The sequence below is a fragment of the Pseudoalteromonas nanhaiensis genome, assembly GCF_051235485.1.
Lineage (GTDB): Bacteria > Pseudomonadota > Gammaproteobacteria > Enterobacterales > Alteromonadaceae > Pseudoalteromonas > Pseudoalteromonas lipolytica_C.
Genome location: NZ_JBPNYQ010000029.1, coordinates 1 through 41,500, shown reverse-complemented (window position 1 = coordinate 41,500; position 41,500 = coordinate 1). Strand labels below are relative to the sequence as shown.

Sequence of the window (41,500 nt, the reverse complement as noted above, 5' to 3'; positions counted from 1 at the left end):
TTGATTGAAAAAGATCAGTTACCTGAATTTAAGTAGGGGCAACTGATCAAAATATATGTGAAAGAGTACTAGTTGCTGGTTTGTATGGCATCATGCAAAACGGTATATTTTGTGGTGAATCCATGTTTCATACCATCAGCAATGGTTCTAAACTTGCGATGTGGGCATTAGTTAACTGGCTAAAAAAACACCACGCCCATTTTATCGATTGTCAATTAGAAAACCCCTATTTGATCACTTTAGGCGCAAAAGTTATTCCACGTAGAGAATTTTTAACTAGACTTAAATTAGCCCATAGCTATATCCCCACAGCAAGTATGTGGCAACCGCAAGAGTTGATTGATATTTATGACTGAGCATTTACCCGCAAGACTAGGTTTAAGCCAACAATTTGATTGTAGTTATTTACCAAATCGCCAAGAACAACTATTGGTTATTCTTGATCCAAGTTGTTATGGCCCTGATAGGTTTGAGGAACTACTTGCTTTAGGGTTTAGACGAAGTGGTGATCAGATTTATCGTCCCCACTGCCCAAGTTGTAATGCTTGTAACTCAGTGCGGGTGCTTGCACAGCAATTTACTCCTTCAAAATCGCAAAAGCGTAAAATGAATAAAGCCAACAAGCGCTTTACTGTTAGCTATAGTGATCATGAACGTGCTGAGTATTACCCACTGTACAGTAAGTACATCACGCAAAGACACCAAGATGGCTCTATGTATCCTCCCGAGCAAAATCAATACGCGAGCTTTTTATTTTGCAAATGGCTTCCTGTGACTTTTATTGAGTTGCGTGATGAAGATCGGTTAGTCGCAGTCGCGGTTACCGATTGTATGAAGAATTCACTTTCAGCTATCTATACTTTTTTTGACCCAGATTATGAACAATACAGTATCGGCAGTATTATGATCATGAAACAAATTGAGTTTGCAAAACAACAAGCAAAAGAATTTGTCTATTTGGGTTATCAAATCGATGAATGCAACAAAATGAAATATAAAACTCAATTTTTGCCGGCACAAAAGCATATTGGCGATCAGTGGTTGGCGATTTAATTGACAAATTTGAGCCCTGTAGCTTTACTTATTGCCGTATTTTCGGCAAAATCTGCAGCGTTTAACTATTAAAGAGGTGTTACGCTAAACATGGCGAAAGAAGACGTAATCGAAATGCAAGGTACGGTCCTTGATACTTTACCAAATACAATGTTCCGAGTTGAGCTAGAAAACGGTCACGTAGTTGTGGCTCATATCTCTGGTAAAATGCGCAAAAACTACATCCGCATTTTAACTGGCGACAAAGTAACCGTAGAAATGACTCCTTACGATTTATCGAAAGGTCGCATCGTATTCCGTGCTCGCTAAGTTAGTGCGATAACGAGAAATTTAGCTTTTTGCTGCTTTGAGTGAGCAGGTGTGTTTATTACAAAGAGCTAAAAGCGTTTGTTAAATGGTGTTAAAACTAACTTAGTTTTAATTCCATTTAATAAACAAAAAGCCCAGCAATTGCTGGGCTTTTTGTTTTCAGTTAAGAATCAACTTAAGCTGTTTCTAGGCTAGTCTCAAAGTCAAAGTGAATCTTTTTATCCTTCACCGAGACCTTAACCGAACCACCATCGGCTAATTCACCAAATAAGATTGCATTTGCCAGTGGCTTTTTAAGCTCATCTTGGATAACACGTGCCATCGGACGTGCCCCCATTGCCTTATCGTAGCCTTTATCTGCCAACCACTCTCTAGCTTTAGAGGTAAGCTCAAGATTAACTGACTTCTTATCAAGTTGCGCTTGTAATTCAACAATGAATTTATCAACCACTTGCAAGATAACCTCTTTCTCAAGGTGGTTAAACCAAATGATATTATCTAAACGGTTTCTAAACTCAGGCGAAAATACCTTGTTAATTTCACTCATCGCATCATGAGAATGATCTTGCTCAGTAAACCCGATTGATTTACGAACAGTCTCTTGCACACCAGCATTAGTTGTCATAACTAGTACTACATTTCTAAAGTCTGCTTTACGACCATTGTTATCGGTTAATGTGCCATGATCCATAACCTGCAGTAGAATGTTGTAAATATCGGAATGAGCTTTCTCAATTTCATCCAAAAGCACAACCGCATGCGGGTTTTTAATCACTGCCTCTGTCAGTAGGCCGCCTTGTTCAAAACCTACATAGCCAGGAGGTGCACCAATCAAACGGCTCACCGCATGACGCTCAACATACTCAGACATATCAAACCGTATAAACTCAACGCCCATGCACTTAGCAAGCTGCTTAGTAACCTCTGTTTTACCAACCCCTGTTGGGCCAGCAAATAAGAACGAGCCAATCGGTTTATCTTCATTGGCAAGACCAGAACGAGATAAGCGGATAGCAGATGTCAGTGCATCGATAGATTGGTCTTGACCAAACACCAGCATCTTTAAGTTGCGATCAAGATTTTTCAGCGTTTCTTTATCACTTGACGAAACACTTTGCTGCGGAATACGAGCCATTTTAGATACAATTAACTCAATATCTGCCACACCAATGGTTTTTTTACGTTTCGATGCTGGTTGCAAACGTTGATTTGCACCAGCTTCATCGATGACATCAATTGCCTTATCAGGTAAATGACGCTCATTAATGTATTTTGCACTTAACTCAGCAGCTGCTTTAAGCGCTTTTTGCGTGTAACGAATACCATGATGCTCTTCGTAACGTTCTTTTAAGCCGTTAAGAATTTTTGTGGTATCAGCCACGCTTGGTTCAAGCACATCAATCTTTTGAAAACGACGTACTAAAGCACGGTCTTTTTCAAAGATATTTTTAAACTCGTTATAGGTTGTAGAACCCATACAGCGAAGCTTACCGCTTGAAAGCAGCGGTTTAATAAGGTTTGATGCATCCATTACCCCACCCGATGCAGCACCTGCACCAATGATAGTGTGGATTTCATCAATGAATAAAATTGAGCCAGGCTTTGCTTGTAGCTCTTTCAATAGTGATTTGAAACGTTTTTCAAAATCACCCCGGTATTTAGTACCGGCAAGCAACGCCCCCATATCAAGTGAATAAACCACCGCGTCAGCGATGACTTCCGGCACTTCTTTATTGACAATGCGATAAGCAAGGCCTTCTGCAATCGCTGTTTTACCAACCCCTGCTTCACCAACCAGTAGTGGGTTATTTTTCTTACGACGGCATAATACCTGAACTGTTCTTTCAACTTCGTTATCGCGGCCTACTAATGGGTCAATGTTACCGTCGATAGCTTGTTGGTTAAGGTTCGTTGTAAAGTTTTCGAGTTTTGTTGGTTCTTCACCCTGCACTTCTTGCACTTCTTCATGGATATCATCATGGTCTTCACCACCAAGATCGTCATCAGTTTTAGAAATACCATGCGAAATGAAATTCACAATATCCAAACGGTTAATGTCGGCTTTTTTCAGTAAATAAACCGCTTGGCTTTCTTGCTCAGAAAAAATAGCAACCAGCACGTTCACGCCAGTAACTTCATTTTTGCCTGATGATTGCACATGAAATACAGCGCGCTGTAATACTCGCTGAAAACCTAATGTTGGCTGTGTTTCTCTGTCTTCTTCAAGATCAGGAATCACAGGCGTGGTTTCATCAATGAATTCTGATAATTCAACTTTTAATGCGCCCATATCAACACCACAGGCGTTTAGCGCTTCTCCAGCAGAAGGGTTATCGAGCAGCGCAAGTAAAAGATGCTCGACGGTCATAAATTCATGCCGACGCGTTCTCGCTTCGCGAAACGCCGCATTCAGAGTTAGTTCTAAGTCTTTGTTTAGCATTGGCAACCCCTTACTGAGATAATATTTTATATACCGTTGTGACGGGTTAATCGGTTCACCCTACCTTGGTATTTATTCCTGCTCACAACTACAAAGCAGTGGATGCTCGTTATCTCGTGCGTAACGATTAACTTGCTCAGCTTTGGTATGGGCTACATCGGCACTGTAAACACCGCATATTGCTTTACCGTTATGATGAACTTGAAGCATCACATCTGTTGCTCTATCGCTATCCATATTAAAAAACGTCATAAGTACTTCTATCACAAAGTCCATAGGCGTGTAATCATCATTGTTTAAAATGACTTTATATTTTCGCGGCGGCTGCAATTTTTGCTTTTCACTATCGCGAACTGTATCAATAACACCAGAATCTTTCATACCACTCATAATAAATATAGTCTTGTCTTTAGAACTCAAGCAAACTTGAATAAAAAAATAAATAAATTGTTAAAAAATAGCCCAAAACACTTGACTGATTGGCCAAATAAACTACAGTCAAAGATAGATTGATTAATCATTAGTCAGTCTAGCAAATTACACGGTTTAGAATAACTAAATTAGTCAACTTATAGAAGGATGTAGAAGTATGGCTTGTGGAAAAGTCAAATGGTTCAACAATGCCAAAGGTTTTGGTTTTATCGTAGAAGACGGCAGCGAGACTGATATATTCGCTCATTACTCAACGATTGTAATGGACGGTTATAAAACACTTAAAGCTGGTCAAGATGTAACATTCGAATTGCAACAAGGTCCTAAAGGGTTACACGCAACGAATATTGCGCCTAACGATGAGATCTCTTAGGTGAACCTATTCGAGTACCAAGCGAGCGACCTTGTTAAGATCCTCGCTTACTTCCCTATCTCCCACTGATTTTTATTTTCAACTTGAAATTCCATTTCTTTACCCCAATAGTTTAATTGTTATTAGCCCTTTAGAGCCAAGCTTGTTACACTCTTGTTGCTTAAATTTAGCTTTTTCGTCATTTTGACGTAAGGCTTTTGGCTAATTTCAAAGCTAGCTCCTTTGAGCTATAAGAATTTTACAGTCTGTCAGCTGTGGTTATTTTGATACTCTGTATTAAGTTGCAACAGCTAACAGACTGCTTGCTGTCGTTATATCGAAATACTTATATTTAAGACTTGATATACCATAGCAGTATAATTGCATTGTTGAATATGGCTAATTAAGGGTTACTGTTAGCGCAGTTACAATCAAACATTACGCCAACTATCTAGGAATGATGATGACATCAAAAATTATCTATACTAAAACAGATGAAGCGCCAGCTCTTGCTACGTATTCATTGTTACCAATCATCCAAGCGTACACAAACGCTGCAGGTGTTGAAGTTGAAACTCGCGATATTTCATTAGCGGGCCGTGTAATTGCCAACTTCCCTGAGTATTTAACTGAAGAACAACGAATTGATGATGCACTTGCTGAATTAGGTGATATGGCTAAAACACCTGAAGCTAACATTATCAAACTACCAAACATCAGTGCGTCTATTCCTCAGTTACGTGCTGTAATCAAAGAGTTGCAAGCGAAAGGCTACGCTTTACCTGATTATCCATCAGAGCCAAAAACTGATGAAGAAAAGAAAATCAAAGCAACTTACGACAAAATCAAAGGTTCTGCTGTAAACCCGGTTCTTCGTGAAGGTAACTCTGACCGTCGTGCACCTAGTTCAGTTAAAGAATACGCTCGCAACAATCCACACTCAATGGGTGCGTGGAGCAAAGATTCTCAATCTTACGTTGCAAGCATGGAAGAAGGTGACTTCTTCGGTTCTGAGCAATCAGTAACGGTAGCTGAAGCAACTGACGTGCGTATCGAACATGTTGCTGAAAACGGCGATATTACGGTTCTTAAAGCAAGCACGCCACTATTAGCTGGCGAAGTTATTGATGCTTCTTGTATGAGTGCCGCTAAACTTCAAGCTTTCCTTGCTAAAGAAATTCAAGCTGCGAAAGACAAAGGCGTGTTGTTCTCGTTACATATGAAAGCAACCATGATGAAAGTGTCTGATCCAATCATCTTCGGTCACGCTGTAAAAGTATTCTTCAAAGACGTATTTACAAAACACGCTGATCTTTTCAAAGAACTAGATGTTGACGTAAACAACGGCTTTGGCGATGTATTCTCAAAAATCGAAAGCCTAGACGCAGCTAAAAAAGCTGAAATCGAAGCTGATATCCAAGCTGTATACGACAACAACCCTGCTATTGCTATGGTTGATTCTGACCGTGGTATCACAAACCTTCACGTTCCAAGCGATGTAATCATCGATGCATCAATGCCTGCTGCAATTCGTTCAAGCGGTCAAATGTGGAACAGCGAAGGCAAATTACAAGACACAAGCTTTGTAATTCCAGATCGTTGTTACTCAGGTGTTTACCAAGCAACTATCGATTTCTGTAAAGAAAACGGTGCATTCGATCCAACAACAATGGGTAGCGTACCTAACGTTGGTCTTATGGCGCAAAAAGCTGAAGAGTACGGTTCACACGACAAAACGTTTGAAGTTACAGCAGCTGGTAAAATCCGTGTAGTAGACACAGCTGGCACAACATTACTTGAGCATGCTGTTGAGCAAGGCGATATCTGGCGTATGTGTCAGGTAAAAGACGCACCAATTCAAGATTGGGTTAAACTTGCTGTTAACCGCGCTCGCGCAACTAACACACCGGCAGTTTTCTGGTTAGACGAAAACCGTGCACACGATGCTGAATTAATCAAAAAAGTAAACGCGTATCTGCCACAACATGATACTGATGGTCTTGAGATCCACATTTTAGCACCGATTGAAGCGACTAAATTCTCATTAGAGCGCATCAAAGAAGGTAAAGACACAATTTCAGTAACTGGTAACGTTTTACGTGACTACCTAACTGACTTATTCCCGATTCTTGAGCTTGGTACAAGTGCTAAAATGCTTTCAATCGTACCACTTATGAATGGTGGTGGTTTATTCGAAACAGGTGCAGGTGGTTCAGCGCCTAAGCACGTTCAACAATTCGAAAAAGAAAACCACTTACGTTGGGATTCTTTAGGTGAGTTCTTAGCGCTTGCAGCTTCTTTAGAGCATCTAGCAGTTAATACAGGTAACAAGAAAGCTCAAGTACTTGCTGATACACTAGACAAAGCTACAGGTACTTTCTTAGCTGAAAACAAATCACCTTCACGTAAAGTGAAAGAGATTGATAACCGTGGTTCGCACTTCTTCCTTTCATTATTCTGGGCACAAGAACTTGCTGCACAAAATGATGACGCGGAATTAAAAGCGCAATTCACGCAAATCGCTACTGATTTAGAAGCTCAAAAAGAGCAAATCATCACTGAGTTGAACGATGCACAAGGTTCAGCAATGGATGTGGGTGGTTATTTCCAACCAAATGATGAGCTTGCATTCAAAGCAATGCGCCCAAGCACAACATTTAACGATATTTTAGCAAAATTAGTGTAATTCGTTAGAACTCGCTAATCTTCTAAAAAATAAGAGAGTTATCTCGATTGCTGAGGCTCTATGAGCCTTAGCAAAAGAGCAACTCTCTTTTTTATACCAATTCGCTTAATTAAACCGTCTACTTTGATGCAATAAACTGGCTGATAACAAGACACAAACTTCGTTATCTACTTGTTCTCGAAAATTGCCTCAACATTGCGCTAATTACTACATCCATACAGTCATAAATAAGTAATTTTTAAAGCTGTTAAAAAGCTTTAATCTCTTAAATGATTAAGCATGACTGCCAACTGATATTATTCCTTACACCTAGTCAGCTGTTCATAAACCACAACATATAACAATGGCTACGATTCAGTTTTAACTTATAACTAAGCGTTTGCTGTTTTCGCCTTTTTGTTTTTAGCCATACGTTTAGCGCGTTTAATGGCAGATTTTTTTGATGCTTTCTTTTGCGCTATCTTTAGCACTATGGCCTCTTTTAGTTGCTTTTTAGCTGCTTTAAGACGTTTTTGAGCATTCTTAGCAAGACTTTCAGCTTCGTTTGCTTTATCAACGGCTGCTTGAGCTTGTTCAGCGGCCTCTTTTGCAATCGCAGCGGTTCTTTGAACTTCTTTTTTACTTTTAGCGAGGCTCTTCTCTAACTTTGCTAGGCGCTCATCATACATTGGATCTGTAATTTCCATTTCACTCTCCTAATCTTAACGTTGAGACATTTTTGTTGGTTCACCAACAATTAATGGGTCAACTTGATCAACAATTTCATGGTCTTTGCCTGGATAATCTAAACAACTTAAAAAGTGACGCATGCAGTTAATACGACCACGTTTTTTGTCATCAGAACGAATTTGAGTCCACGGTGCGTCTTTAGTATGGGTATGAAACATCATGGCGTCTTTTGCTGCACTGTAGTCATGCCATTTAGCTAATGATGCCATATCAACCGGGCTCAGTTTCCATTGCTTTAAAGGATCGTTTTGGCGTGATTTAAAGCGTCTAAATTGCTCTTCTCTACTCACAGAAAACCAATATTTAAATAATTTAATACCACTGTTAACTAACATGCGTTCAAGCTGAGGTGTTTGCCGCATAAATTCGAGGTATTCTTGGTCTTCACAAAACCCCATGACCTTCTCTACGCCAGCGCGATTATACCAAGAACGGTCAAACAGAATTATTTCTCCCTTTGCTGGTAGATGATTGATATAACGTTGAAAATACCATTGATCACGTTCACGGGTAGTGGGTTTTTCAAGTGCTACAACATGCGCCCCACGCGGATTTAAGTGCTCCATAAAGCGCTTTATTGTTCCACCCTTTCCTGCTGCGTCACGGCCTTCAAATAAAATAACAATTTGTTGGTTAGTCTCTTTCACCCAACCTTGCATTTTTAATAGCTCAATTTGAAGTTCATGTTTATGGCGCTCATACTCTACAACATCCATTTTACGCTTGTATGGATATAGGCCATCAGCATTCCATTTTAAATTTGGGTTCTTTACATTTAAGTCAAATACAACATCCTGTTTAGTTTTTCCCTTACTTACTTTTGTAGGCTTAATTAATACTGATTCGACGTTTACTGTCTGCATGGCAACTCCTTTTTAGTAAATATTTACGTACCTTCATTAAGAACTGTATATTTTTACTTTATGCCAGTTGCAGCATTATTTATTGATCTACATCTATTATTTATCGATATAGAAAACTCTTAAAAATATTTAATTTAGTTATTTTTTACTAACAACACCAAGGAGTATATTTAATAATTTTTAGTTAGCTTTAAATTAGCAAACAAAATTACTAACATTAAATAGTCAAGAACATAAGTAATTAATAAATAATAATTAAATTTCACACCTTAAGATCTTTTATTGTAAGAAAACTACCTAAATTAGTTGAAGCTATATTTTTTTACTCATTATTTTTATCTTACCTAACTTAAAACCAATAAAATAAGAGTAGTAAAGAAAATAAAAATAGAGAAGATAGTATTAGAACAATACTTGTTGATGAAAGGGTTAATTAAATATAAAAACAGGCTAAAATAAATGAGGGAGCATAAAAAGCTCCCTCATATGGCACAGTTTACATACGCACAAGGCGTGTTGTTGATGCAGTTATTTAACAATCCATGGGGTTGCGCTGATCAACCGAGCACTTGTTTGCAGTTTTGTTTGATTGTCTTGCCAATCATCAGTCACCATTATTGCACAACGGCTTTGCTTGCAATTATCAGCCTCTGATATTGCCACATTTTCATCCGCAAATTTAAGCACAACTCCCTGTTGCTCTGGCAACAAAAACCACATTAATTTACTGACGAAGAATCCTGATAAATCAGATAGCAATTCATCAAACTCTTCATTTAACTCATATAGGTTTGCTTTTGTCAGTGCAAACTCACTCAGGTTGGTTGCTTCAATTTGTAGCTTTAATTGGCAATCATGCTGAGGATTCTCAGGTTGTACGACAATTACAGCCTTATCTGTATCGAGTTGTTTATCAAACGGTAGCAACAACTGGGCTTGATCTGTATAGGTAAGATCAAATTCTTGTTGTTCTGTTATTATTTTCCCTGACTTAATTTTGCATACATCATTTGTAGCAATGTCAGATAAATAAAAGTTTACTTGCGCGTACTGAAAGTCACCTTTGTTAACCACTTTAAGGCGGTCATAAAAGCCATCGTATGCAACAACAAACTCGCCTGCGGTTGCTGTTACTACAGAAGCACCTAAGGTAGCGGCTAACACTACCGCCTTGAAACATGACATAATTTTATTCATCAAAATATGCTCTGTTTTGATTTATCATTGTGTTTAACTCTTCAATGTAAGCTTCTCGTCGCTCAGAATAAGATAACAAGCCCTGCGTTAAAACTGTGGCTTCAATAGGCTTTTGTTGACAGCGTAAATCTGCTCTGATTGAACGTAAATCTTTGTATGCCGCATGAGTATTAATGTTTTTAAAGTAAGAGCTTACAGCAGCTCTTACAGACTTAAAAGCCGTTACTTCATGAGCAGCTTCATCAGCACGACGGCGTGGTACCATACCGCAACCTTTTTTGTAGCACCACTGACCAAAAAAGTTAAGGCCAATTCGTGCAAATCGCGATGTTCCCCAAGCCGATTCATTCGCAGCCTGCATCAAAGCAAGTTCTTTTGGAATAATATCAACACGGCGTAATGCCTGGGATAGTGACAGTACATCAATCGTCGTCGGCAGCTTATAACTGGTAAGGATTTTCTTTATATCTGATTTTTGTTTAACTGTTAAAGGCTCATTATATTCCAGCATCATGCGAGCTATTTCTAATGTTGCTCTTTGCTGCAAAATTTTCTTATTTTCAGCCTCAACATGCGGGCGTATAAAATCAAAAAATGCATGTTTCTTCTCTTTTACATCACTGAACGCAGCAAAATCAGGGAGTTTAACATTATGTAATGGCTTCTCTTTTTTTATAGTTTGCTGGCTGCCCTTGCTAGTTGCAAGATCTTGTGAAGATACGTCAACATCACTTTCATTATCTATAAAAGGTGACAACAGTGCCCAAGTAAAAAAGGCAGCTAGTAAAATTTGAAAAACGTATTTAAGCATGTATTCTCTCAAGTAAACTACTACTCATGTGCGGTAACATCACACACATACAAAGGCGGAGTATATCAAACAAGCCAATCTTTGGCGAATTCGGTGCTATTTTTTCACCTCAATCGTATTTAAAAAGTCTCATAATACATTCAATATACTCGCAATTTTCAAGCGGTTGCGTATACTTTCATTAACTCAGTCGCGAAACCATAGGCTTTTTTATTATGTGCCAACCTTGGCAAGCACGAATTATAGATCAACAAAAATATCGTCCCAATGACAACCGCTCACCATGGCAAGTTGACCGCTCTCGTATAATCCATGCCGCTGCTTTCAGACGTTTACAAGCAAAGACTCAAATTATGGGTATTGGCCTAAACGACTTTTACCGCACTCGCCTAACCCACTCCCTTGAAGTTGCACAAATCGGCAGTGGTTTGCTGCGCCATTTAAAAAAACAGCACCCTGAATTTGCACACTTCCCGAGTGGCAGCTTACTCGAAACCTTATGTCTTGCTCACGACATTGGCCATCCACCTTTTGGTCATGGTGGTGAAATAGCTTTAAACTACATGATGCGCGAGCATGGTGGATTTGAAGGCAATGCGCAAACTTTACGCATTGTTTCTAAACTTGAACCCTACAGCAACGGTTATGGTATGAACCTAACGCGCCGGACTTTGTTGGGATTTATCAAGTACCCTGCGTTTATTGATGATGTATGGCATACCATCCCACCATCATCTGATACGCGAAGTTTCATAAAAGCCGATCACTGGCGACCGGCTAAAGGGCTTTACAAAGATGATAACGATGTTTTTAATTGGATTATTGCGCCGCTATCACAAAACGACAAAGCATTATTGACTAGCCACTACAAGGTGGATGAGTTTAGGTCTAAAACTCATTATAAGTCTATTGACTCTGCAATAATGGAATTGGCAGATGATATTGCCTATGCAGTTCATGACCTAGAAGATGCGATTGCCACTGAAGTACTAACGTTTGCTGATTGGCAAAACCATGCACTTATTCAATTACAAGAACTCAATTCACCTTGGTTAACAACTCATTTAAGTGCAATTACCGCAAGGCTTTTCTCACATCATGAATATGAACGCAAAGACGCCATTGGTGAGTTAGTAAATACATTTATTATCCATGCCTCTTTAGAGGTACAAAATAACGAATTCGAATCAGAGATTTTACAATATACCGTTAGCCTGCCTGATGAGTTTTCAAAAATACTCAATGTGCTCAAACAATTCGTATTCAAGCGTTTAATTCGTGAACCTAAAATGCAACAGGTTGAATTTAAAGGGCAAAACCTGCTTATAGAATTATTTAGCGCTTTTGCTAGCGACCCGATGCGTTTATTACCAGAAACAACTCAAGAGATGTGGTTAAACGCACACAACAATAATGGTAATGCAATGCGGGTGATCTGTGATTACTTATCAGGTATGAGTGACGAGTATGCATATAAAACCTATCAACGATTATTTTTACCCTCAGCCTAACTATTTTTTGAACAGCTAAATATTATGTTCTAAAATTAAGTAGGTTATTTTAGCAAATAACCTACTAATTCTTTATGGATTTTAGCCAATCTGCTTACCTTATGGGCAGCTTGAGACACGAATACTTTGATGAGCTTTGTAGGTATTCCTGCTCAATTTGAGTCTAAAGTAACGTGGGCTGGTTTTATTAAACATGGATTGAAATAATGCTCAAAAAACACCTGCTTCTTGGTTTATTAGTTGCTAGCCCATTTACAGGCTATGCAGCAGAATCACTTCCTGATCCACTACTTGAAGAACGCGGCATAATCATAAAAGATGCCACTCATTTTGATTGGATCCGACTTAACTCTGGTGAATGGCTCAAAGGTGAGCTCGTTTCAATGTACGATAAGGAGCTCGAATTCGATAGCGACGTACTCGATACCCTGATGATCGACCGCGAAGATATCTACATGATTATTTCTGAACGTCATCACACAGTTCGTTTTAATGATGGTGAAGAACTCAGCGGCACACTAAATATATCGGGTGGTTATGTAAAAGTAGGTGATGCTCCTGCTAAGTATCGTTATCGTGATTTAGTCTCTATCGCTCCGTCAATTGATAGTGAGCTTAGTGCTTGGACAGTAAAAATATCATTAGGCGCCGACCTATCTCGAGGTAATACTGATCAAACTGAATATTCAGCCAGAGCCGATATCAAACGCAGAACAGCGTCGAGTCGCTTTTTAGCTGAATTTTTAGGGTATCGCACCACCAGCGATGAGCAAGTCACTAAAAATAACATACGAGCAAATGGAACCTTCGACTGGTTTTATACGCAAAAAATGTATTTTCGCCCTATTTTCTTTGAATACTATCGTGACCCATTTCAAAACATTGCCAATAAATACACTGTAGGTGCGGGTGTAGGTTATTACGTAATGGATACCGACAAAATTGAGTGGGACTTTTCAACAGGTCCTGCTTATCAAAAAACAGAGTTTGATACCGTTGCAAATGGTGAAGATAAATCAAATTCTTCAATGTCTTATTTTGTTGGCACTAATTACGAACTGGAAGTAACCAAAAATATCGATTTTAGTTTTAACTATCGATATTTGACAGCCAGTGAAGACACTGGTGGCGATTCACAGTATGCAATGGCAAGCTTTGAAATAGACGTTACTGATGACATTGATTTTGATATTTCATTAGTCTGGGATTATCTATCCGACCCGATAGCCGATGAAAATGGTGTAGTCCCCGAAAAAGAAGATTACAAAATGATTTTCGCACTGGGTATAGATTTATAGCAATTGCTATAAAAACGCCGAGCTTAAGCTCGGCGTTTTTATTTTAGTTGAGTAAATATTATCTTATAGCGATTTAACACCCATGTTGTATAAGGTAAAGCCATAAATATCAGCGTATTGATCAATAATTTTACTGGTTGGTGTTCCTGCACCATGACCTGCATTTGTTTCAATACGAATTAGATACGGATTTTGTTTCGCACCTTTTTCTTGTAGCTCAGCCGCAAACTTAAATGAATGCGCAGGCACAACACGGTCGTCATGATCCCCTGTTGTCACTAACGTTGCAGGGTAGCTAACACCTTCTTTAACATTGTGAACTGGCGAGTAGCCTTTTAAGTACTCGAACATTTCTTTACTTTGCTCACTGGTGCCGTAGTCATACGCCCAACCAGCACCGGCAGTAAAGGTGTGATAACGCAACATATCTAATACACCTACAGCAGGCAGTGCTACTTTAAATAGCTCAGGGCGCTGCGTCATAACCGCACCAACTAATAAGCCACCATTAGAGCCACCACGTACCGCTAGGTAATCAGGTGAGCTGAATTGTTTTTCATTAAGGTATTCTGCAGCAGCAATAAAATCGTCAAAAACATTTTGCTTTTTAAGCTGTGTACCATTTACATGCCACTCTTTACCGTATTCACCACCACCACGAATATTAGCAACAGCATACACGCCACCATGCTCAAGCCAAGCGGCAACAGTTGGGCTATAGCTTGGTGTTAAACTTACATTAAAGCCACCATAGCCATATAAAATTGTTGGGTTTTTACCGTTAAGCTCAGTGCCTTTTTTGTATGAAATAATCATCGGAACTTTAGTGCCATCTTTAGATGTGTAGAACACTTGTTCAGATGTGTATTGTTCGCTATTAAATTGAGCGCCCGACTTGCGATATACATCAGACTGGCCAGAATCAACATTAAATGAATAGATGTTGCCTGGTGTGGTGTAATTGGTAAATGAATAATAAAGCGTTTCAGCGTCGTGCTTACCGCTAAAGCCGTATGCGGTGCCCACACCCGGTAAACGAATGTCACGCACTAGTTTACCTGACTTATCGTACTGTTTTACTTGCGAAATCGCATCAACCATATACTTAGCAAAGAAATAGTCACCGCCTTTTGAAATACTAAGTACATGGTCAGTTTCAGGAATTAAATCTTGCCAATTTTCTGGGCTTGGATCAGCGGCATCAACTGTCACTACACGCATATTTGGCGCATTTAAGTTAGTCACTAAATACAGTTTCGAGCCGTCATTATCGATAATTGATGTATCTGAATCTGTGTTATCTAGAATGGTTACTAACTTGCTGTCAGGCTTAGTTAAATCTTTGATAAACAGTTTATTACCTGATGTTGAAGTACTTGCAGCAATTATTAGGTATCGATTATCACGCGTTACCTCAGCGCCAATATAACGATGTTTCTGTGCTTCTGTACCGCCATAGACTAATTGGTCATCAGCTTGTGCTGTGCCTAACTTGTGATAATAGACCTTATGTTGATCTGTTTTTGCTGACAGCTCACTCCCTTTTGGCTTATCGTAGCTTGAATAATAAAAGCCATCGTTACCAAACCACGAAATACCGCTAAACTTTACATCGACTAATGCCTCTTCAATAGGCTGTTTAGTCGCTGTATCAATAACGATAATTTTACGCCAGTCACTACCACCTTCAGAAATTTGATAAGCAGCTAAACTTCCATCTTCAGTAAAAGTTAAGCCCGACATTGAGGTTGTGCCATCGGCGCTGAAAGTATTTGGATCTAAAAACACTTCAGCTTCAGAGTCACCTTTTTTACGGTAAACCACATACTGATTTTGCAAGCCATCGTTTTTATAAAAGTAAGTGTACTCACCCTCTTTAAATGGCGCTGTGACTTTTTCATAGTTCATCAGCTTTTCAAGTGTGGTTTTAAGCTCATCGCGATAAGGAATATTTTTAAGATAAGAAAAGGTAACGTCATTTTCGGCTTTTACCCACTGCGCCGTTTCTTCGCTCATGTCGTCTTCTAGCCAACGATACGGATCGGCTACCTTCTGGCCGAAGTACTCATCAACAACATTGCCTTTTTTCGTTTCTGGATAATTCACAGCAGCTTTAACCTCTGCAGTTTTTATAGTTTGTTCTGTTTTTGTTGGGGTAGATTCACTACACCCCGTCAGTGCAACCACAATTGCACAAGCAAGCACTTTTTTAATCATAATAATTTTACTTTTTAGTTATTGTTAACAAAATGAAAGTAAAGTTAATACAAAAGAATGTCTAGTTATTTGCGGTCAAACACAGGAAGCGCTGTAAACCAATGTAAAAACAAAAAACCACGCAATAGCGTGGCCTTTAATTTTTCGCAATAGTAAACACTGTTTGCGTAATTATACTTTTGTTAACCAGCCATGAGTATCTGCTGATTTGCCCCATTGAATATCATTCAATGCTTGGCGTAATTTAGCGACTTTTTCACCTGGTTCACCCGACCCCACTTTAAACTCTTGGTCGTTATGAATAAGCGTGCCAACCGACGTCAGTACCGCAGCAGTACCTGATAATGCAGCTTCAGTACCCGGCTTAGCAGCTCTTTCAAGCAACTCAGACACAGTAAAGTTACGCTCAGATACGGTCATACCTAAATCTTTCGCAATCGTTAAAATACTATTACGGGTCACACCGTGTAAGAATGTGCTATCAAGTGCTTTTGTGATGATTTCATCACCATCAATTAGAATAAAGTTCGCAGCACCGGTTTCTTGAACATCGCCACCTGGGCAGAATAAAATTTGGTCAGCTTGATGCTCAGAGCGAGCTTGTAAGATTGGACCTAATGCACTTGCATAGTTACCACCACTTTTAACCATACCCATGTGAGGTGCACAGCGCATGCCGTCTTCTTCAAGTAATACACGCAGTGCAGTAGCACCACCTGCAAAGTAATCACCCACTGGCGAAAGTAATACATAAAGCAAGGAACTCATTGACGGTGCAGCGGCTTTACCAATTGCGGCTTCTGTACCAATGTGAGTTGGGCGAATATACATAGACCCCGGCGGTGCTGGTGTTTCGTCTGCATACTCTTTAACAATGTCTTTGATCATTTGCTCAAGCATGCTTTCGTCAAAGTCAGGTAAGTTTAGTAATTTAGAGCTTTGCTTCATACGAGCAATGTTAGCATCCATACGAAAGATATAGACCGAGCCATCTTCGTGACGAAACGCTTTTAATCCTTCAAAACAGGTGCTTGAGTAATGTAATACGTGTGCACCCGCATGTAATTCGATTTTATCAGATGGGACCAGCGCGCTTTCACTCCATGAGTTATCAGCAAAACGTGCTTGGATCATTTGTGGCATAAATACAGTACCAAATGCGGCCATTGTTGTTCTCTCTTGTTTGGACTACTTTTGCCCCATTGTATGCTAATCCATCCCTGTTTAACCATAGCAAACTAGTGCCTTTTCTCGATAAAAATGATAAAAAAACGTTCGCCTGGTATAAAAAATGCGCAACTCATGTGCGCATTGTTTAATGATAATTATTTATATGCTTACTAAGCGAAATTACCTGTAGTTCATTTTTGCTGTTAAACGATTAAAAAACCCTGGAAAGAAGCGTTTAATCGTTGGCGCTAAACCGCTAATCCCTTCTCCAATCACAACTTCATCTTTCTCGGCTTCAATGGCTTTAATCATTTTTGCAGCCGCTTTTGCCACATCCATGCCGTTTTCGATTGATTCTTCGGGTTTATTTTGTGGCTTACCTTGGCCATCTAGCGAGTTATGGGCAATTGCAGTTTTAATTGAACCTGGGCAAATGGTTAAACATTTTATATTTTTGTCGGCTAACTCTGCTCTTAAGCAATCCATAAAACCCACTACCGCGTATTTAGAACCCGAATAACCTGTTCTGAACTTTGAACCGACTTTACCCGCTACACTGCTAATTGAAACGACCATGCCCATACCCTGTTCAACCATTTGCGGTACTACCGCTTTGGTTAAAGCTATTAAACCAAAGTAGTTTACTTCCATCAGTTGGCGATACACAGTGAATTCATTTTCTAAAAATAAACTGCGCTGCGACACCCCACCGTTATTGATAAGCACATCAATGCGACCAATTCGCTCAATCACTGCGGGCATATCTTCAAGTAAGGCTTCAGGTTTTGCCAAATCTAGCGCAACCACATGATGATTGCCACCGAGCCTTGTATTTAGAGCGTTGAGTTTTTCTTCATTACGAGCAGACAATATCAGCACTGCGCCCTTTGCAGCTAATTGCTCACAAAGTGCTTCACCAATTCCAGAAGATGCCCCAGTTACCCAAACTGTTTTACCATTTAATTGCATATGTGTTCCTTTTTATTGTTGTTATGCTTTGTTAGGGCCTGCATGTTGTTCGATATGTTCAGCAATATCTTTATAAAAACCAAGCATAATCAATAACTCAGCTAATACAAATAAAGGCCCTATTACTAAACCAATTAAATCATCAACAAAGGCTGGCTTTTTACCTTCAAAATAATGGCCAACAAACTGAAATACCCAACCTACAACAAAACTACCAATACTTACCGCTAGCCATAATTCCACGTCAAGTGACACCACGGGCTCAGCGGCAATGCTCAACAAACTTAAGCATACAGCCATAATTAACCCCATTGATAAACTTAGCATCAAGTAATAAAGACAGCTAAGTACAATCACCACGGTTGCCAAGGAGATAACAGCAGGCTCTGAAATAAGCGTGACTCGTTGCAATAAACAAATAATCGCAAATACAATTAATGGGATGCCAATAAAATGGGTGTAAATATTACGTTTAGAGCGGTGATAGAGAGCGTAATTTGTCAGTTGTTGTTTTAATGTTTTCATTATTTTTCCTGCCAAAACTGTGTTCAAAATTCAGATTAGCAGAAAATTCACCGTCAAGAATGTCAACTAGCCGACATTTTAAAATGGCTATATTAAACTTACACATCAAACCAACGCATCGATGACCTTGCCTTTTTCAGCTTCTGGCTGCATATCCATGCGTTCGCGTCCTTTTTGATATTCTTCATCAAGCATTCCTTGCAGTTCATTCATTTTTTCTTGCAGTGCTTTGGTGTCGGCACCTTGTTGCTGCATTTGTTCGGCAAGTTTTTCTATTTGCGCTTTTATTTCGTCAATTTTCTCTTTATCAACCCCGAGTCGCTGATAAACCAAGGCTTCTTGCGCCTGTGCTAAAAAAGAACTGGGCTCAGACTGCTTTTGTAAAAGTTGCTGTGCTGAAGATGCAGGCGTATGCATGGCCTTCACATCATCGAGGCGAGTTGTTTGCGACAGCTTAGCAGCAGCCGAAGCGTGATAAGGGTTATATTGATTATGAAATGTTATTGCCACAAGTTGTCTTCCATTTAAGCTTGATTACAACTTTGTAGCAATTTTAGTTCCAAACTAGCATTGAGATTGTAATTTTTCGATGTCAATTACTTCAATTGATTGATATTTAAGATTAATAATTGAATCAGCTTGTAGGGATTGTAATATTTGATTAATGGTTTGCCGTGTTAAATAGGTCATATCGGCAAGTTGTTGCTGGGTAAGCGGCAAACAGCTTTGGAGTGACGACTGATAAAGCATACATAACCGCTTACTCACCTTTTGCTTTGCTGTAAGGAGTGCGTGATCTTCTAAGGAGTCAAACAGGCTTCGCACTTTATCGGTAAGCAACAGCCCAAAATCATGCCAATAAGCGGGATGCTCTTGTAATAACTGAGTTAATGCCCGCTCAGGCACGTGTAGTAGCCGTACCACAGTTTGTGCATACACATCGTGGGTGCGTCGACCGCCATCAAACAAAGCAACCTCACCGAACCACATCGCACTGGTTACAAAACTAAGCACCGCTTCTTTGCCTTGGCTATTAACCCCAGAAACTCTAAGCACGCCATTAATAACACAATACAGACCGGTATTTTCATCACCACGCAAAAACAATGCATCACCTGCCTTTAAGGTGATTAATTTAGCATGTTTAACTAGCTTGTCTTTAAATAATTGTGTGCGATTTTTAAACCATTTGTCTTGGTTAATTACCGAAAGGTCTTGTTCATTCAAGTGGTTATACTTTACATTGATTAAATAATTAGTAACTAATAATAAAAGGATACGGGATGTTAAACAAACTACTTTCGACCAGCCTACTTATCAGTGCGATTTCGACCCCTGCATTTGCTAGTGATATTAATACTGAACTTAAATCTGCCAATAAAAGCGTCAGCGAAAAGGTCATTAAATGGCGCCGTCATTTACACCAATATCCAGAGCTTAGTAATCGTGAGTTTGAAACAGCCAAATACGTGGCTAAGCATTTACGTTCGTTAGGCCTTGAGGTTCAAACAGGTGTGGCTCATACCGGTGTGGTTGCCAAACTTAAAGGGGGTAAAAAAGGCCCGCTTATTGCCCTGCGTGCTGATATGGATGCACTCCCTGTGAAAGAGCAAGTAGACTTACCTTTCGCGTCAACGCAAACAACAGAGTACAAAGGTAATACCGTTGGCGTAATGCATGCCTGTGGTCATGATAACCATGTGGCTATTTTAATGGCGGCCGCTGAGTCTTTAGTAAAAATTAAAGATCAACTAGCAGGTGATATTCTGTTTATTTTTCAACCTGCTGAAGAAGGTGCACCTGATGGCGAAGAAGGTGGTGCTGAGCTTATGCTTAAAGAAGGCTTATTTAAAGAAAAGCCAGAAGCCGTGTTTGGTTTACACGTAACCAGCTCACTTAATACCGGACAAATTGGTTTTCGTGAAGGGCCGCTAATGGCCAGCGCCGACAAGTTTACAATCACAGTAAAAGGCCGCCAAACTCACGGCTCACGTCCTTGGAATGGGGTTGACCCAATTGTAGCTTCATCACAAATTATTATGGCAACACAAACCATCGCTTCTCGCCAAGTTGATGTGACCAAAGCGCCTTCTGTGGTTTCATTTGGTGCCATTAATGGCGGTGTGCGTAACAACATCATCCCTGATGAAGTTGAAATGGTGGGCACAATTCGTACCTTTGACCAAGAAATGCGTGCTGACATAAAAAAACGTTTAGCTAAAACCGCTGAGATGGTAGCTGAATCAGGTGGCGCAGAAGCACATGTTCACATTGACCATGGTTACCCAGTAACAGTGAACGATGTTGAATTAACCAAGAAAATGACACCAACACTTGCTGGTGTAGTTGGTAAAGAAAACCTGATTACAACACCACTTATCACAGGTGCCGAAGACTTTAGTTACTACGCCTTAGAAACACCAGGCATGTTCTTTTTCTTAGGTGTCACACCAAAAGGTCAAGATGCAGTTACAGCACCTAGTAACCACTCACCACACTTTTTTGCAGACGAAAAAGCTTTACAGCTTGGCGTAAATGCAATGACGCAATTAGTGGTTGATTACCTAAAATAATAATAATTTTCTTACCGGCGGGTGACATCACTACCCGCCCTATTTTCTTAGCTGTTCAGCATCAATAAAGTTCATTTTGCTAGGGTTAGATTACTATAAACAGGTAAGGAAGCCCCATGACATCTGAATACTTTCATTTTTTAAGCATTATCGGTGTAGCGTTTTTTGCTATTTCTGGCACCTTGCTGGGCCATGAAAAAAGTGTCGGTGGTTTTGGTGTGGTGGTTGTTGCCACAGTCACAGCTCTGGGTGGTGGAACACTTCGAGACATATTGCTTAACAAACCAGTATTTTGGATAGCTCAGCCCGATTATTTGTACGCAACTTATATAGCCATATTCGCCTCTATTTTATCTATTCGTCACTTACCCGATTTAAGTAACACCACCATGCTATTAATGGATGCTGTAGGGATGGCGATTTTCAACATTATCGGTATCGAAAAGGCACTGATTGGCGGCGCAGATATGGTTGTAGCCATCACCATTGGTATGACCACAGGTATTTTTGGTGGCCTGATGCGTGATGTGATCTGCCGAGAAGTGCCTTTAGTAATGGGCGAAGAACTTTATTCAACCGCTTGCTTATCTGGCGGATTAACTTACGCGGCTTTATTCACCCTTGAGGTGAGTTATATTTGGTGCATTCTTGGCGCATTTGCTGTGACGGTATGTTTAAGATTAGGCGCCATACACTTTGGCTGGCAACCTAATCTGTTTCGTAAAAGCAGCTTTAAACGCTCTTAGCAAGTCATATAAATACAGCCATCGAGTGGCATGTCCTCTGGATACTGGGTTTGTATAAAACCCAGTTTTTCATAGGCTGTTTTAGCAAGGGTATTGTGGGTATACACAAACAAAGACAAGCTATCGCACTGCAACTGCTGTTTGCCCTGCTCTCCTAGTAAGTTTATCAACACTTTTGCAAGACCTTTACCACGCTCGCTTGGCGCGATAACTAGCCGCCCTAAATGGCAACGCCCTTCGCGTAAATAGTATTGCCCAAACCCTAACATGCGGCCTTCGTCATTAACCAGCGCGTAAGAATTCAGCTTATCTAGGTTTAAATCGTTTTTAAAGCTTTGCGTATCAAATGGATAACTAAAAAATGGCCCAGACCAAATACGCAGTTCTGCCTCTGTGTTAAACCACCCCATTAACTCGTTGAGTTGCTCACTCGTTACTTTAACTAGCTTCATGTTTTAATCTATCGTATAAACCTGATGCACGAGTAACAGATTTATTCATCGCCATAAGCAATACATTTTTATCGGCCACCAGCTCAAATGTGGTTTTCGCACGGGTGATCCCCGTATAGACCAATTGCCTGTTAATGCCCTGATTAGCCTGTTTTATTGGTGGTAAAATCATTGCAGTGTAAGCAAATTCAGAGCCTTGCGACTTATGAATTGTCATGGCATACACTTTATCGTGAGCAGGTAAACGTGCGGGCGAAAAGGCGCGAATATTTTCTTGTTCATCAACAAACATGGCTTTTAACTGACCTTGCTCATCATGCATTAAAATACCTATGTCGCCATTAAACAGTTTTAGCTGGTAGTCGTTTTGACTGATCATAATTGGCATACCCACATAATGCCTTTGGTATGGCGAAATTAAACCTTGTTGAGCCAGTGCTTTTTCAATACGCTGATTAAGGCTATTTACACCGTAATCACCCTCTCTGACGGCAGCTAGTAACTGATAATGCGAAAATGCTTTATGCACACTGGCAACACTTGCCCCTTGTTGTATAAGTTGCAAATAATCGTGGTATTGCAACGCCGCTTGTTGCACAAATTGCTCAATCGGTTTACTAATTACGCTGTAATTAAGTTTAAGGTCTTTAAAGTCACCTTGATTAATCGTTTGCTCTACATAGCCCAGTAAGCCAGTGTTATTGGTATTTACAGCTTGTGCTAATTGACCAATGCCGCTGCTGCCATCAAAACGATAACTTTGCTGTAAAAACGCAATACAATCGTTAAGTACAAAATGACTGCTCGCCGCGGGTATCTCGCTCTGATTATGAAAACAAACGCGATTAAGCTGCGCTGCTCTTTCACTGCTGTAATCAGGCATTTTGCCAAGCTCTAACCCTTGGCAGAGGTCGCTAAGAATACTGCCCGTATCAACCGAGGCTAATTGGTCTTTATCACCCAGTAAAATAAGCCTTGCATGGCTCGGTAATGCCTCGATGAGTTTTGCCATAAGTGACAAATCAACCATCGATGCTTCATCAATGATCAGTACATCTAAATGCAGTGGGTTACGCTTGTTATGGCGAAATTTATTGGTATGCGGAATAACGCCCAGTAAACGGTGAATCGTTTGTGCGCTCTCAGGGATAAGCGGCGCGATATTATCAGGGATCATACTAAGCTTTTGCTTTGCCCCTAAAATCGACTCGGTTAAACGAGCTGCCGCTTTACCTGTCGGTGCAACCAGCTTTATTGTTAGCGGTGCACTGGCATACAAGGATTGTAATATGGCCAATAGCTTAGTTACAGTGGTGGTTTTACCGGTACCCGGGCCACCGGTGATCACACTAAAACCTTTTGTTGCAGCAATCGCACAGGCTACTTTTTGCCAGTTTAATGTTTTAATAGGATCGCTTGGGTTGGGTGTATGTTCACTGCTAGGAAAATACACCTCAAGTAATGCCGTTAATGCGGCTTCATCTAGGGTCAGCTCTTTCGTTGCTAAATGATGTAAACGCGATGCCAGAGTGGTTTCGTATTCTGCCAAGCGGGCAAAGTAAAGTTTATTCGCAAACAATAGCAGTGGCTTGTCGTCCCCTACACAATCAGCATTCACTAGTTTATTAACAGCCTCAGTAAGGCCAAATTCTGCCGCAAACGGTGTTAAAACATCAGGGGCTGCGATGCTGGCATCAGCTAAGCTTTGCTGTTTAATTTCAAACGGATTTTGCCAGTTTATATTCGCGAGCTCTAAACAGCTGTGCTGACTTTGCTGCGCTACCGCAAGCAATAAAATCAGGTAAAAAACCTCACTGTGCGCTGCATCGTTATTCTCTATCAACGATTGTGAGCCGGTAACTGTTTCTGAACCAGTCAATAGTTCAGCGAGTTTAACATCAACCAAGCGAATACGTTTTGCCTCCAGCAAATAACTCAGTAAAGGCTGCGTTTTAAGTTCTGTGGCAGGTAACGCTGAATCGCTTTGGGCATGTTGTTCTGGCTGCTGTGGTTGCTTATTCACTGGCTCGTTTGGCTCATGGTCATCAAAGCCGAATGTCAGTTGACTCATAGCATGGCTCCTTGTGCGAATAGGCTATCAAGCTCAGTTATTTGCTGTTTTGTTAGCTGATTAAAATACACCCCTTGCCCTTCGCTCATACCACGTAAGAAGGTGTAGTAAACACCGCCTAAATGCGTGTCGCTATCGTAATCTTGAATACGTTGTTTTAATAAACGGTGCAGTGCTACGGTATAAATTAAATACTGCAAATGATACTGGTGACTGGTCATGGCTTGTTCTAGTTGCTCATGTTGGTAATCAGCCGCACTGTTGCCTAAAAAGTTCGATTTATAATCAAGAATATAATACTTACCCTGCCAGCAAAATATTAAATCTATAAAGCCTTTTAGTAAGCCTTGTACCTCACTAAAGTCGAGCTGCCCAGGTAAGTTAAAATGTTTTACCAACACTTGGTTAAGCTTATCGCTTGAGAGCGATAACAGCGGTAAATTAAATTCCATTTCGACCAAACAGGTATCAGGCTCAAGTACTGATAAACTAAGCCCTTTATCGTTCAATGGGCAATTCAGCGCAGCAAGGATCCACTGCTCGGTCATTTCCTGCCAGCTATCATCAATATGGTATTTTTCGAATAACGTTTTGATCACTTTATCAAGTGCATGGTCATCTTGTTCGCTGGCTGGACGCTTTAACGCATAAGGGTCGGTAAAGTCTAATTGCTCAAAAATTTCATGCAAACAACTACCAGGCTTAGCCCCTTTAGGGAAGCTGTAAGGAGTTAAAGCATTGGCATTTTGGGCTAAAAATTCATCTTTTTCGTGGTCTTCATCACTGCGACCAAGCTCAATATGGTCAGTATGCTTTTTAAGAGTCAAGCTACTAAAACTGGTTGAGCGCCAATCACGCTGAATGTCTGCTTTTACAGTATTAACTTGATATTCTTGCTCAATGTCAGCTCCAGCAAATGTTAACTTTTCAAGCTCATCTGCTTGGCTAAACGCCTCATAGTTCATGTGCGCTGAGCCTTCACAAAATTGTTGTAACAACGCGCGCCATTCATCGCCCGATATGATCTCTAACCCTGCAAATAATACATGGCCAATGCTGGTACTTTGAATACCAGGGCGAGCACTACGACCTTGCGAAATGTTATACATACCCACAGAACAAAAATGTACGGCACGGGTCAGCGCCACATAAAGTAAGCGTAAATCTTCAGCTAAGCGCTCTTGCTCTGCTTTTTGCATTGCCTCGTCACTTTTAGCAAGGTCATAAATCAGCTTACCGTCTTTATGGTAAAGGGCTTCTTTGCTTTCGCGATAGCCACAGGCAAACGGCATGAATACAATCGGGTACTCTAAGCCTTTTGAGGCGTGCATGGTGACAATTTTCACCAAATTAGCATCGCTTTCTAGGCGTACTTGCACCGCTTCACCATCTTGTTGACTAACTTTTTGCGCAAACCAACGCAACAATCTGTGGGTGCCCTCAAGCTCAATTTGCTTTTGCTGTAAGATTTCCCCTAAATGGCGGAAATCGGTGAGCCAGCGTTCAACGTTGTAACCTAAACCTTGCCAACGCGCTGCGAGCTGATTATGGCTTAATAAACGCTCGAGCATCGCCATAGCGCCTTGTTTATGCCAAATATGAGCGAGCTGAGCAAAAAAGTTTAAATGTTCTTGCCACGCACTTTCATTTTCGTGAAGCTCATAAATGCGGTTGTAGCTTAAGCAAAACAATGGCCCGGCAAGTACACCGCGCAGTAATGATTCATCATACTGTCCATGCAATGCCGTTAAAAAGTTCAGTAAATGATGACTAAGCTCTTGGTTAAAAACACTATCTCGCGATAAATACACACTGGCAATGGCGGCTTCTGCCAGTGCGGCTTTCATCAGCTGTGCTTCGTTTCGGTCACGCACTAACACACAGATATCAGCGGCAGTAAGAGGTTTTCCTGCAATGGTTGCAGCGCCTGCATCAGCTTGCTTGAGTAGCTCGGTGATTTTTTTCGTGTATTGCAAAGCCAATGCTTGTTGAGCCACCCCTTTGCTGGTTGGCTTGTTGTTGGCTTCGGCGTATTCATCAACAAAAACCGAAAATTCAAATGCACTTGGCATTTCACCGTTTATTAAAAACGCTTTGTCTTGCCGTTTTCCCTTCGCATTAACCTTTTGAAATGGGATTGCGTCGTTATAAATAAAGCTATTGTCATTTTTAGAAAATAAGCGGTTTACGCTATCAACAACCCCTTCACTTGAGCGATAGTTGGTATCTAGGGTGTATTGCTTGTCTTTTGCTACGGCTTGTTTTGCGCCAATGTAAGTAAAAATATCTGCACCACGGAAACCATAAATAGCCTGTTTTGGGTCACCTATCATGGCAAGGGTGGTGTTTTTAATGCCATAAATACGGCTAAAAATGCCATATTGAACTGGGTCGGTATCTTGGAATTCGTCAATCATGGCAACCGGAAACAAGGCGGCAATTTTTTCACTTAATGCTTGGCCTTGCTCACTTAAAAGCGCCTGATGCAAGTTACTCAGTAAGTCATCTGGAGTAATAACACCTTGTTCTTGCTTGCGTTTAACTAATGCATTTGCGACCCATTTAGCTGCGTATTGCACTATCGCAATATTCAATCCGTTATTGATAAGGCTACTAAGTTGCGCCATTTCATCAAACCGAGCCAGCATTTCGTGACTGAGTAAGCTACCGTTTTTCTTGTAATTTGCAGGGTCGCTTAAATTCTCTGTGCTCCACACTTCAAACGAGTATTTATTAGTACCAAATACAAAAAACAACTCGTCATTGTTTAAGTATTCTTCAAGCGCTGCAAGGCTGTTTTTTCGCCCTGGGGTTTTTGAGCCACTTAAATCAGACGCTTTTACAGCATTAATAAACTCACTCTCACGACACGCCTTTTTAAATGCCGGGACTTTTGCCACAAAGTTATCGCGTGCTTGCCATATTTCATCAAGGTCATACTCGGGGGTAATTGTTGCCCCTTGTTTATTGAGTAAACTCACCACCTGTAAATACAGTGATGCAGGCACTGGGAAAATATCGGTAATTGCTTGCGTGCGCTCTTTTGATTGTGGGTAAACAAAAGCACGCCAAAAGTCATTAAGGGTTTCTTGAATAAGCTCACGCTCATCTAAAATAAACTCTAAGTTAAACGCCACCCCAGACTCAAAAGCATGTTGTTTCAGCATTCGCTGACAAAAGCCATGAATGGTGAATATAGCGGCTTCATCCATCGACTTTGCCGCGGCGTCTAGCAAATCAAATGCGGCGTGTTTGTCAGTTACCTCGTCAATTACTTGCTCAATCAGCTCATCATCGGGCTCTTTGCCAAGCAGAGCATCTCTGGCATTGATTATACGCGCTCGCACACGGTCTTTAATTTCTTGGGTGGCGGCCTCAGTGAAGGTCACCACTAGGATTTGCTCTACACTAAGCGGCGTATTTAATTGTTGATCTTCCCCGGTCGCTTTTTGTAAGCCCAACAAATACCGTAAATACAAACCTGTGATTGTATAGGTTTTACCTGTACCGGCACTGGCTTCAATAAGGCTTTGCCCACACAGCGCCATACTCATTGGATTAAGTGTTTGCATGATCGGCCTCCTGTGCTAATTCAACGAGTGGCGATAACAGCAGCTCGCTCCATTTTATAAACTCTTCTTCACAGTCTTTAAGGCTCTTTATGGTTAAACGAATATACGGATTTTCACCCTCACCCATGCCTATGTATTGCGGCGCGAATTTATTGTTTGCTTTGACCATATCTTTATCTGTTTTTATGTACTCGTAACCACTGACCGGAAAAAACGCCACTGGGCGAGTTAAAAGCGTTTCATAAAGCGAGAACCAATCGTTTAAATACTTGCGGGCATCCTTTTCTGACAAGGGTGAAAAACTAATTTGCTTGTCTAAGCCAAGAATAAGGGTTTCAACAGGCTGACCCATTATTTGCGCCGCTAAATGATGCACAAAGCCACGAATAACATCTTTTGCTTTAATACTGGCGGTGCGATAAAACACCTGTTTTTGACCATAAATATAATTAAACCAACCTTCTAGTGTGGTATTGGCAATTTTAATATTTACTTCAACGGGTAATGCTTCATCACCTTGAATATGTGCTTTCACTTGCCCTGCAAGCGCATCAACTCGGTGCTGCATACTTTCAAATACAAGATCGCCAACATGGGCTTGAGGTAACTCACCGCGCTGCATTATTTGCGCTTGGTTCAGAGGAATTTCTTGAATGCTCGCTTCGAGAATTTCGTCAAGGTAAAAGTAGCGACGTAATGCGTCTAAACTAAATGGCTCTTCATCTTTTGCAATGTCGTTAAATTGCGGTAGGCGTAAACCCAAACTTTGCTGATAAAAGCTCTCGTGCGGCTGGCAAATACTACGAATAAACTGAGTTAATTCAACACTGCTTTCTGGCTGGACACTAAGCGCTTGCTGAGGTTCAGGGTTAACAGCTTGAGTTGGCATCCACACTGGGTTATAGCTGTGTAATTGTGTGGCTAGTGGTTTGTTTGCTTTTTGCTCGCCATCAGTTTGGCTTTTATTACCTTCTTTGTTAGTGGTCAGATAATAAGCTGGGTTAAATGGCTGTAAGTGCTGATAATTAATTAGCGCCTCTGGTAGCTCTAAGTGAGTGTCTTGATCAGCAAACTCAAAACTACGGGCTATGTATTCTAAAAGCTCACTCACTAAGGTTGAGGGCATTCTTGGTTGGTTATCAAAGCAAGAACGGCCAATATAACTGATGTATAGATTCTCACGGGCACTTAAAATAGCTTCTAAAAACAGGTAACGATCGTCGAGTTTGCGAGAGCGGTCACCTTTTTGGCGTTTTGAGTATGGTACTAAGTCAAAACCAATTGGCTGAACGGTACGCGGGTAATCCGCATCATTTAAACCTAGCATACACACTACTTTAAATGGCACTGCACGCATTGGCATCAGCGTACAAAAGTTAACTTGCCCCACTAAAAAGCGCTGCCCTACGCCTTTTTCTTGAATACCTTGTTTTACAAGGTAACTTACAATGCGCTGCGAAACGGCTTGTTGGTAATCGCCATTATCATAATGCTTAATCAGTGTATCGAGCACTTTTTGCAGCACTAATAAATCCCAGCTTTGTTCGCCTTCATCACTGTACACAGCGCTTAACAATTCTTTTAGAATTGCTGCTTTTTCGTTAAGCGGTGCATCAGCTTGCAGCTTGGCTTTATAACGGGCCAGTACATCAATAAATTCAATGAGTTTATTTAAGGTATTCAATGCCATGCCTTCAACTTCATCGGCACTGTAAATACCCGAAAACGGCAATTGTTCATCCCGTTGTGCAACGCCAAGTAACAAGCGGTTTAGGCCATGTTGCCAGGTATTTAAATCTATTGCGGGTAAACCAAAACTGTCTTTGTGGGCGGCATCTAAGCCCCATTTAACGCCAACGCGTTCAAGCCAAAAACCAATTTGCTCATATTCATGGGGTTCGAGGTTAAACTTTTCGGCAATTTGCGTGACTTGCAGTAAATCAAGGATGTCAGACACACCAAAGCGTGAATAAGGTAAATCGGCTAAACTAGCAAACGAGCTAAGTACTGGCTTTTCTTGCTCTATGGCTAAATCAGCTAACGCATAAGGAATAAAGCGTCGCCCTTCGGCACCACCAAACACCGCCTCAATGTACGGGCTGTATGTGCCAACATCTGGCATCATAACAATAATATCTTTGGGTGTTAGCGCTTTATTTTCATTGAATAGATTGAGCAAGTAATCATGTAGTCTTTCTACTTCACGAAGAGGCGTGTGACAATCACTCAGCACAATACTGGTGTCATCTGCCTGAATTGGCAGTTTGCCCTCATCATTAATAAACCATTCTTTATTAGGCGTAAGTGATTCGCCCTTAAAGGCTAATTGGTAAATTTCAGACTGAATTTGCGATAACAAGCTTTGATCAAAATCGTTATCGAATCCGTCTAGCCACTGCGCATCCAGTTGTAGTAACTGCTCAAAATAATCTCGGCCTAATTTACCCCACGACGAGAGTAGCGGATTACCAATAAAAAAGTACTCGTGATCAGGGTTTTTAGCGCTGTCTTCAAGTGCTTGTAACTGAGGGCGTTTGGCATATTTAGCAGCAATTTTGGCTGCTGTTTTTTCATCCAGTGTGTCGCCCCAGTAATGCTCACTGGGGTTGAAGAAAAACAAAAATACCTGCGTTTTTTTCGCAATGGCCTGAAACACTTCAAGCTGGCTGCTCGCAATTGCAGAAATACCAAATAAACTAATACGCTCAGGTAATAGGCTTGCGTCCATTTTTTCAAGGGCTGCAAGGAGTTTGTCTTGCATGTTGGCGCGGTGATATTGGCTTTGCCCAAGTTCTTTACTGTGCGCCACCAGCTTGCGCCAAAGATCTGGCTGCCATGGCGCAATGCCCACATCAACATCATCAAGCTCATCAATGCCCTGCTCCCAAGTGGTAATCCAATTGGGGCGATACATTAAGTATTGGTCATAAACGTCGGCAATTTTCTCGCACAAGGCAAAGGTTTTTTGCCCCTCACTGTCACCATCTAAATAGGTTTTCAGTGGTAAATACAGCGGCTCATCAATGCAGTTTGGTAAAATCGCAAACAGCTTCCAAGCAAGGTTAGCTTTGTTATACGGTGATTCACTGGGTACATCTGGCAATAATTGTTGGTAAAGCTGCCATATAAAACTCGAAGGCAGCGGAAAGTCGACCTGAGCAGCAATCCCTAAGTGTTCACTTAAACCTATTTTTAGCCACTGCGACATACCCGGTGACTGCACGAGCACAATTTCTTTTTTAAAAGGGCTCGTTAACGGATTAACTTTAAGAAGAGCGTGAAACCGCGCTTGCAGTGCTTCCATGCGATTTGATTGAATTATATTCAGCACTTTACACTGTCCTTGCTTGAAACTAACTAATTGACACAGTGTAAGATATTTTAATTAGATGGGATAGAGAGAAATACCCGCAAACAAGGCTTAATTCCATGTTTGCCATGAGCTGCGGGTACGTATTACGGGTATGCGCTACAGGCAATATTTACTGGTATGGGCTTATCGTCGATAACGCGAACTCGGTGTGCATTATCTCATCTCCCTTAATACCTTTAAGCGCAATACGAATGGTAGGATCTGCTTTTTGCCAATCGATTGTTAAATCGCCGTAGTTAACCTCATGAGTGTAATCACCCACACGGTGTTTATTGGGGCTAACATCTTTCCACTTTTCTGTTAGTCCAGAGCTGGTCATCTCATAAAGTGGGTAATCTAGGTTTTGTTGATACTTAGACAACTCTCCCCAGTGGGTATCGCCACTGACAATAATTACACCGTTTACTTTATGCTTTTTAATAAGCGTAAATAAACGCTCACTATCAGCTGGATAATTAGCCCATGACTCCCAGCCTGTAAAATCAGCCAATAGCTGTAAGCTTGAGGCAATGATTTTTATCTTTTCGTCTGACTTAAGCTCTTGCTCGAGCCATTGCCATTGTTTTTCACCAAGCATAGAGGCGTTTTTATCGGTTGTTGGGCTATAAGGCCCTTGTTTTGCGGGCTTACGTTCAAGTTGGTAGGTCATCGCCGATACATGATTCAGCGGTGCGCGATTAAAACGCAGATCTGGCATGATGACTTTTACAGTTTGCTCACCTTCACCGTACGTGTACGAAGTGTAAATACCATCTTCACGAGTCCTGCGAGCAGAATCCGCAGGCTCTTGCCAAAAATCCAGCATGATTTTTCGTGACTGCTGCTTTTTTGGGTATTCGCTACCAGCGTCATTTTCGCCATAATCATGGTCATCCCACATGGCTATTATCGGGGTATTCGCACGTAATGTTTTAAAGCCCGGCTTTTGTCCTAAGCGTTGATATTTATCGGCAAGTACCGACATATCTTCTGTATCACCATAAATGTTATCGCCAAGGAACATAAATAAATCCGCTTGCTCTTTGTTGATGGCATCAAAAATTGGAATAGCTTTGTCTTGATGACCACATGAGCCAAACAAAATTTTACTTGGCGCAGCAATCGCACTCACACTACTAACTAGGATTAACCCAGATAAGGTGCTTCTAAAAAAACTAAGCGTTAAACTCATTTTAAAATCTCCTTAATCGGCGCCGCCATTTTCGGATTAACATGCTGACGATTTACACCTAAAATGCTCAGCACAGTTGCCGCTACTTGCGCTTGTTTGAGCTCATTGCTTGGCTTTATTAAGCCCTTTGCTTTTATATCTGGGCCGATGGCTGCTAGCCAAATGTGTTCAGAGCCAACAATACCATTTGGAAAGTGCTTAATAGCTTGCTCTGAACGTGCTAGAGCACGCTTCGAACTATGATGCTGCCAATCATCAGCATGGCTGCCACGGCCATGATCGGTGGTAATGATCAATGTGGTATTGTCTTTATAGCCCGGTGTTTGTTGAATTGTTTGCCAAAGGTCACGAATAAACGCATCACTTTGTTTAGCCGATTTTAAGTAGGCATCGTATTTACCGTTATGAGCAAAGTCATCGGTTTCACCCAAGCTAATAACCAGCAAACGCGGCTGTTTATTTAATAAATATTGTTTGGCAAATCGGTAGGTAAAGCTGTCGAGGCGAACATTGTGCCAAGGGCTTGGGATCTCGCTTTGCATTTGGTTTAGCAGAGTCACTTCGGCTGATTTCACCGCCTCAAAAGATTCAAAGCCAGCATTAACAAAAACTCCACTTCGTTCGCGATTTACAATATAAGGAAACACATCCCAGCTACCAAAAAGCGCGGTTTTACCTTTAAACTCGGTTTGAGAATTTAAACTCTCTAAAATGGTTTTATTGGGGTTAGGCACTTTATCGTTGCTATCGATATTTTCATCTACAATGCCGGTTAATATTTCACTGTAACCTGGGTATGAGAAATACCACGGGTTGCTTACCGACATAAATGAACCTTGAGTTCTATCACCAATCAAAACGCCCTGCTTTGCCAGTGTTTCACTAAAAAATGGCATTAACGCTTGAGTACGCTGTGCTTGGTCATCTCGCCAAAAAAGCGCCTTTAGCTCATCTGTATCTGCAACAAAATCAGTGTTATCAATTAAGTTTTTATCTGCACCAGAGAACACTTCTTGCCAGCGAAGTCCATCAAGAGTAACGAGCACAACATTGTCGGCAGCTTTACTGTTTAGGCTTAAAAAAGATGCTGCGACCACTGCCGTCGCTAAAATTATTTTTTTCATATATCACCTGCTAAAAAGCCCATCAAAGATGGGCTGTTTAAAACGTCGCTTATTAATTAGAACTGCGCAGTAAGTGTTAAAGCTGCGGTACGTGGTGCACCAATAAAGTAGGTTGAACCATTACCAGTACCACCCGCTAGATATGATTTATCAAACAGGTTATTAACCACAAATGCAAGGTCGAGTGATTTAAAAACACCCGAATCAAGGCTGGTGTTATAACCAATGTTTAAATCAACCAAGGTGTAGCCATCAACCTTGTTACGTGTACGGGTTTGCTCATCAGTCCATGCACCTAAACGCTCACCGGTGTATTTAGCCGATAAACCAAAGCGGAAATCACCACTGTAATAATCTGCCGATACCACAAATAAATCTTGTGCTGAGTCAATCACTTCATCACCCGCTTTAAAGCTTGCAGATGCTTCATCAAGTAACTCACCATCGCCGTTATATGCACTTGGATCGTTCGATTGATACTCAGAGTTATTGTAGGTATACGATGTGTAAAGGTTCCATTTGTCAGTCAGCATATAGCTTGCAGAAAGCTCCACACCTGTTGACTCAATACCGCCTACGTTGATGTAAGAACCGTTCGTGCCAATAGTGTAATCAATACCATCGGTATCACTGCCCGGGGCAATAAAGGTAATACGGTTATCAAATTCGATGCTGTAAGCCGTTGCCGTTAAACGTAAACGGTCATCACTGTAACGCACACCTAGGTCGATGTTTTCAGCTGTTTCAGGTTCAATTTCGGTCAATGTTGATGAATCGCGTTCAAGTACGCCATCTTTAATTGCCGCAAAGTTTTCGCTGTAGCTGGTAAATAACTCTGTGCTTGCAGATAGCTGATACAACACACCGCCGCTGAATAATACGTCTGAATCACTGTCGATCTTATCTGAATATTCATCTTCAAAATGGTTATAACGCTGCAGTTCAACAAGATACTGTTTAGCACCCAAATTAAGTGTGAAATCGCCTAAACTGATTGAGTCTTGCACGTACCATTTGAATGTATCTGTTTCAAACGTGTTCTTGTACTGTGTCCAATAAGGTGTTTGGTCAAAATGATGATAGACACGGGCATCAATAACTTTATGCCAGTCACGTGATTCATCGCGGTCTGTTTGTTCAAACCAAAAGCCGGCTTCAATATCATGATTGCCAAGCGTTACTTGGTACTCACCGGTCATACCTAAGCGGTCTTTTTTGTAGTGAGTATGACGATACGACATAACCGGAATGGCATCATCTAGGTAACAGGCTGGGTTTAAACCTGGGCCAGATGACCATGGCCACTCTAAACTTGCCGTACAACCTGCAGCAGGTGCAAGTGGATTACCGTCGCTATCTGTAAAGCCATAGCTGCCTGCGTTTTCACCACCAATTGTTGTTGGGTTACCATCGCCATCAACTGGTGACGTTAAATAAGGCGGGATCCAATCACCACGACCTGAATTTTTATGGTAGTAAGGCGACAAGCTTAAGTTTGAAGTGGCACCTAATGCGTAATCAAACTTTACATACGCAAGGGTATTTTCACGCAATGTACCCCAGCCCTCAGCAAACATTTGATCAAAATGCGGCACGCCAGTCCAATTCCAAGTTAAACGATCCCAATCAGGGTTTTGTTCAAACTCACTAATGCTGATGCTGTTATAGTTAATTTCGTGAACATCATCATACGAAACACGACCCGTTACGGTTAAATCGCTAAAATCTGACACAAACTTAGCTTCGATGTGCTGGTTGTCTTTACCACCATTGCTGCCATCGCCAATCCAGCGGCTAGTGTCTGTTTGCGAATAGCTAATATAGGCTTGCGTGTTATCAAACACTGTGCCGGTTTCATGTTTAACAAAGTAACGGCTAGCATTATGATCGCCCGTTGTATAAGCAAACGTGGTGCTTTGCTCAGTACTCGGTTGTGCACTCACAAAATTGAAAGTCCCCCCTAGCGCTTCGAGTGATGCAGAGGCAATATCAGACGTACCTTGCCCTACTTCAACCGTTGCTAAATTTTCGCTGTCAAGATAACGGTTTGCTTTTGCGCCACCACCATAGTTAGAACCGCCATTAGGAATACCATCAATCGTCATACCTAATTGCTGTTGATTACCATCGATACTAAAGCCACGCATAGTAATGGTGGTTGACCAATCGTCACCACCAAATGCATCACCTTCGTTGATGCTGATACCCGGTAAGTTATCAATCACGGCTAACACACTTGATACTGAACTTTGTTGCTCAAGCATGGCAGGTTCAATGACGTTATTTGCATAACTGGTTGGCTTTGCAACAACGGTAATTTCTTCAATTTCGTTATTGGTGTTTGCATTTGCCGATGTTGCTAAAAGCGTTGCGATTACAAGGCTTAGTTTTGTTTTTTTAGTTACTGTGCTCATTGTTTTTCCAAGGTTACGTATATAAAAGCGGGCACAGTATGCAGAGCGCGTATGACATTTAGGGTCAAAATTTTTGACACAACAGTTAAACAATTAATGCATTTTCATGGCAGATTTAAGACTCAACTGTTTAATAAATAAGAAAGTATTAGAAAAACGCCCAGTTAAATTAACTGGGCGCTTGTTGGTTGGACAATATTATTAGATTTGCTTAAATCAACTCAGCCAGCATTTCTTCGCTATATGGTGTTAACGCTTCACCATTTTTAACTTTACTGATGTAATCTGGGTTCGCAATGAATGGGCGACCAATCGCAATTAAATCAAATTGGTTGTTATCGATAGCTTGATTTGCTGTTTCAAAGCTATAGCTACCTACCCCTACCAAGGTACCTTTATAAGCACCACGCATATATTCAGACGCCGACTTATTACCTAAACTTGCAAAGCGCATGCTGTCATCAAAAATACCAACGTGTAGGTACGCAAGGTTTCGTGTTTCAAGTGCTGGTAATAGATAATCAAATACTGCTTTATCACCGTCGCTTTCAGTCATATTAAAATATGCACCTGGCGATAAGCGTAATGCTGTTTTATCTGCACCAATGGCTGCCACTACAGCATCAACAACTTCAAGAGCAAAACGTGACATGTTTTCTGGTGTTTGACCGTATTGGTCTTCACGTTGATTGGCAGCAAAGTGTAAGAATTGATCAATCAAGTAACCATTCGCACCATGAATTTCAACGCCGTCAAAACCCGCTTCAATTGCATTTTCAGCCGCTTTAGCGTAATCAGCAATTAAACCTTGAATGTCTTCAATGGTTGCTGCTTTTGGGGTAACGTAAGTTAACTCGCGCATTCTTGGTACCGAACCCTCTACACCAATTGCTGATGGTGCCAGTACATCACCACCAAAAAAGTGAGGGTGTGCAACACGACCTACGTGCCAAAGCTGAGCAAACATTTTGCCGCCTTTCGCGTGCACAGCATCGGTCACTTTCTTCCAACCTTGAATTTGTTCACTGGTAAATAGACCCGGTGTATTTGGGTAACCTTGAGCATCTGGGCGAATAATCGTTGCTTCGCTAATAATTAAACCGGCATCGGCACGGCGCGCATAATAATCAACCATCGCTTGGGTTGGAACGAGGTTATCGTCGCTCATACAGCGTGTAAGTGGGGCCATTAGTACACGGTTTTGCAGCTCAATACTGTCGTTTAGTTTAAATGGAGAAAGTAAATCGGTTGTCATGGTTTTATCCTTATCTTGAACATACATTCAAGATAAGGGCGAAACAAACATACTTCAAGGTTTATTTTGAATAATCGTTCAAGATTACGTAAACTTCGTTTATACCAATTCGCTTAATTAAGTGGTCTATTTTGAGGCAAGAAAACCTCGTTGATAACAAGGCAAAAATTTCGTTATTTAGTTGTTCTAAATCAGAAATTTTTAACGCGGGTAGCGACAAGTTTAATCCCTCAAAATGACTAAGTATTATTGCGGATTGGTATTATAAACCGTGAGGAGCTTTAATGAGAACTGCTGAATTTGATACTGAATTTGTACTACGCCAAGCCATGCATGCCTTTATGCAATATGGCTATGCGAAGACCAGTATGCAAAAATTAAAAGAAGTGACTCATCTTCATCCGGGCTCTATTTACGCGGCTTATGGCAACAAAAAAGGCTTATTCTTAGCCGCTACCGAGCAATATCAAAAAGACAGAAACCAACAATTTACTGCCCTTTTTAATGACCAACAATCAATTTTATCGACCCTCAAACATTACTTAACAGTGATTGTTGATGAATGTATTGAAGGTGAAGTTGCCAAGGTGTGCTTACTTACAAAGAGTATTTCTGAGGTTGAAGGCAATGACCCACAAATTTGTACTGTGCTACGTGGTAACCTTAATGCCTACGAGAATGCCCTCGCCGAACAAATTCAAAAAGCCCTTGATAACAACGAATTTAAAAGTAGTAAGCCAGCTCAACAGTTGGCGCGCTTTTTAGTAATGGGTATATACGGTATTCGTACCTATGCACTAACAAATCAAGATCCAAAATCTCTACAACAACTTGCTGACGATCTATTCGCTGCATTAGTAAATTAATTTAGCTATTAACTTTACTTGTCATATTAATTTATCACCTTATGATTAAGGTGTAGCTGTGTATAACTAAAAGAGTGAGCCTGTCATGAATAATGCAACTGCTAAACGTGTTGAAACTGAATTTGATGCTGTACTCGCCTTAGGCGCTAAGAAACGACTCGCTTATATGTTTGAAACGGTTCAAGAGTTTAAACAAGTGTGGATCCTCAATGATGAACATGGCTGCGTCATGCTCTCAAACGAAGACGACGACTGCGTGCCTGTATGGCCTAGCCGTGAATTTGCACAAAGTTGGGCAACCGGTGAATGGCAAGACTGCACACCAAAAGCCATCCCTGTAAAAGACTGGTTAAGCCGCTGGACACCGGGCCTTGAGCAAGATGATTTACTGATTGCAGTATTCCCCACTGACCAAGACGACGGCACAATTTTATTCCCCGATGAGTTTGACTCACAACTGAGAATGCCAAAAAGACGATTTTAAGTACAAGGGAGCTAAGCGCTCCCTTTTTTATGCTATTTGTTGTAACCGAAGTGCCGAAATATCTTTTATCGGTGGCTTGCCAAAAAAGCGTGTGTATTCGCGGCTAAACTGGGATGGACTCTCATAGCCCACTTTTAAAGCCGCAGAGCCTACATCAATTCGCTCATTAAGCATTAATTGCCTTGCCGCCTGCAACCGTAGGTTTTTTACGTATTGCAATGGGCTCATCTTTACCACATCACGAAAATGTAGCCTGAATTTCGACGGACTCATGTGCGCATCACGGGCTAAATCATCAATTGAAAATTGACTCGTGTAGTTTTCTTTTAACCAGCATAAGATCTTGGCTATTTTTTGATGGGCAGAACCAGACATCACAATTTGCCTTAAATAAGGGCTGTGTGGACTATTTAACAAGCGCAATATAATTTCTTTTTTAATAAGTGGCGCAAGATTAGCTTTTAAATGTGGCTCATTGTCGAGTTGAATAAGCCTAAGTAAAGCATCAAGTAAGCCGTTATCAGTATCAACCACCGACATAGCTTGATGTTTAGGGAACTTGTCTTGCCCTGCGAACTCCATTTCAGCAACAATATGGCTTATTTCATGAGCATCTAAGCGTAGATATAAGCCGTAAAATGGCTGCTCTTTACTAGCACGAGTAATATGTGAGGCAACAGGCACATCGACTGAGGTCACGAGTGATTGGCCGTCAGTGTAATCATAACTATGTTCACCTAGTACCACTCGCTTTGCGCCTTGCAAGCTAATACCCAGTCCTAATTCATACACGCAGGCCATCGGCAATGAAACTTCGCTTCGTCTGAACACCAATAACTCTGGAATTGCTGTTTCAAAATTACCGTCTGAAATCGCTATCGCTTTAACCGCTTCTATTAATGCCTGACGCATTTAGATTACCTCTAAGAAATACTCAATTAAGTGTATCACCGTAATTTGAGGTTAGGACCATTTTGGGTAACAGTTCGTTATTTTAGGCAAAAATTAAATCATTTATGGCAAGCAGAAATCGCCATCATCAACCATAATGTATTTTCAATTTTTCGATTGCATGCTCTTTGCAATCAGCCAAAGCTACAAAACCTCAATACATTCAATATCTAAAATCAAAAGAGAAATTATGAACCATAACAACACGGATTTATTTGTGTTTGTCGCGATCGCTGCTTTGGTCACCGTTCATGACAAGCCTTTGTTAAAACGAGCATGTCAGCACGCATTGAATGATGGCGTTTCAATGCAAGAGTTGTGTGATATTTTACCGCATATTAGTGTTTATTCTGGGGTGCCAAAAGCATTGCTGGCGCTAGAGATTTTAAACTCACTTGATGATATTCAAGGTTCAAATTCGCTGCTTATCAAACGCACAGAACAGCAACTAAAAACCGCACTGACATTGGGTCAGCTGCCTTTTGACAAAGAGCAGCAAAACAACAAGGTATTTGAGCTTGCCTCTTTAGGTGCATTATTTGCGTTAGACGATGCCAGCAGCTTAGTTAGTGAGCAACTAAAGCGCTGTGTAATACTTGGCTATAGCCGTGAACAACTTGAATTATTAGTAATAGAACTTGCCAGAAAGGTCAGTAGCCACATAGCCATGCGCGCTAAATGTTATCTCGAAAAGCACTTTGCTATGGTAGGTTAATAAAACCTGCCAAAGCGCAATTTTCCTCATTGACTTTAATTCATGTAACAACTTTTCCTTTCCTCATATCGTTTGGCAAAGTAACTCTGAAAAACCATCAAACAACTATACTGTAGAACATTGAATTTACTTAATTAACCATCCTTAAGTTACGAAAAATATAAATTAAACTAAGATGAAAAACCTATGATTTTGTCTATATTTAAGAAGATATAACTTAAATAGTGAATTGTATTAATGAAATCAACGATTTTGGGAAAGCTCAACTCTTTTAAAAGTAAAGGGTTCACATTAGTTGAGCTTATGGTAGCCATCTCAATTATAGGGATCTTATCCTTAATCGCCTTGCCTAATTATCAAGGCTATGTAAATGAATCTAAGGCAGCCACCTTATTATATAGAATCCACTCTATTGGCCTTGCTTATCAGGATGTTATTGCAACTTCACCTGATGCACTGGCAAAGCCAAATGAGCTTTCAAGTTCAAGCTTTGGTCAAGCCCCTAGCTATTTACCCGGGCTTGCCAATCAATTTTCAGAAGAGTTTGGTATTCAATTTTCAGCTCAGTTAGTTAATCACTCTGGTTATTTTAATTTTACTGGTCATGAGGCTTTTCCTGTTTTATTTTTAAAAGCAAATAGTCAAAACGGATTGAATGTACTCAATGCCTTGGATCATGTAACTGAATTAAAACATTCTTTTGTGACTCCTAATATGATGATTATTGCATTAGCAACGCCTTATGAGACTCACCAAACCAATTTAATACCTTCAGAAACAAATACAAACCCTCCCAAAATAAATCAACCACCAAAACTAACTGATGCAGGGACTAATCAGCAACCTGATACTAGCAATACAGGTAATACTCAACTTCCTGACGCAAGTAACACAGGTAACACCCCTCCTCCAGACAGAAATAGTGGAGATAGCAACACAGGTAGCCAAGCGAGTACAAGTACAGAAACTGGTACAAATGGTGAATCAGAATCAGGCAGTCGCAGTAATGCAGGTTCTAACTTGAATTGGCCTCCGGGCTGGGTAAAACACCCTGAACAACATGAAGGTCAGCAGCACGGCCATCACGAATAAGTAACTAGTACTCTTTCACATATATTTTGATCAGTTGCCCCTACTTAAATTCAGGTAACTGATCTTTTTCAATCAATAA

Annotated in this window: 32 protein-coding genes and 2 pseudogenes; 13 read left to right on the top strand and 21 right to left on the bottom strand. The window is 40.8% G+C overall.

Annotated elements, in window-relative coordinates; all coding sequences use genetic code 11:
• Nucleotides 1-68 precede the first annotated feature (68 nt).
• The 3 genes and pseudogenes from ACSFVZ_RS18445 to infA form a co-directional block, all read left to right on the top strand.
• Nucleotides 69-356: pseudogene (locus ACSFVZ_RS18445) on the top strand (leucyl/phenylalanyl-tRNA--protein transferase); the annotation flags it as partial.
• Complete coding sequence (locus tag ACSFVZ_RS18440) at nucleotides 349-1,053, top strand: arginyltransferase (protein WP_435559389.1); 705 nt, start codon at nucleotides 349-351, stop codon at nucleotides 1,051-1,053. The pseudogene ACSFVZ_RS18445 and the gene ACSFVZ_RS18440, both read left to right, overlap by 8 nt.
• A gap of 90 nt (nucleotides 1,054-1,143) precedes the next feature.
• Complete coding sequence (infA, locus tag ACSFVZ_RS18435; protein WP_002962494.1) at nucleotides 1,144-1,362, top strand: translation initiation factor IF-1; 219 nt, start codon at nucleotides 1,144-1,146, stop codon at nucleotides 1,360-1,362.
• A gap of 175 nt (nucleotides 1,363-1,537) precedes the next feature.
• On the opposite strand, the gene clpA is transcribed toward infA, so the two are convergent.
• Nucleotides 1,538-3,802 (bottom strand): ATP-dependent Clp protease ATP-binding subunit ClpA, encoded by a 2,265-nt coding sequence (gene clpA / locus ACSFVZ_RS18430; protein ID WP_135924985.1) that lies wholly within the window; start codon nucleotides 3,800-3,802, stop codon nucleotides 1,538-1,540.
• A 72-nt stretch (nucleotides 3,803-3,874) separates the two neighbouring features.
• The gene (gene clpS / locus ACSFVZ_RS18425; protein ID WP_171040478.1) at nucleotides 3,875-4,183 is read right to left on the bottom strand and encodes an ATP-dependent Clp protease adapter ClpS; all 309 of its coding nucleotides are present in this window, start codon (nucleotides 4,181-4,183) and stop codon (nucleotides 3,875-3,877) included.
• A gap of 208 nt (nucleotides 4,184-4,391) precedes the next feature.
• On the opposite strand from clpS, the gene cspD reads away from it, so the two are divergent.
• On the top strand, nucleotides 4,392-4,607 hold the full coding sequence (gene cspD / locus ACSFVZ_RS18420; RefSeq protein WP_036968098.1) for a cold shock domain-containing protein CspD: 216 nt from the start codon (nucleotides 4,392-4,394) through the stop codon (nucleotides 4,605-4,607).
• 442 nt (nucleotides 4,608-5,049) lie between these two features.
• Nucleotides 5,050-7,272, top strand: coding sequence for an NADP-dependent isocitrate dehydrogenase (locus ACSFVZ_RS18415; RefSeq protein WP_138558901.1), 2,223 nt, complete (start codon nucleotides 5,050-5,052; stop codon nucleotides 7,270-7,272).
• 371 nt (nucleotides 7,273-7,643) lie between these two features.
• Here ACSFVZ_RS18415 and ACSFVZ_RS18410 read toward each other — a convergent pair whose 3' ends face one another.
• The 4 genes from ACSFVZ_RS18410 to ACSFVZ_RS18395 form a co-directional block, all read right to left on the bottom strand.
• Entirely contained in the window at nucleotides 7,644-7,958 is a 315-nt protein-coding gene (locus ACSFVZ_RS18410; RefSeq protein WP_135924994.1) for a hypothetical protein, read from the bottom strand.
• Between the two features lie 15 nt (nucleotides 7,959-7,973).
• Nucleotides 7,974-8,864, bottom strand: coding sequence for a polyphosphate kinase 2 (gene ppk2 / locus ACSFVZ_RS18405; protein WP_135924996.1), 891 nt, complete (start codon nucleotides 8,862-8,864; stop codon nucleotides 7,974-7,976).
• A 528-nt stretch (nucleotides 8,865-9,392) separates the two neighbouring features.
• Nucleotides 9,393-10,061 carry a DUF2987 domain-containing protein gene (locus tag ACSFVZ_RS18400; RefSeq protein WP_435559388.1) on the bottom strand — a complete coding sequence of 223 codons (669 nt, stop codon included), beginning with the start codon at nucleotides 10,059-10,061 and terminating at the stop codon, nucleotides 9,393-9,395.
• Nucleotides 10,054-10,872 carry a glucosaminidase domain-containing protein gene (locus ACSFVZ_RS18395; RefSeq protein WP_435559387.1) on the bottom strand — a complete coding sequence of 273 codons (819 nt, stop codon included), beginning with the start codon at nucleotides 10,870-10,872 and terminating at the stop codon, nucleotides 10,054-10,056. The genes ACSFVZ_RS18400 and ACSFVZ_RS18395 overlap by 8 nt, the downstream gene beginning before the upstream one ends.
• 215 nt (nucleotides 10,873-11,087) lie before the next feature.
• Here ACSFVZ_RS18395 and ACSFVZ_RS18390 point away from each other — a divergent pair, with 215 nt between their 5' ends.
• The gene (locus ACSFVZ_RS18390) at nucleotides 11,088-12,383 is read left to right on the top strand and encodes an anti-phage deoxyguanosine triphosphatase (protein ID WP_435559386.1); all 1,296 of its coding nucleotides are present in this window, start codon (nucleotides 11,088-11,090) and stop codon (nucleotides 12,381-12,383) included.
• A 206-nt stretch (nucleotides 12,384-12,589) separates the two neighbouring features.
• Nucleotides 12,590-13,681: a DUF481 domain-containing protein gene (locus ACSFVZ_RS18385; protein WP_235382469.1), complete on the top strand. Its 1,092-nt coding sequence runs from the start codon at nucleotides 12,590-12,592 to the stop codon at nucleotides 13,679-13,681.
• A gap of 63 nt (nucleotides 13,682-13,744) precedes the next feature.
• Here ACSFVZ_RS18385 and ACSFVZ_RS18380 read toward each other — a convergent pair whose 3' ends face one another.
• From ACSFVZ_RS18380 to ACSFVZ_RS18355, 6 genes and pseudogenes are all read right to left on the bottom strand, one after another.
• Nucleotides 13,745-15,898 (bottom strand): prolyl oligopeptidase family serine peptidase, encoded by a 2,154-nt coding sequence (locus ACSFVZ_RS18380; RefSeq protein ID WP_435559385.1) that lies wholly within the window; start codon nucleotides 15,896-15,898, stop codon nucleotides 13,745-13,747.
• A 171-nt stretch (nucleotides 15,899-16,069) separates the two neighbouring features.
• Nucleotides 16,070-17,071 (bottom strand): annotated as a pseudogene (locus tag ACSFVZ_RS18375) (branched-chain amino acid aminotransferase); the annotation flags it as partial.
• A gap of 177 nt (nucleotides 17,072-17,248) precedes the next feature.
• Nucleotides 17,249-18,037 (bottom strand): SDR family oxidoreductase, encoded by a 789-nt coding sequence (locus tag ACSFVZ_RS18370; protein WP_138557155.1) that lies wholly within the window; start codon nucleotides 18,035-18,037, stop codon nucleotides 17,249-17,251.
• Between the two features lie 21 nt (nucleotides 18,038-18,058).
• Nucleotides 18,059-18,562 (bottom strand): Mpo1 family 2-hydroxy fatty acid dioxygenase, encoded by a 504-nt coding sequence (locus ACSFVZ_RS18365; protein ID WP_235382472.1) that lies wholly within the window; start codon nucleotides 18,560-18,562, stop codon nucleotides 18,059-18,061.
• A 105-nt stretch (nucleotides 18,563-18,667) separates the two neighbouring features.
• Nucleotides 18,668-19,072 carry a hypothetical protein gene (locus ACSFVZ_RS18360; protein WP_435559384.1) on the bottom strand — a complete coding sequence of 135 codons (405 nt, stop codon included), beginning with the start codon at nucleotides 19,070-19,072 and terminating at the stop codon, nucleotides 18,668-18,670.
• Nucleotides 19,073-19,126: 54 nt separating this feature from the next.
• Nucleotides 19,127-19,789, bottom strand: a complete 663-nt coding sequence (locus ACSFVZ_RS18355; RefSeq protein ID WP_435559383.1) for a Crp/Fnr family transcriptional regulator — start codon at nucleotides 19,787-19,789, stop codon at nucleotides 19,127-19,129.
• 56 nt (nucleotides 19,790-19,845) lie between these two features.
• On the opposite strand from ACSFVZ_RS18355, the gene ACSFVZ_RS18350 reads away from it, so the two are divergent.
• Entirely contained in the window at nucleotides 19,846-21,135 is a 1,290-nt protein-coding gene (locus ACSFVZ_RS18350) for an amidohydrolase (RefSeq protein WP_435559382.1), read from the top strand.
• 116 nt (nucleotides 21,136-21,251) lie between these two features.
• Nucleotides 21,252-21,881, top strand: a complete 630-nt coding sequence (locus tag ACSFVZ_RS18345) for a trimeric intracellular cation channel family protein (RefSeq protein ID WP_435559381.1) — start codon at nucleotides 21,252-21,254, stop codon at nucleotides 21,879-21,881.
• On the opposite strand, the gene ACSFVZ_RS18340 is transcribed toward ACSFVZ_RS18345, so the two are convergent.
• From ACSFVZ_RS18340 to ACSFVZ_RS18305, 8 genes are all read right to left on the bottom strand, one after another.
• Nucleotides 21,878-22,333 carry a GNAT family N-acetyltransferase gene (locus ACSFVZ_RS18340; RefSeq protein WP_199526351.1) on the bottom strand — a complete coding sequence of 152 codons (456 nt, stop codon included), beginning with the start codon at nucleotides 22,331-22,333 and terminating at the stop codon, nucleotides 21,878-21,880. The two genes, ACSFVZ_RS18345 and ACSFVZ_RS18340, sit on opposite strands and share 4 nt — an antisense overlap.
• The gene (gene recD / locus ACSFVZ_RS18335) at nucleotides 22,320-24,404 is read right to left on the bottom strand and encodes an exodeoxyribonuclease V subunit alpha (RefSeq protein WP_435559380.1); all 2,085 of its coding nucleotides are present in this window, start codon (nucleotides 24,402-24,404) and stop codon (nucleotides 22,320-22,322) included. Before recD ends, ACSFVZ_RS18340 begins: the two co-directional genes overlap by 14 nt.
• Nucleotides 24,401-27,976, bottom strand: coding sequence for an exodeoxyribonuclease V subunit beta (gene recB, locus ACSFVZ_RS18330; RefSeq protein ID WP_435559379.1), 3,576 nt, complete (start codon nucleotides 27,974-27,976; stop codon nucleotides 24,401-24,403). The genes recD and recB overlap by 4 nt, the downstream gene beginning before the upstream one ends.
• Nucleotides 27,963-31,307 (bottom strand): exodeoxyribonuclease V subunit gamma, encoded by a 3,345-nt coding sequence (gene recC, locus ACSFVZ_RS18325; protein ID WP_435559378.1) that lies wholly within the window; start codon nucleotides 31,305-31,307, stop codon nucleotides 27,963-27,965. The genes recB and recC overlap by 14 nt, the downstream gene beginning before the upstream one ends.
• 151 nt (nucleotides 31,308-31,458) lie before the next feature.
• Nucleotides 31,459-32,520, bottom strand: a complete 1,062-nt coding sequence (locus tag ACSFVZ_RS18320; RefSeq protein WP_435559377.1) for an alkaline phosphatase D family protein — start codon at nucleotides 32,518-32,520, stop codon at nucleotides 31,459-31,461.
• Nucleotides 32,517-33,644, bottom strand: a complete 1,128-nt coding sequence (locus ACSFVZ_RS18315) for an alkaline phosphatase family protein (RefSeq protein WP_435559376.1) — start codon at nucleotides 33,642-33,644, stop codon at nucleotides 32,517-32,519. Before ACSFVZ_RS18315 ends, ACSFVZ_RS18320 begins: the two co-directional genes overlap by 4 nt.
• Nucleotides 33,645-33,700: 56 nt before the next feature.
• Complete coding sequence (locus tag ACSFVZ_RS18310; RefSeq protein ID WP_435559375.1) at nucleotides 33,701-36,058, bottom strand: TonB-dependent receptor domain-containing protein; 2,358 nt, start codon at nucleotides 36,056-36,058, stop codon at nucleotides 33,701-33,703.
• A gap of 211 nt (nucleotides 36,059-36,269) precedes the next feature.
• On the bottom strand, nucleotides 36,270-37,313 hold the full coding sequence (locus tag ACSFVZ_RS18305) for an alkene reductase (protein WP_138557142.1): 1,044 nt from the start codon (nucleotides 37,311-37,313) through the stop codon (nucleotides 36,270-36,272).
• A 284-nt stretch (nucleotides 37,314-37,597) separates the two neighbouring features.
• Between ACSFVZ_RS18305 and ACSFVZ_RS18300 the strand changes: the two genes are divergently transcribed.
• Together ACSFVZ_RS18300 and ACSFVZ_RS18295 are read left to right on the top strand one after the other, a co-directional pair.
• Complete coding sequence (locus ACSFVZ_RS18300; protein ID WP_435559374.1) at nucleotides 37,598-38,179, top strand: TetR/AcrR family transcriptional regulator; 582 nt, start codon at nucleotides 37,598-37,600, stop codon at nucleotides 38,177-38,179.
• An 85-nt stretch (nucleotides 38,180-38,264) separates the two neighbouring features.
• Nucleotides 38,265-38,663 (top strand): DUF2750 domain-containing protein, encoded by a 399-nt coding sequence (locus ACSFVZ_RS18295; protein ID WP_054561299.1) that lies wholly within the window; start codon nucleotides 38,265-38,267, stop codon nucleotides 38,661-38,663.
• Nucleotides 38,664-38,690: 27 nt separating this feature from the next.
• On the opposite strand, the gene ACSFVZ_RS18290 is transcribed toward ACSFVZ_RS18295, so the two are convergent.
• Nucleotides 38,691-39,575 (bottom strand): AraC family transcriptional regulator, encoded by an 885-nt coding sequence (locus ACSFVZ_RS18290; RefSeq protein WP_435559373.1) that lies wholly within the window; start codon nucleotides 39,573-39,575, stop codon nucleotides 38,691-38,693.
• A gap of 229 nt (nucleotides 39,576-39,804) precedes the next feature.
• Here ACSFVZ_RS18290 and ACSFVZ_RS18285 point away from each other — a divergent pair, with 229 nt between their 5' ends.
• Both ACSFVZ_RS18285 and ACSFVZ_RS18280 read left to right on the top strand, forming a co-directional pair.
• On the top strand, nucleotides 39,805-40,329 hold the full coding sequence (locus ACSFVZ_RS18285; RefSeq protein WP_435559372.1) for a carboxymuconolactone decarboxylase family protein: 525 nt from the start codon (nucleotides 39,805-39,807) through the stop codon (nucleotides 40,327-40,329).
• 237 nt (nucleotides 40,330-40,566) lie between these two features.
• Complete coding sequence (locus ACSFVZ_RS18280) at nucleotides 40,567-41,421, top strand: prepilin-type N-terminal cleavage/methylation domain-containing protein (RefSeq protein WP_435559371.1); 855 nt, start codon at nucleotides 40,567-40,569, stop codon at nucleotides 41,419-41,421.
• The last annotated feature ends 79 nt before the right edge of the window (nucleotides 41,422-41,500 follow it).

What these genes read in the sequence shown, in the direction of transcription:
- ACSFVZ_RS18400 (WP_435559388.1), bottom strand. Translation starts at nt 10,061, where the DNA reads ATGAATAAAATTATGTCATGTTTCAAGGCGGTAGTGTTAGCCGCTACC.
- ACSFVZ_RS18340 (WP_199526351.1), bottom strand. Translation starts at nt 22,333, where the DNA reads ATGAAGCTAGTTAAAGTAACGAGTGAGCAACTCAACGAGTTAATGGGG.
- cspD (WP_036968098.1), top strand. Translation starts at nt 4,392, where the DNA reads ATGGCTTGTGGAAAAGTCAAATGGTTCAACAATGCCAAAGGTTTTGGT.
- ACSFVZ_RS18305 (WP_138557142.1), bottom strand. Translation starts at nt 37,313, where the DNA reads ATGACAACCGATTTACTTTCTCCATTTAAACTAAACGACAGTATTGAG.
- ACSFVZ_RS18370 (WP_138557155.1), bottom strand. Translation starts at nt 18,037, where the DNA reads ATGCAATTAAATGGTAAAACAGTTTGGGTAACTGGGGCATCTTCTGGA.
- ACSFVZ_RS18365 (WP_235382472.1), bottom strand. Translation starts at nt 18,562, where the DNA reads ATGAAAACATTAAAACAACAACTGACAAATTACGCTCTCTATCACCGC.
- ACSFVZ_RS18280 (WP_435559371.1), top strand. Translation starts at nt 40,567, where the DNA reads ATGAAATCAACGATTTTGGGAAAGCTCAACTCTTTTAAAAGTAAAGGG.
- ACSFVZ_RS18295 (WP_054561299.1), top strand. Translation starts at nt 38,265, where the DNA reads ATGAATAATGCAACTGCTAAACGTGTTGAAACTGAATTTGATGCTGTA.
- ACSFVZ_RS18350 (WP_435559382.1), top strand. Translation starts at nt 19,846, where the DNA reads ATGTTAAACAAACTACTTTCGACCAGCCTACTTATCAGTGCGATTTCG.
- ACSFVZ_RS18300 (WP_435559374.1), top strand. Translation starts at nt 37,598, where the DNA reads ATGAGAACTGCTGAATTTGATACTGAATTTGTACTACGCCAAGCCATG.
- ACSFVZ_RS18380 (WP_435559385.1), bottom strand. Translation starts at nt 15,898, where the DNA reads ATGATTAAAAAAGTGCTTGCTTGTGCAATTGTGGTTGCACTGACGGGG.
- ACSFVZ_RS18385 (WP_235382469.1), top strand. Translation starts at nt 12,590, where the DNA reads ATGCTCAAAAAACACCTGCTTCTTGGTTTATTAGTTGCTAGCCCATTT.
- clpS (WP_171040478.1), bottom strand. Translation starts at nt 4,183, where the DNA reads ATGAAAGATTCTGGTGTTATTGATACAGTTCGCGATAGTGAAAAGCAA.
- ACSFVZ_RS18390 (WP_435559386.1), top strand. Translation starts at nt 11,088, where the DNA reads ATGTGCCAACCTTGGCAAGCACGAATTATAGATCAACAAAAATATCGT.
- ACSFVZ_RS18290 (WP_435559373.1), bottom strand. Translation starts at nt 39,575, where the DNA reads ATGCGTCAGGCATTAATAGAAGCGGTTAAAGCGATAGCGATTTCAGAC.
- recB (WP_435559379.1), bottom strand. Translation starts at nt 27,976, where the DNA reads ATGCAAACACTTAATCCAATGAGTATGGCGCTGTGTGGGCAAAGCCTT.
- ACSFVZ_RS18345 (WP_435559381.1), top strand. Translation starts at nt 21,252, where the DNA reads ATGACATCTGAATACTTTCATTTTTTAAGCATTATCGGTGTAGCGTTT.
- ACSFVZ_RS18395 (WP_435559387.1), bottom strand. Translation starts at nt 10,872, where the DNA reads ATGCTTAAATACGTTTTTCAAATTTTACTAGCTGCCTTTTTTACTTGG.
- ACSFVZ_RS18320 (WP_435559377.1), bottom strand. Translation starts at nt 32,520, where the DNA reads ATGAGTTTAACGCTTAGTTTTTTTAGAAGCACCTTATCTGGGTTAATC.
- ACSFVZ_RS18415 (WP_138558901.1), top strand. Translation starts at nt 5,050, where the DNA reads ATGACATCAAAAATTATCTATACTAAAACAGATGAAGCGCCAGCTCTT.
- clpA (WP_135924985.1), bottom strand. Translation starts at nt 3,802, where the DNA reads ATGCTAAACAAAGACTTAGAACTAACTCTGAATGCGGCGTTTCGCGAA.
- recD (WP_435559380.1), bottom strand. Translation starts at nt 24,404, where the DNA reads ATGAGTCAACTGACATTCGGCTTTGATGACCATGAGCCAAACGAGCCA.
- infA (WP_002962494.1), top strand. Translation starts at nt 1,144, where the DNA reads ATGGCGAAAGAAGACGTAATCGAAATGCAAGGTACGGTCCTTGATACT.
- ACSFVZ_RS18410 (WP_135924994.1), bottom strand. Translation starts at nt 7,958, where the DNA reads ATGGAAATTACAGATCCAATGTATGATGAGCGCCTAGCAAAGTTAGAG.
- ACSFVZ_RS18285 (WP_435559372.1), top strand. Translation starts at nt 39,805, where the DNA reads ATGAACCATAACAACACGGATTTATTTGTGTTTGTCGCGATCGCTGCT.
- ACSFVZ_RS18315 (WP_435559376.1), bottom strand. Translation starts at nt 33,644, where the DNA reads ATGAAAAAAATAATTTTAGCGACGGCAGTGGTCGCAGCATCTTTTTTA.
- ACSFVZ_RS18310 (WP_435559375.1), bottom strand. Translation starts at nt 36,058, where the DNA reads ATGAGCACAGTAACTAAAAAAACAAAACTAAGCCTTGTAATCGCAACG.
- ppk2 (WP_135924996.1), bottom strand. Translation starts at nt 8,864, where the DNA reads ATGCAGACAGTAAACGTCGAATCAGTATTAATTAAGCCTACAAAAGTA.
- ACSFVZ_RS18440 (WP_435559389.1), top strand. Translation starts at nt 349, where the DNA reads ATGACTGAGCATTTACCCGCAAGACTAGGTTTAAGCCAACAATTTGAT.